This is a genomic window from Enterobacter sp. R4-368, assembly GCF_000410515.1.
GTDB lineage: Bacteria > Pseudomonadota > Gammaproteobacteria > Enterobacterales > Enterobacteriaceae > Kosakonia.
In genome coordinates this window covers 1,556,168-1,613,838 of sequence record NC_021500.1, presented here as the reverse complement: position 1 = coordinate 1,613,838, position 57,671 = coordinate 1,556,168, and the positions used below count along the sequence as shown (strand labels likewise).

At 55.6% G+C, this 57,671-nt stretch carries 49 protein-coding genes (2 of these 49 running past the window's edge); 18 read left to right on the top strand and 31 right to left on the bottom strand.

Annotated features, from left to right (window positions below):
- Together H650_RS07515 and xseA are read right to left on the bottom strand one after the other, a co-directional pair.
- A protein-coding gene (locus tag H650_RS07515) for a M4 family metallopeptidase (protein ID WP_020454706.1) crosses the window boundary here: on the bottom strand, window positions 1-95 show its beginning. The gene continues 931 nt to the left of window position 1, outside the view; only the first 95 of its 1,026 coding nucleotides appear in the window; it begins with the start codon at window positions 93-95; the stop codon falls past the left edge of the window.
- 71 nt (window positions 96-166) lie between these two features.
- Entirely contained in the window at window positions 167-1,540 is a 1,374-nt protein-coding gene (gene xseA, locus H650_RS07510; protein ID WP_020454705.1) for an exodeoxyribonuclease VII large subunit, read from the bottom strand.
- Window positions 1,541-1,699: 159 nt separating this feature from the next.
- Here xseA and guaB point away from each other — a divergent pair, with 159 nt between their 5' ends.
- The 3 genes from guaB to H650_RS07495 all read left to right on the top strand — a co-directional run bounded on the left by guaB (window position 1,700) and on the right by H650_RS07495 (window position 7,063).
- Window positions 1,700-3,166 (top strand): IMP dehydrogenase, encoded by a 1,467-nt coding sequence (gene guaB / locus H650_RS07505; RefSeq protein ID WP_017458982.1) that lies wholly within the window; start codon window positions 1,700-1,702, stop codon window positions 3,164-3,166.
- A gap of 61 nt (window positions 3,167-3,227) precedes the next feature.
- A complete protein-coding gene (gene guaA, locus H650_RS07500) occupies window positions 3,228-4,805 on the top strand; it encodes a glutamine-hydrolyzing GMP synthase (protein WP_020454704.1) in 1,578 nt (525 codons plus the stop codon).
- Between the two features lie 719 nt (window positions 4,806-5,524).
- Window positions 5,525-7,063 carry a methyl-accepting chemotaxis protein gene (locus H650_RS07495; RefSeq protein ID WP_020454702.1) on the top strand — a complete coding sequence of 513 codons (1,539 nt, stop codon included), beginning with the start codon at window positions 5,525-5,527 and terminating at the stop codon, window positions 7,061-7,063.
- A 170-nt stretch (window positions 7,064-7,233) separates the two neighbouring features.
- On the opposite strand, the gene H650_RS25915 is transcribed toward H650_RS07495, so the two are convergent.
- Complete coding sequence (locus H650_RS25915) at window positions 7,234-7,410, bottom strand: hypothetical protein (protein ID WP_020454701.1); 177 nt, start codon at window positions 7,408-7,410, stop codon at window positions 7,234-7,236.
- A gap of 24 nt (window positions 7,411-7,434) precedes the next feature.
- Entirely contained in the window at window positions 7,435-7,842 is a 408-nt protein-coding gene (locus H650_RS07490; RefSeq protein WP_020454700.1) for an SMI1/KNR4 family protein, read from the bottom strand.
- Between the two features lie 146 nt (window positions 7,843-7,988).
- On the opposite strand from H650_RS07490, the gene H650_RS07485 reads away from it, so the two are divergent.
- Both H650_RS07485 and H650_RS07480 read left to right on the top strand, forming a co-directional pair.
- On the top strand, window positions 7,989-8,375 hold the full coding sequence (locus H650_RS07485; RefSeq protein ID WP_044489446.1) for a hypothetical protein: 387 nt from the start codon (window positions 7,989-7,991) through the stop codon (window positions 8,373-8,375).
- Window positions 8,376-8,549: 174 nt separating this feature from the next.
- Window positions 8,550-11,609 carry an NACHT domain-containing protein gene (locus H650_RS07480; RefSeq protein WP_020454698.1) on the top strand — a complete coding sequence of 1,020 codons (3,060 nt, stop codon included), beginning with the start codon at window positions 8,550-8,552 and terminating at the stop codon, window positions 11,607-11,609.
- A gap of 88 nt (window positions 11,610-11,697) precedes the next feature.
- On the opposite strand, the gene H650_RS24430 is transcribed toward H650_RS07480, so the two are convergent.
- Window positions 11,698-11,889, bottom strand: coding sequence for a YfgG family protein (locus H650_RS24430; RefSeq protein ID WP_071925214.1), 192 nt, complete (start codon window positions 11,887-11,889; stop codon window positions 11,698-11,700).
- A gap of 352 nt (window positions 11,890-12,241) precedes the next feature.
- Here H650_RS24430 and H650_RS07475 point away from each other — a divergent pair, with 352 nt between their 5' ends.
- Complete coding sequence (locus tag H650_RS07475; RefSeq protein WP_020454697.1) at window positions 12,242-14,458, top strand: EAL domain-containing protein; 2,217 nt, start codon at window positions 12,242-12,244, stop codon at window positions 14,456-14,458.
- Window positions 14,459-14,470: 12 nt separating this feature from the next.
- Here the strand turns inward: H650_RS07475 and ppx are convergent, their stop codons facing one another.
- The 4 genes from ppx to purM form a co-directional block, all read right to left on the bottom strand.
- Window positions 14,471-16,012, bottom strand: a complete 1,542-nt coding sequence (gene ppx, locus H650_RS07470; protein WP_020454696.1) for an exopolyphosphatase — start codon at window positions 16,010-16,012, stop codon at window positions 14,471-14,473.
- A 3-nt stretch (window positions 16,013-16,015) separates the two neighbouring features.
- Window positions 16,016-18,076 (bottom strand): polyphosphate kinase 1, encoded by a 2,061-nt coding sequence (gene ppk1 / locus H650_RS07465; protein ID WP_017458969.1) that lies wholly within the window; start codon window positions 18,074-18,076, stop codon window positions 16,016-16,018.
- Window positions 18,077-18,353: 277 nt separating this feature from the next.
- Entirely contained in the window at window positions 18,354-18,995 is a 642-nt protein-coding gene (purN, locus tag H650_RS07460) for a phosphoribosylglycinamide formyltransferase (RefSeq protein WP_020454695.1), read from the bottom strand.
- Window positions 18,992-20,029 (bottom strand): phosphoribosylformylglycinamidine cyclo-ligase, encoded by a 1,038-nt coding sequence (purM, locus tag H650_RS07455; protein WP_044489701.1) that lies wholly within the window; start codon window positions 20,027-20,029, stop codon window positions 18,992-18,994. The genes purN and purM overlap by 4 nt, the downstream gene beginning before the upstream one ends.
- Window positions 20,030-20,263: 234 nt before the next feature.
- Between purM and upp the strand changes: the two genes are divergently transcribed.
- The 3 genes from upp to H650_RS07440 all read left to right on the top strand — a co-directional run bounded on the left by upp (window position 20,264) and on the right by H650_RS07440 (window position 23,090).
- Complete coding sequence (gene upp / locus H650_RS07450; RefSeq protein ID WP_017458966.1) at window positions 20,264-20,890, top strand: uracil phosphoribosyltransferase; 627 nt, start codon at window positions 20,264-20,266, stop codon at window positions 20,888-20,890.
- 109 nt (window positions 20,891-20,999) lie between these two features.
- A complete protein-coding gene (uraA, locus tag H650_RS07445) occupies window positions 21,000-22,289 on the top strand; it encodes a uracil permease (protein WP_020454693.1) in 1,290 nt (429 codons plus the stop codon).
- Between the two features lie 99 nt (window positions 22,290-22,388).
- Window positions 22,389-23,090 (top strand): DnaA inactivator Hda, encoded by a 702-nt coding sequence (locus H650_RS07440; protein WP_065370367.1) that lies wholly within the window; start codon window positions 22,389-22,391, stop codon window positions 23,088-23,090.
- Between the two features lie 31 nt (window positions 23,091-23,121).
- Here the strand turns inward: H650_RS07440 and arsC are convergent, their stop codons facing one another.
- Both arsC and bepA read right to left on the bottom strand, forming a co-directional pair.
- Window positions 23,122-23,478 carry an arsenate reductase (glutaredoxin) gene (gene arsC / locus H650_RS07435; protein ID WP_020454692.1) on the bottom strand — a complete coding sequence of 119 codons (357 nt, stop codon included), beginning with the start codon at window positions 23,476-23,478 and terminating at the stop codon, window positions 23,122-23,124.
- 12 nt (window positions 23,479-23,490) lie between these two features.
- Entirely contained in the window at window positions 23,491-24,957 is a 1,467-nt protein-coding gene (gene bepA, locus H650_RS07430) for a beta-barrel assembly-enhancing protease (protein WP_020454691.1), read from the bottom strand.
- Between the two features lie 222 nt (window positions 24,958-25,179).
- On the opposite strand from bepA, the gene H650_RS07425 reads away from it, so the two are divergent.
- Window positions 25,180-26,244 (top strand): AI-2E family transporter, encoded by a 1,065-nt coding sequence (locus H650_RS07425; RefSeq protein WP_017458961.1) that lies wholly within the window; start codon window positions 25,180-25,182, stop codon window positions 26,242-26,244.
- Between the two features lie 40 nt (window positions 26,245-26,284).
- Here H650_RS07425 and focA read toward each other — a convergent pair whose 3' ends face one another.
- The 14 genes from focA to H650_RS07355 form a co-directional block, all read right to left on the bottom strand.
- Complete coding sequence (focA, locus tag H650_RS07420; RefSeq protein WP_020454690.1) at window positions 26,285-27,142, bottom strand: formate transporter FocA; 858 nt, start codon at window positions 27,140-27,142, stop codon at window positions 26,285-26,287.
- 105 nt (window positions 27,143-27,247) lie between these two features.
- Window positions 27,248-29,197 carry a sigma 54-interacting transcriptional regulator gene (locus tag H650_RS07415; protein WP_020454689.1) on the bottom strand — a complete coding sequence of 650 codons (1,950 nt, stop codon included), beginning with the start codon at window positions 29,195-29,197 and terminating at the stop codon, window positions 27,248-27,250.
- Window positions 29,198-29,306: 109 nt separating this feature from the next.
- On the bottom strand, window positions 29,307-29,720 hold the full coding sequence (locus H650_RS07410; protein WP_020454688.1) for a formate hydrogenlyase maturation HycH family protein: 414 nt from the start codon (window positions 29,718-29,720) through the stop codon (window positions 29,307-29,309).
- Entirely contained in the window at window positions 29,713-30,489 is a 777-nt protein-coding gene (locus H650_RS07405; protein ID WP_020454687.1) for an NADH-quinone oxidoreductase subunit B family protein, read from the bottom strand. Before H650_RS07405 ends, H650_RS07410 begins: the two co-directional genes overlap by 8 nt.
- Window positions 30,486-31,034, bottom strand: a complete 549-nt coding sequence (gene hyfH / locus H650_RS07400) for a hydrogenase 4 subunit H (protein WP_020454686.1) — start codon at window positions 31,032-31,034, stop codon at window positions 30,486-30,488. The genes H650_RS07405 and hyfH overlap by 4 nt, the downstream gene beginning before the upstream one ends.
- Window positions 31,035-31,045: 11 nt before the next feature.
- The gene (locus H650_RS07395) at window positions 31,046-32,755 is read right to left on the bottom strand and encodes a hydrogenase large subunit (protein ID WP_097407693.1); all 1,710 of its coding nucleotides are present in this window, start codon (window positions 32,753-32,755) and stop codon (window positions 31,046-31,048) included.
- A 20-nt stretch (window positions 32,756-32,775) separates the two neighbouring features.
- Window positions 32,776-34,359 carry a hydrogenase 4 subunit F gene (hyfF, locus tag H650_RS07390; RefSeq protein WP_020454684.1) on the bottom strand — a complete coding sequence of 528 codons (1,584 nt, stop codon included), beginning with the start codon at window positions 34,357-34,359 and terminating at the stop codon, window positions 32,776-32,778.
- Window positions 34,360-34,363: 4 nt separating this feature from the next.
- On the bottom strand, window positions 34,364-35,014 hold the full coding sequence (gene hyfE / locus H650_RS07385; protein WP_017458953.1) for a hydrogenase 4 membrane subunit: 651 nt from the start codon (window positions 35,012-35,014) through the stop codon (window positions 34,364-34,366).
- Between the two features lie 11 nt (window positions 35,015-35,025).
- Window positions 35,026-36,465 (bottom strand): hydrogenase 4 subunit D, encoded by a 1,440-nt coding sequence (locus H650_RS07380; protein WP_020454683.1) that lies wholly within the window; start codon window positions 36,463-36,465, stop codon window positions 35,026-35,028.
- A gap of 16 nt (window positions 36,466-36,481) precedes the next feature.
- Window positions 36,482-37,429, bottom strand: a complete 948-nt coding sequence (locus H650_RS07375; protein WP_044489443.1) for a respiratory chain complex I subunit 1 family protein — start codon at window positions 37,427-37,429, stop codon at window positions 36,482-36,484.
- 13 nt (window positions 37,430-37,442) lie between these two features.
- Window positions 37,443-39,464 carry a hydrogenase 4 subunit B gene (gene hyfB / locus H650_RS07370; protein WP_020454681.1) on the bottom strand — a complete coding sequence of 674 codons (2,022 nt, stop codon included), beginning with the start codon at window positions 39,462-39,464 and terminating at the stop codon, window positions 37,443-37,445.
- Window positions 39,464-40,084: a 4Fe-4S dicluster domain-containing protein gene (locus tag H650_RS07365; protein ID WP_020454680.1), complete on the bottom strand. Its 621-nt coding sequence runs from the start codon at window positions 40,082-40,084 to the stop codon at window positions 39,464-39,466. The genes hyfB and H650_RS07365 overlap by 1 nt, the downstream gene beginning before the upstream one ends.
- Window positions 40,085-40,353: 269 nt before the next feature.
- A complete protein-coding gene (gene bcp / locus H650_RS07360) occupies window positions 40,354-40,824 on the bottom strand; it encodes a thioredoxin-dependent thiol peroxidase (RefSeq protein ID WP_020454679.1) in 471 nt (156 codons plus the stop codon).
- Window positions 40,824-41,396 (bottom strand): glycine cleavage system transcriptional repressor, encoded by a 573-nt coding sequence (locus H650_RS07355; protein ID WP_017458947.1) that lies wholly within the window; start codon window positions 41,394-41,396, stop codon window positions 40,824-40,826. Before H650_RS07355 ends, bcp begins: the two co-directional genes overlap by 1 nt.
- 145 nt (window positions 41,397-41,541) lie before the next feature.
- On the opposite strand from H650_RS07355, the gene dapA reads away from it, so the two are divergent.
- From dapA to ypfH, 6 genes are all read left to right on the top strand, one after another.
- A complete protein-coding gene (gene dapA / locus H650_RS07350) occupies window positions 41,542-42,420 on the top strand; it encodes a 4-hydroxy-tetrahydrodipicolinate synthase (protein WP_020454677.1) in 879 nt (292 codons plus the stop codon).
- A gap of 16 nt (window positions 42,421-42,436) precedes the next feature.
- Window positions 42,437-43,471: an outer membrane protein assembly factor BamC gene (gene bamC / locus H650_RS07345; RefSeq protein ID WP_020454676.1), complete on the top strand. Its 1,035-nt coding sequence runs from the start codon at window positions 42,437-42,439 to the stop codon at window positions 43,469-43,471.
- 106 nt (window positions 43,472-43,577) lie between these two features.
- A complete protein-coding gene (gene purC, locus H650_RS07340; RefSeq protein ID WP_017458944.1) occupies window positions 43,578-44,291 on the top strand; it encodes a phosphoribosylaminoimidazolesuccinocarboxamide synthase in 714 nt (237 codons plus the stop codon).
- A gap of 132 nt (window positions 44,292-44,423) precedes the next feature.
- Window positions 44,424-45,290 (top strand): KPN_02809 family neutral zinc metallopeptidase, encoded by an 867-nt coding sequence (gene ypfJ / locus H650_RS07335; RefSeq protein WP_044489442.1) that lies wholly within the window; start codon window positions 44,424-44,426, stop codon window positions 45,288-45,290.
- Between the two features lie 10 nt (window positions 45,291-45,300).
- Entirely contained in the window at window positions 45,301-47,316 is a 2,016-nt protein-coding gene (locus H650_RS07330; RefSeq protein WP_020454674.1) for a tRNA(Met) cytidine acetyltransferase TmcA, read from the top strand.
- Window positions 47,317-47,393: 77 nt separating this feature from the next.
- Window positions 47,394-48,092, top strand: a complete 699-nt coding sequence (ypfH, locus tag H650_RS07325) for an esterase (RefSeq protein ID WP_020454673.1) — start codon at window positions 47,394-47,396, stop codon at window positions 48,090-48,092.
- A gap of 41 nt (window positions 48,093-48,133) precedes the next feature.
- Here the strand turns inward: ypfH and H650_RS07320 are convergent, their stop codons facing one another.
- The 4 genes from H650_RS07320 to H650_RS07305 all read right to left on the bottom strand — a co-directional run bounded on the left by H650_RS07320 (window position 48,134) and on the right by H650_RS07305 (window position 50,367).
- Window positions 48,134-48,334, bottom strand: coding sequence for a YpfN family protein (locus H650_RS07320; protein ID WP_017458940.1), 201 nt, complete (start codon window positions 48,332-48,334; stop codon window positions 48,134-48,136).
- Window positions 48,335-48,350: 16 nt separating this feature from the next.
- Complete coding sequence (dapE, locus tag H650_RS07315; RefSeq protein ID WP_017458939.1) at window positions 48,351-49,478, bottom strand: succinyl-diaminopimelate desuccinylase; 1,128 nt, start codon at window positions 49,476-49,478, stop codon at window positions 48,351-48,353.
- A 3-nt stretch (window positions 49,479-49,481) separates the two neighbouring features.
- Entirely contained in the window at window positions 49,482-49,838 is a 357-nt protein-coding gene (locus tag H650_RS07310) for an ArsC family reductase (protein ID WP_020454672.1), read from the bottom strand.
- Window positions 49,839-49,929: 91 nt separating this feature from the next.
- Window positions 49,930-50,367, bottom strand: coding sequence for a GNAT family N-acetyltransferase (locus H650_RS07305; protein WP_020454671.1), 438 nt, complete (start codon window positions 50,365-50,367; stop codon window positions 49,930-49,932).
- Between the two features lie 184 nt (window positions 50,368-50,551).
- Between H650_RS07305 and ypfM the strand changes: the two genes are divergently transcribed.
- Complete coding sequence (gene ypfM, locus H650_RS25190) at window positions 50,552-50,611, top strand: protein YpfM (protein WP_100181659.1); 60 nt, start codon at window positions 50,552-50,554, stop codon at window positions 50,609-50,611.
- Between the two features lie 100 nt (window positions 50,612-50,711).
- Here ypfM and acrD read toward each other — a convergent pair whose 3' ends face one another.
- Both acrD and narQ read right to left on the bottom strand, forming a co-directional pair.
- On the bottom strand, window positions 50,712-53,825 hold the full coding sequence (gene acrD, locus H650_RS07300; protein WP_020454670.1) for a multidrug efflux RND transporter permease AcrD: 3,114 nt from the start codon (window positions 53,823-53,825) through the stop codon (window positions 50,712-50,714).
- Between the two features lie 199 nt (window positions 53,826-54,024).
- On the bottom strand, window positions 54,025-55,719 hold the full coding sequence (gene narQ, locus H650_RS07295) for a nitrate/nitrite two-component system sensor histidine kinase NarQ (protein WP_020454669.1): 1,695 nt from the start codon (window positions 55,717-55,719) through the stop codon (window positions 54,025-54,027).
- 223 nt (window positions 55,720-55,942) lie between these two features.
- Here narQ and aegA point away from each other — a divergent pair, with 223 nt between their 5' ends.
- Window positions 55,943-57,671, top strand: partial view of a formate-dependent uric acid utilization protein AegA gene (gene aegA / locus H650_RS07290; protein ID WP_020454668.1) — the 5' portion only. The gene runs 251 nt beyond the window's last position; 1,729 of the gene's 1,980 nt are visible here — the first part of the coding sequence; the start codon lies at window positions 55,943-55,945; its stop codon lies off the right edge, out of view.

Here is a 57,671-nt window from a genome sequence, read left to right as displayed (position 1 = left end):
TGGCGGGCGCAGCGTTGCTGAAGTTCAGAGCCATTGTCGATAATGCGGCGCAGGATATAAGGCGGGATAACACTGTACGGATGACGTGCATTCATGTTGATCTCCTTGATAAAACAAAAAAGAACAACAAAAAGTATAGGTTCGTCTGATTTATTGAGCGCGCTAATTAAGAGGATTTACGTTGGCGCGTTTTTTTCACGGGCGTAACGGCACTGACTTCACTCTCTACCCAGCCGTCGTTCAGCCGCGTGGTCAGTTTGTCGCCCGATTTTACCTGTTTGGTCTGTTTCAGCACTTTGCCGTCGATTGCTGTGGTTACGCTGTAGCCACGCGCCAGTGTTGCCAGCGGGCTGACCGCTTCAAGGTGAGTGATTGCCGTACCAAAACGTTCACGTGTGCCGCTCAGGCGATCACGAATATTCTGGCTCAGACGATATTCCAGTTGCTGAATGCGGCTTTGCGCCCGGTGAATACGGGGCTGCGGGTTTTGCTGATTCAGACGCTGTACTGTGCGCTGCTGGCGCACGGAAGCGCGTTTTAACTGATTATCCAGCGCGTTATGCATGCGCTGTTGCAGGCGTTCCAGCACAGTTTGCTGGCGCGCCAGACGCAGTTGCGGATGCTGTTGTTGCAGACGATGGTGTACCTGGGCAAAACGGCGACTACGGCCTGCCAGATAGTAATCCATCGACATTTCTAAACGCTGTTGCATCGCCTGAACCTGGCGCAGCAGCTCCAGCTGGTTACGGCTGACAATTTCCGCCGCCGCAGAGGGCGTTGGCGCGCGCAGGTCGGCAACAAAATCAGCAATGGTCACATCGGTTTCATGCCCAACGGCGCTGACTACCGGAATGCGGCTGGCAAAAATCGCCCGCGCCACGCGCTCGTCGTTAAAGCTCCACAAATCTTCCAGCGAACCGCCGCCGCGACCAACAATCAGTACGTCGCACTCTTCGCGGGCGTTAGCCAGCTCAATGGCGCGCACAATCTGCGCGGGCGCATCTTCGCCCTGTACCGCAGTCGGGTAAATCACCACCGGCAGTGACGGGTCGCGGCGTTTCAGTACATGCAGAATATCGTGCAGCGCGGCGCCGGTTTTAGACGTGATAACACCAACGCAATGGGCGGGAGAGGGCAGCGGTTTTTTGAATTGCTGGTCGAATAGCCCTTCGGCCGCGAGCTTTGTTTTAAGTTGCTCATACTTCTGTTGCAGCAAACCTTCACCAGCCGGTTGCATGCTCTCGACAATAATCTGGTATTCGCCGCGCGGTTCATACAGCGTGATATTGGCGCGTACCAGCACTTGCTGGCCGTGCTGCGGGCGAAACGTGACGCGGCGGTTGCTGTTGCGGAACATCGCGCAGCGCACCTGGGCGGTATCGTCTTTTAAGGTGAAGTACCAGTGACCGGAAGCGGGCTGGGTAAAGTTGGAGATTTCCCCGCTGATCCACACCTGGCCGAGTTCGCGTTCCAGCAGTAAGCGCACCGACTGATTAAGGCGGCTAACCGTAAAAATTGAGGGGGATTGGAACGACGACATGTGAGCCAGATCAAATTCTAAATCAGCAAGTTATTCGTTCGATAGTAACCCGAAACGAGGGGATGGCAAGTATTTTTCTTAAAAAAGTGTGGATGCAATCGGTTACGCTCTGTATAATGCCACGGCAATATTTAACCCCCCAGGTCAGAGATATTGCCCATGCTACGTATCGCTAAAGAAGCACTGACGTTTGACGACGTCCTCCTCGTTCCCGCTCATTCCACCGTTCTGCCGAATACTGCCGACTTGAGCACGCAGCTCACTAAAACCATTCGCCTGAACATTCCTATGCTCTCTGCGGCGATGGATACCGTGACGGAAGCGCGCCTGGCAATTGCCCTGGCACAGGAAGGCGGCATTGGCTTTATTCACAAAAACATGTCGATTGAGCGCCAGGCGGAAGAAGTTCGCCGCGTGAAGAAACATGAATCCGGCGTGGTTAAAGACCCGCAAACCGTTCTGCCGACCACCACCCTGCGCGAAGTGAAAGAGCTGACCGAACGTAACGGCTTTGCCGGTTACCCGGTTGTGAATGGCGACAACGAACTGGTTGGCATCATTACCGGTCGTGACGTGCGTTTCGTCACCGACCTGAACCAGCCTGTTAGCGTGTACATGACGCCGAAAGAGCGCCTGGTCACCGTACGTGAAGGTGAATCCCGCGAAGTTGTGTTCGCTAAAATGCACGAAAAACGTGTTGAGAAAGCGTTGGTTGTCGACGAAAGCTTCCACCTGCGCGGCATGATCACCGTTAAAGATTTCCAGAAAGCAGAACGTAAACCGAACGCCTGTAAAGATGAGCAGGGTCAACTGCGCGTTGGCGCCGCGGTTGGCGCAGGTGCGGGCAACGAAGAGCGCGTTGACGCGCTGGTTGCCGCAGGCGTGGACGTGCTGCTGATTGACTCCTCTCACGGTCACTCCGAAGGCGTGCTGCAGCGCATTCGCGAAACCCGTGCTAAATACCCGGATCTGCAAATCATCGGCGGTAACGTCGCAACTGGCGCAGGTGCTCGCGCACTGGCAGAAGCTGGCGTCAGCGCGGTGAAAGTCGGTATCGGCCCAGGCTCCATCTGTACGACGCGTATCGTGACTGGCGTGGGCGTTCCGCAGATCACCGCCGTTTCCGACGCGGTTGAAGCGCTGGAAGGCACCGGTATTCCGGTTATTGCCGATGGCGGTATCCGTTTCTCTGGTGACATCGCCAAAGCCATCGCCGCAGGCGCTGCCGCGGTGATGGTTGGCTCGATGCTTGCCGGGACCGAAGAATCCCCGGGCGAAATCGAACTCTACCAGGGCCGCTCTTACAAATCCTACCGTGGCATGGGCTCGCTGGGCGCGATGTCCAAAGGCTCTTCTGACCGCTACTTCCAGAGCGATAACGCCGCCGACAAACTGGTGCCGGAAGGTATCGAAGGCCGCGTGGCTTACAAAGGCCGCCTGAAAGAGATCATTCACCAGCAGATGGGCGGCCTGCGCTCCTGTATGGGTCTGACCGGCTGTGGTACTATCGACGACCTGCGCACCAAAGCGGAATTCGTGCGCATTAGCGGCGCGGGCATTCAGGAAAGCCACGTTCACGACGTGACCATCACCAAGGAATCCCCGAACTACCGCATGGGTTCTTAATGATTTTCGCGCCCGGTGCTCTCACCGGGCGCTTTCGTAACTTGCCTCGGAAGTAACGTCAATGACGGACAACATTCATAAACATCGTATTCTTATCCTCGATTTTGGTTCTCAGTACACCCAACTGGTTGCGCGCCGCGTGCGTGAACTGGGCGTTTACTGCGAACTGTGGGCGTGGGATGTCACCGAAGCGCAGATCCGCGACTTCAATCCAAGCGGCATCATCCTCTCCGGCGGCCCGGAAAGCACCACCGAAGACAACAGCCCGCGCGCACCGCAATATGTGTTCGAAGCTGGTGTGCCGGTGCTTGGCGTCTGCTACGGCATGCAGACCATGGCGATGCAGCTCGGCGGCCACGTTGAAGGTTCTAACGAGCGTGAATTCGGCTACGCGCAGGTTGAAGTGCAGACCGACAGCGCGCTGGTTCGCGGTATTGAAGATTCGCTGACCGCAGAAGGCAAAGTGCTGCTGGATGTGTGGATGAGCCACGGCGACAAAGTGACGGCGATCCCGTCTGACTTCGTCACCGTAGCCAGCACCGAAAGCTGCCCGTTCGCCATCATGGCGAACGAAGAAAAACGCTTCTACGGCGTGCAGTTCCACCCGGAAGTGACCCACACCCGCCAGGGGCTGCGTATGCTGGAGCGCTTTGTGCGCGACATCTGTGAATGTGAAGCGCTGTGGACGCCGGCAAAAATTATCGATGACGCCGTTGAGCGCATCCGTCAGCAGGTTGGCGATGACAAAGTGATCCTCGGCCTCTCCGGCGGCGTGGATTCTTCAGTGACCGCGATGCTGCTGCACCGCGCTATCGGCAAAAATCTGACCTGCGTATTCGTTGATAACGGTCTGCTGCGTCTGAACGAAGCTCAGCAGGTAATGGACATGTTTGGCGACCACTTCGGTCTGAACATTGTTCACGTTGAAGGGGAATCCCGTTTCCTGGCCGCACTGGCCGGTGAGAACGATCCGGAAGCAAAACGTAAGATCATCGGCCGCGTGTTCGTGGAAGTGTTCGACGAAGAAGCACTGAAGCTGGAAGATGTGAAATGGCTGGCGCAGGGCACCATCTACCCGGACGTGATCGAATCCGCTGCTTCGGCAACCGGTAAAGCGCACGTTATTAAATCTCACCACAACGTGGGCGGCCTGCCGAAAGAGATGAAGATGGGGCTGGTTGAACCGCTGCGTGAGCTGTTCAAAGACGAAGTGCGTAAAATTGGTCTGGAACTGGGCCTGCCGTACGACATGCTGTACCGCCATCCGTTCCCGGGGCCGGGCCTCGGTGTTCGCGTGCTGGGCGAAGTGAAGAAAGAGTATTGCGACCTGCTGCGCCGCGCGGATGCGATCTTTATCGAAGAGCTGCATAAAGCCGATCTCTACAATAAAGTGAGCCAGGCTTTCACCGTGTTCCTGCCGGTTCGCTCCGTGGGCGTGATGGGTGACGGTCGTAAATACGACTGGGTTGTCTCTCTGCGTGCAGTAGAAACCATCGACTTTATGACCGCACACTGGGCGCATCTGCCGTACGATTTCCTCGGCCGCGTCTCCAACCGCATCATCAACGAAGTGAACGGTATTTCGCGCGTGGTGTATGACATCAGCGGTAAACCGCCAGCTACGATTGAGTGGGAATAAGATTTAGCCCCTGCTGAATATTAGAAATATTAAGCCCGCGAAAGCGGGCTTTTTTGTTTATGGCGTTTTTGCGGAACTTATTGGCAATTAACTCAATATTTTTGTCCCGTTGAGAGGAGGCTTAATAGTATGAGTCTTCAGGTATGTTTTTTATAACCTCTTGTCGATGCTTCATATTTATTTGGTGTGATTGATTAAGAATATAAGCACTCAAATGGAAATTAAGATTATGAAAAGCTCTTTAAACACCGCTTTGATATTTATAAAAATGATTTAATCAGAAAACACAGTTAGAAGTTTAATTTAACGTTTTTATTCTCTTTTTCTTCCTTATGGCGGTGGAAAAGCCTCTTCTGTTTCGAATTCCGTGCTTTTAAATTATCAGCCTCCTGTACCTGTATTTCCCCTCCTGCGCATAAATTCCTTTTTCTGCCTTCCATTTGATGTCATGAATGTGCGTTTTTTGAACAAATTCGGTTCATCGCCAGGATGAATAGCTATTCCATGAAACGACATATTTGAAACGTTAGTTTGAATAAATTGGTGAATCCTAAGCATATTTTCTTTCTCACAAGTATCTTCTTTCTAACTCTTTGATTCAAATGTGTAATGTGATTTAAATTAAATTTTAACGCCAGATTGCCGATAAGTTGTCTTCGGTATGCTTCTTTCAAAGGGAGCAGAAATTCATGAAATCACCTCAACCCAGGGTAATAAATATGTCAGTTAGGCGTTTTTCATTTCTCGTTTTTAGTCTGTTACTTGGTATTTTTCTCATCAGCTCGGCTTCTAACCTTTGGTCACTTACTCACAGCAACCAGTCGCTGGATAACGTGAACAAAGAGATCAGGGTCGTGCTGTCGGTTATTGACCCGATTAACCATAGTCGCACACTGCGTGTGCGTCTGATGGAAGCCATGATTAACGCCTCCCTGGGCGACAAACAGAAAACGGATGCGTCGCTTGAGAGCGCGAAAGCGGTGATGCAAAAAGCCACCGATGCGTTCAATAACTACAAGGCTGCGCCACCTGTCGAGGGCGAAGAGGCGCTTTCCGCGCCTTACAGCCAGGCCTGGCAAACGTATGTTGAGCAAGGGTTGCGACCATTGATGGACGCCGCGAGCAACAACGACACGGCGCGTTTCAACCAGCTCGTCAGCACCACCATCCCGCAGCTTGATCGTCAGTTTGAAATCACTCTCGATAACCTGCTGGCCTTCCGCGAAAAATACGCCCAGCGCCTTAACAACGACGCGCAGAATCGCTTCGTGAACAGCATGGTGACCATTGGTGTTTTCGCCTTACTGTTTACCTTGATCATTGTCGCTATCTTTATCCTGCTGCGTCGCCGTGTTCTTTCGCCGCTGGATGCCGCACGTTTGCACTGCCAGAAGATGGCGGCAGGGGAGCTGCACACTCCTGTTGTTTATGGTTCTAAAGACGAGATTGGCGACATGCTCGGTTCGCTGGAGCAAATGCGTCTTGCTCTTCTGGAAATCATTGCCCAGGTGCGTAATTCCAGCCAGAGCGTGGCCCACGCGGCAGAAGAAATCGCTGCCGGTAATACCGATCTCTCGGCCCGTACCGAAGAGCAGGCGGCTTCTCTTGGGCAGACCGCTGCCAGCATGGAACAGCTGACTTCAACGGTTAAGCACACCTCCGAAAACACACAACAGGCAAATACCCTTGCGACGGCGATGCGCAGTTCCGCGCAGGAAGGGAATACGATTGTTGAAAAAGCAGTGATGTCGATGAAAGAGATCGAATCCAGCGCCGGCAAAATCGACACCATCATTTCCTTAATCGAAGACATTGCTTTCCAGACCAATATCCTGGCACTCAACGCAGCGGTTGAAGCGGCAAGAGCCGGCGAGCAGGGGCGCGGGTTTGCCGTCGTGGCAAGCGAAGTCCGTAATCTGGCGCAGCGTTCGTCACTCGCGGCGAAAGAGATCAAAGAGCTTATTGAGGAATCCGGCCGACAGGTGCTGCTGGGTAGCGAAAGGGTGTCGCAGGCGGGCGAAAGCATGCAACGCATTATCAGCACCGTTAAGCAGGTTTCTGAACTGATGGCGGAAATTGCGCTCTCGACCGGTGAACAGAGTCGCGGTATTGAGCAGATAAACCAGGCTGTTGCGCAGATGGACACGGTAACGCAACAGAACGCCGCGTTAGTCGAAGAAGCATCAGCAGCAGCGCATTCGCTTAAAGAGCAGTCTCAATTGCTGGAAGAGACGGTAGCCGTTTTTAAACTGAGCTAACGTTTTGTCAAAAAAAACAAGGCAGGTTTATGCCTGCCTTGTTTGCGATTCTTTAATGGTTCGTCGTTACCCGGTTACCCGCTATTCAACATATTGGCCGACAGTACAGAAGCGCTCATGAAAGACGAGGACGTGGCCACATCGCTGCTGCTGTTCCAATATAGCGCTGCTCAGTACATCCACTTTTCCACAACGTCATCACCCAGGTGTTCGCGCAGCAGATCTTCGTTATCTTCCTCGCCGTGGGCTTCCAGCAGGCATTTGAACATCAGCACGTCGAGGTACTGCCCCACGTCGGCGAAAACCTGCGTCAACATCGGCGAGCTGTCGTGATCGAAATACCACACTTCGCCGGTTTCCCGGTGAAAGCACTACAAATTGCCGTTGCCCAGGTAGTCGCCAAAGACGATCAACTGATGGACCAGCGCCCATTGCGACGCTGCGTCTGCCGCACTTTCGAGAATGTCATGAATGCCGGGGTAAGCCGCTAACAGCGGTTCAATGCTGGCGTATTTCGCGGGCGTGATACTGCACAACCTTTCGGCCAGTTCGAGTGCGCCGAGCGTTTCATGATAACGGCGAAGCAGCGGCGGGAGCGCGCAGCCCAGACGTTGTTCAAGCGCTTCAATCTCTTTGGCGTTAACCGGAGCCACTGGCGCAGGGTTATTCCACTGTTCGCGCCAGGCCTGTACGCAGGCGCGCCACCAGGCCAACCGTGCTGTCTCATCGGTAAATTCTGGCCACACTAAGGGCGGCAGTTCGCTGCTATCTGGATTCATTTTTTCCCCTGCTGATTTACTCTGGCGGCTCACAGGATCGCTTATATTCGCCATGTGGGCCACTGCCATTAGTGATGGCTTTACGCTATGTTCTTCACCACGTTAAGGTAATTCGAACATATCAACGGTGCTGAACGGGGAGCGCGATGCAGTCAGTAAAGCTAATGGGGGATGGCTATGAGCCGCAAGTCTGGCAGGAAGGCGATAAACTGATATACTCGTTGCCGGTCGATTCCGGGTTTGCCAGCTTCGATTTTCGTTTTGTTATTCGCCAAAGCGATCTGGATGTTCTGCTTGCCGATAATTACCGACGCGCCGTGCTCGAAATCATTGCGCACACCCTGCTTCAGCATTCCACGCTAAAGGGAAATGCCCGTTTCACGCAAAGCGATTTCGATAAACTGCTTGCGGATACGCTCCACGCAACGAACGATTCCCTGCAGACTTTTATTGTGCGCATCAATCGGGAACATCACATTGCAATTGAGCATTATGTGCAAGAGATCCTCACCCGTCGCGCTGTAGCGGATTAAAGCAACGCATGCGCAGTCAAAGCGTCGTGCCCATTGCTCACTGAAGCGCATCGGGCTTTTCCCCTCATACAACCCCCCACTAAATCAGGTAGTTTGCTTCCGGCTTGCGGTGCCGGAGGCGTTATAGTGCTGTTTTATTGCAAAAGGCGTCACAAGCACAAAGAAGGGATTCACATGTCGGGTAGCCAAAAATTCGTTTTACTCCTCCTTGCGTTGGCGTTGTGCTTCGTGGTGGGAACCGGGCTCTATTCCTCGTGGTTTAATGCGGCTTCAGTTGCCGTGTTTATCTGCCTGATGATCTATTTCACGCGCCCGTTGCTGATGCCAGCCGGATATGGTGCGAACAAGATACGCGCGCTGGTGCTGGTGCTCGGGTTCGGCATCATTGGCAGCGGTTCCAGCGCGTTAAATACGCTGTTACCGACTATCTGGACATTGCCGGTGCTGCAAAATGCTCCTGCGTGGCTGAAGAATATCCAGCTAATCAGCCAGCCTTCGCCGTGGATCCTTGCCAGCGTTGTCATCATCGTTGGTATTGTGTTCTTTTGCCTGCGCGATCGAAGCGTTGGCGGTGGGCATCCGACGCCGCTGAAAAAGGATTTCCCGGAGGATCGTTTTGCACGAAAGCTGGAGGTGTTCTGCAACATGCTGCAGCAGGATCTCACCTCGATTGACGTGAGCAGTAACTGGAGCCCTGAGTACTACACCGAACTGGAAGCCGAGGTCGAGATCCGCAAAGCGAAAGGTCTCGCTTCCCGTAAAAAGATCCTTGGGCTGCAAGACGCGATCCGCAAAGACAGAACCTCACGGTCGTTTTTAATTCTGGGCGCACCGGGTTCCGGCAAGAGCGTGGCGCTGCGCAAACTTGCCAGAGATATGCTGGCGGAGGTTAAAAAGACGCACCGCGTGCCGATTTACATCAACCTGCGCGAGTGGGTACCTGACAGCATTGTCACTGGCGGTCGCAAAGAGTTTTCTGTCGAAGATCTGGAAGCGTTTGTCATTAAAAACCTCGTCCGGCGTGGTGACGCCTACACGCGAGATTTTGTTAATGATTACTTTCATGACCTGTGGCGTACCGGTCGCTTATTTTTTATCTTCGATTCGTTTGATGAGATCTCCGAGTTGCTGGACGCCAGCGAAAACTCGACGGTCATCGATTCGTTGTCCACGGTTATCTCGCGCTTTATTACTACGCAAACGGCCTCACGCGGGGTTTTAGCTTCGCGCGTATTCCGCCAGCCGACGCGCGCGTTTCTGGCGGATAAAGTGCTGGAGATCCGCCCGCTTTCCGAAGCCGGTATTTCAGAAGCGCTGAGTCGGTATCCGCAATTTACTGATCAGGTGCGAAATACGTTATTCAGCCACCGACTGGATCTGATCCCGCTGGTGCGTAACCCGTTTATGATGGCGCTTCTTGGCGAATGGATCGCGGTCAACGAGACATTGCCGATCAATCAGGCTGAGATTTATAAAAACTATATCGACAGCCGGATACAGCTCTGCAAACAGGAGCTGCGCGATACTGGGACCTCCTCTCGTGAGGTGATCGAGGTTGCGACGGATATCGCGTGGTTTGTTTTTCGCTCCTCGACGTTTGGCCTCGAAGCGCCGGTGAAAGTGATCCGCAGCTATTTCAATTCAGAACACGTGGACACGGTGCTGGAACTCCTGCGTTTTGCCCGTATTGCCAGAGTCACCCCTGGTGATGAGAAGTCGTTTGCGTTTGTGCATCGACGCTTTCTGGAGTATTTCGTCACCACCCGCTTTTTGCAGCAACCTGCGGAAGTGCCGGATTCGCACATTCCTACGGATTCGCGCGGTCGCGATGCGCTGGTGCTGTATGCCCAGTTGTGTAGCGAAGCCGAAGCAAAACGGCTGGCGGAACTCTGCTGGGGTGAGATCCAGCACCATTTTGCGGATGCAGGTCAGCGCATTCGCGCTATTCACTGCCTGCGCTTTTTAATCGACGCATTTGGCTCCCGCCGCGAGGTGCTGCAACCGTTCGAAGAGGATCTCTCTGCCTTTGTGATACAGCACGTTAAAACGGGCGATAACATTCTGCTGGCGAAAATTTGCCTGGAAGCGACCGGGCTGCTCTCCGAATCGCGTGCCGCGCCGGTGCTGACCACCGCGATTGCTGGTGAGGATGGCTGGTTACAGGAGACCGCGTTTCGCGCCTGTCGTCATCTGCCGAAAATGAATGATGAGCTGGAAGAGGGGATGAAGAAATACGTGCTGAATATTTCGGAAACCAACTTCTGGCGCGGGCGCAAGAATATCCTGCTGAGCTTGTCATTATCCGATGCCTTAAGCGGGGTTTATCGCGTTGCGAAGATGCGTTTATGGAGCATGAAAGCAGCGCTTATCAGCACGTTGTTACTGGCCATTGCGCTGCCGTTTATTACCCTTTTCAGCGTGAGTTACGCGATGGCGGTGACCGCACCAATTTTGCTGTTCGGCAAAGCGGGGCGCACGGCGCAAACAAAGAAAGCGAAAAAAACGGGCAGTGATAGTCCCGCTCCGCGCGCTGCTGCGTCATTTATCGATAAAGGTTTTATATCCGGCACCTTTGTACTGTTTCGCGTGATGAGTTTTGTCATCCTGTTGGTGATCAGTATTGCCGGGCTGTTCTCCCCGGCGCTGTCGCTGGCGGCGATACCGTTTTACACCTATAGCGGATATGCCATTTATAACGGCTGGCTGGCCGCCGCGAATGTAGTGTTAGGGTTGATGTTGCTTGATTGGGTGGCAATCTGTCGGTTTGTTCGTAGTAAAATTCATGATTTGCTGAACCCCAAAAAATGGCTGGCGGCGCTGTCGGTTCTTGCGGCATCCGCTGCGGGGGTAGGAATTATTTTCAGCCTCATCCATTATATCTCCCGCTATCCGATGGCGGAGCCGGTCTTTAAGGCGACCTTCTCTGTGCTGATTGCATTGATGGCGGCATACGTGATGTTCACCTTTATTCAAGCTGTGCGCGGGGGGATTAAAGATCTGCGGAGGCTGCGGAAATTGGCCTTTGGCTCAGTCATTAAACGTGCGCAAATCGCGAAGATCATGGCGGAATGCGTGTCGGATTATGGGCGTTTGCAGTTTGTTCTGCGGCTTGAAAGTGAAGGTATTTCCGCCACCGGTCACTGGCCGGAAGGATTCAAACTGGCGGTTGGGCTTGGCGAAGCCTACACGGCGCTGGCGCGGCTGGAAGAGCGCTGGTTAAACCTCGACAGATAAGCAACGCGTTTGTGCAATGGGGCGAATACCGTTGCACAGACGAGCGCAAACCCACGCGGTAAAGCGTGTAAGCAAAATCGGATAAACTTTAGCGTCGTGCGGTGGGGTCGATAGTCTGACTGATTTGTTGCGACTGGCTTTTGTCCTGATGGTGGTACCAGGCGCCAATAGAGGAATAGACGAAGCGGCCGAAGAAAAAGATAAAGCTGATAAGAAGTACGATACGGGTCATGCGACTGTCAAATCGATGTCGTTTTCGCATACTGGTTGCCTGACTCACAATGTTTCCTTTAGGAATACCCGATTTACGGGCGACAGCGACATTAATGCACACTCTTTTTGTCAGGTCAATTAAGCCTGGCGCAAAATCACAATGATTAAATTATCACCATGGATTATATAAGATAAATTAAATATTTACGTGAGCAATGAAAAATGGACGATAATGCGCATTAAGCCGGTAATTAAAGCTGGCTGGCGCGCTTTTTTTGATGCAAATCAATTAACAGATATTGTCCGGAATTAGAATTTCTGTTTGTTAACAAACTGGCACTTCACCGTTGTACAGCACAGTCGGGTCGGATACCTGCCTGAAACACCCGCCAGGATCTGGGTTGGGTAACCGAGCATCTATGACACTTATTCAAAAATATCATCGCCTGAAAGATCAGTGGTGGGCTTTGCCGCTCATCACGCCTGTTATTTTGTATCCACTGTTTAGCCTCGCTAATACATTTACTACCGTTTCTGGTCAGACGGTCATTCTCTATTATCTGCCGATGGCGTTGCTGATCGCCCTGATGATGTTTTATGGCTGGGCGGCGCTGCCGGGCATTGTGCTGGCGCTGATTTGCCATTATTGGCCCGCACCGCCGCTGGAAATGGTCAGTAAAGGCGTGCATTTGCTGCTGCCTGTAATACTTAGCTGGGCGGGATACCGTATTTTTGTCACTCGCCGCCACCGGGTGGCTTATGGCACGGCATTGCTGGTTTCGCAGCGTATTTTCTGGCAGGTGCTCTGCCCGGCGTCGATTTATCTGATTATTCTTGAGCTGGGCGTCTGGCTGAATCTTTACGATCGGGCAATAAGCGACGGCGGCGCGCTGGCGTGGAATGTGCCGATGCTCATCAATTACCAGGCATTACTGGTCGGGACGATGACCGGCGTGCCGTTTAGCTATTTGTTGATCCGCGTTATTCGCCATCCGCGTTACGCGATGTCGTGGTTATCGCAAATGCGTCACGAGTTTGATCGTAAAGTTACGCGCATTGAGATCGGGGTCTGGTTCGCGGTGGTGATTGGCATTTTGCTGCTGTTACTGATGCCGCTGAATAAAAACAGTTCCATTTTCAGCACCAACTACACGCTTTCACTTCTGTTACCGGTGATGCTGTGGGGATCAATGCGCTACGGCTATCGTTTTATGTCGCTGGTCTGGACACCGCTGCTGGTCATCTCTATTCACTTTTTTTACCGTTATTTGCCGTGGTTTCCCGCTTACGACGTGCAACTGGCGATCGCCTCATCAAGTTACCTGGTCTTTTCCTTCATCATTCTCGCCATGGCGATGATGGCGACGCGTCAGAGACTGGTGCATGATCGCGCCCGCCGTCTGGCGTTTATCGATCCGGTTGCCAATATGCCCAATCTTCGTGCGTTGAGCCGGGCTATGGCGGATACGCCGTGGTCGGTGCTCTGTTTTCTGCGCGTGCCGGAGCTGGAACTGCTGGGGCGTAACTATGGCGTGCTGCTGCGCATTCAGTATAAACAGCGCATGGCGGATTGGCTCAGGCCGCTGCTGTCGGCGGAAGAGAACGTGTATCAACTTTCCGGGCACGATCTGGCGATCCGCCTGAATGCCCAGTCGCACCAGACACGCATTGAGGAACTGGACGCGCGCATCAAGCAGTTCCGCTTTATCTGGGATGATATGCCGCTGCAGCCGCAGGTGGGGTTAAGTTACTGCTACGTGCGTTCACCGGTGAAGCACCTCTATTTACTACTCGGTGAAATGAGCACCATCGCTGATTTGTCGCTGGCGACCAACCACCCGGAAAATTTGCAAAACCGGGGCGCGGCGAATCTGCAACGCAGCCTGAAAAGCAAAGTGGATATGATGAATCGCCTGCAACTGGCGCTGGAAAAAAATCACTTTATCCTGATGGCTCAGTTAATTCATGGCGTGCGCGGCGATGATTATTACGAGATCCTGCTGCGCATGCGGGAAGAGAACGGCGAAAACATCAGCCCGGATGCGTTTTTGCCTGTCGCGTATGAGTTCGGCTTGTCGTCGCGCATCGATTTATGGGTGATCGAACATGTGTTGATGTTTATGGCGCAAAACCGCGAAAAACTCCCCGCCCAGCGTTTTTCCATTAACCTCTCTCCGGCCTCAATTTGCCGCACGCAGTTTGCCCAGGAAGTCCGGCGTTTATTGCGCAAATACCGCATCGAAGCCTGGCAGTTGATCTTCGAGATCACCGAAAGCAACTCAATGACCAATCTCCAGCAGGCCAACCAGACGCTGGGGCAACTGCAACAGATGGGGTGCCGGGTGGCGATCGATGATTTTGGCACCGGTTATGCCAGCTATGCGCGGCTGAAAACCGTTAATGCCGACATCCTGAAAATCGATGGCAGTTTTATCCGCAATATTGTCTCGAACAGCCTGGATTATCAGATTGTGGCGTCGATTTGCCATCTGGCACGGATGAAAAAAATGCTGGTGGTGGCAGAGTATGTGGAAAGCGAAGAGATACGCAGCGCGGCAATCGCGCTGGGTATCGACTATTTACAGGGGTATCTGATTGGTAAGCCAGCGCCGCTGGAGACGCTGGTTAACGAGTAGCGAACGGGCGGCTCAGGCCGCCACTTCCGGAGAGTGCTCTTCTTCGATTTTCAGTCGCCAGCCGGTCACGGCTTCCCAGTATTCCTGCTCTTTTTCCAGATCCAGCAACACCAGCGCGTTCTGGCTGAACCAGTCGTACGGGAAGCTGAGCGTCCAGTGATTAGCATCGGTAGTCAGGCGCAGTGTCGGCGGCGTGGTGGTCGCCTGGCGCTGGTTATTCAGCAGCACGCCAAGCCGTAAGATTTGCACCAGCGGCAAATACTGCTTCTTTTTAAACAGCGTAAAGCGCGGCAAATCATCAAGCTTGATAGCCTTACGGTGGCAGCGCACCAGCGTCGCCATCATCAGCTGTTGCTCCTGATTAAAACCGGGCAGATCGCTGTTTTGCAGAATGTACGCCGAATGGCGGTGCATCCCGCTGTGGTTAATATTAAGCCCTACTTCGTGCAGCATCGCTGCCCATTTCAGCAACGCCGCCAGTTGCGGGTTAGCGAGCTTCGGGTTTTGCTCCAGCCACTGATCGTAAATCTGGGTGGTGGTTTCCAGCACGCGACGCGCCTGCTCGCGGTCGATATTGTACTGGCTGGCGAGGCTCTGCGCGGTGCGGCTGCGAATATCCTGGTGGCGGAAACGACCTTCCATCTCATACAGCACGCCTTCACGCAGTGCGCCGTCGGAAAGGCGCAGCTCGCGGATCGCCAGCGCATCGAACACGCCGCAAAGAATAGCCAGCCCCGGCACAAACACCGCTTTACGCTCTTCGGAAAGGCCTGGCAGGCTCAGTTCGCTGAAACTTTTGTACTTCAGCACTTCGGCGACCAGCTTCTCCAGCCGTTCCGGGGTGATAAAGCCATCTTTCTCGCCGGAGGCGATCAGCACTTCGTGGGCGGCTTTAATGCTACCGGATGCGCCAAGTGCGACATTCCAGCCCTGAATGCGGAACTGCCACGCCAGCGACTCCAGCTTTTGTGTTGCCGCCATGCGCGCGCGGCGGAAGTTTTCGCCGTTAATCGTGCCGCCCATAAAGTACATCTGCGCAAAGCTCACGCAGCCCATACGTCGGCTTTCCACCAGCTTCGGCTCGAAATCTTCACCGATCACCAATTCGGTAGAACCGCCGCCGATATCGATTACCAGCTTGCGGCCTTTTTCCGGCTGTGTATGTTCCACGCCCATAAAAATCAGGCGTGCTTCTTCATTGCCCGGAATGATTTCAATCGGGTAGGGGATAACCTTTTCCGCGCGTTTAAGAAATTCGGTGGCGTTCAGTGCCTGGCGCAACGTGTGCGTACCGACAATGCACACGCTTGCTGGATCAAAGCCCTGCAAGCGTTCGGCGAACAGCGACAGGCAAGCCAGCCCGCGCTCCATTGCCTCTTCGCTCAGCATGTTATTGCTGTCCAGACCATCAGCCAGGTGCACGCGCTGTTTCAGGCGGCCGATGATCTGCATTGCACCGTCGACCACACGCGCAATGACCATATGGAAACTGTTTGAACCCAGATCGACCGCGGCAAATTCCTCCGGTCGTGGCGTCTTTTCTTGTATCGGCATAGGTTAGTCGGGCTGTTCGAGTGATTTGATGTAGTCGTAAATCGCCAGTTGTGCGCGCACTTTACGACGGTTGCCGCGCGGCACATAGCGATTACTCAGTTCTTTATCGATGTACCTGGCTTTCACGGTATCACTTAAAAGCAAATCAATGATATCCAGAACGCGCTGTTTAAGGCGCGGATCGAGCAGCGGTGCGGCCACTTCGATACGGTAATCGATGTTACGTGTCATCCAGTCTGCGGAGGAGAGATAAACGCGTTTATCGCCGCCGTTCTCAAAAATATAGATGCGATCGTGCTCAAGATAACGATCAACGATACTGGTGACACGAATATTTTCGCTGATGCCTTCCAGTTGCGGAATAAGTGAACACATGCCGCGCACCAGCAGGTTCACCGGCACGCCGGAACTGGAGGCGGTATACAGCCTGTCCACCAGCCCTTTATCGACAAGGTTATTCAGCTTCAGCGTAATGCCGGAAGGTTTACCTTCCTGCGCGTTAGCAATCTCCGTGTCGATCATATCGTACAACAGGCGGCGCGAGTTCTGCGGCGACACCAGCAAATAATCGAAGCTCACCGGACGGTAGGGGTTTTCAATAAAGTTGAATACCCGGCGCACCTCATTGGTGATGCGCGCATCGGCCGTGATCAGTGAATAGTCCGTATAAAGCCGCGCGGTTTTTTCGTTAAAGTTGCCGGTACCGATGTGCGCATAGCGCACGATCTCTTCCCCTTCCATACGGGAAATGAGGAACAGTTTGGCGTGAATTTTTAAGCCCGGCGCCGAGAAGATCACCTGCACGCCCGCTTCCGTCAGCCGCTTCGCCCAATGGATGTTGGCTTCCTCGTCGAAACGCGCCTGCAACTCCACCACCACGGTGACTTTTTTACCGTTATGCGCGGCGTGGATCATCGAATCGATAATGCGCGAATCTTTCGCCACGCGGTAAATGTTGATTTTGATCGCCAGCACGCTCGGGTCGAACGACGCCTGGCGCAGCAGCTCCAGCACGTGTTCAAAGGTGTGGTACGGATAATAGAGCAGCACATCGCGTTCGCGAATGGCGTCAAAACCGTTGCGGAACTTATCAAACCCAATGTGGCGCAGACGCGGCATCGGTTTGTTGACGAGGTTGGCTTTGCCGACATTCGGAAAACCAATAAAGTCTTTGAAGTTGTGATAACGCCCGCCGGGAATAATGGAGTCATAACGGGAGATAGTCAGCTTTTCACGCAGCATCTCGACCATGGCATCGGGCATATCGCGCTGATAAACAAATCGTACCGGCTCGGCGGTCAGACGCTGTTTCAGGCTGGAGGACATCAGCTCCATCAGGCTCGACTCCATTTCGTGCACCAGGTCATATTCGGCGTCACGGGTCATTTTCATCGAGTAGGCGTTCAGCGCGTCATAATCGAAGAAGCCTTTAAAGATATCATCCAGGCAGTAACGCAGAATGTTATCCAGCAGGATCATCGGCTTGCGACGGCGCGGCGTTTCCGGCGGCAGGTTAACAAAGCGCGGCACTTTATCTGACGGGATCTCCAGCAGCGCGTAGCGGATTTCGTCGCCGCGAATAATCTCTACCGCCAGGTAGGTGTAATCATCTTTTAAGAAGCGTACCAGGTTGGTTTCGCGGTTAATCAGCGTCGGGGTAATGTGCTGGCGCAAATATTGTTTGAAGTAATTGCGCAGCCAGCTCTGCTGGTTTTGCGAAAGCTGACGTTCGTTAATCAGGAAAATTTGATTACGCGCCATCTCCAGCAGCAGGTCGTTGTACAGACTGTCGAACTCCTGATCGGCTTTCAGTACGCGAGACTGGATCTTGCCCAGCAGATGGCGGGAATTCGTGGTAACGCCTTGCTCTTCGCTAATGATTAAGCGGCGTTTCAGTTCAGCAAAACGGACTTTATAAAATTCGTCGAGGTTGTTGGAATAGATCCCCAAAAAACGCATGCGTTCGATAAGCGGGTTACTTTTGTCGGCGGCTTCCTGGAGAACACGTTCATTGAAGCACAACCAGCTTAGTTCTTTTTCGAGATATAACTTTTCCTGACCCATTCCTGTTTACACTCCGGTTCTTGCTCGGGACACGGCAAATCCTTCTCGCTCTCGCGGTGCCCTGACTGACAGGTGAACGTTGCTGGCGTCCCTTCGTATGACACAACTTATTATGGCGAGCTTTGCCGTCAGATGTCCAACTGTGCCAAAAAAGTATGACAGTAATCCGTTTTTCGCATCTAAAGTGATGGAAATAAAGTAACTTTTTCTTTTAGCAGGGGAAGAGGAAAGAAAACCTGCCGCGGCGGGCAGGGTGAAAAGCGATAAATTGCAGTAATTATTCGTCGGCCGCATAGCCTTCAGGCGGTAGGCGCACACCATCCAGCCACGCGCTGTTGCTGTCCATTTTCAGGCGGCCATCAACAAACCAACTGACCACCAGCGGGTAAATCGCATGTTCCTGTGACTGCACACGTTCGGTGATCTCTTCTTCCGTATCACCTTCGAACACTGGCACTTTGGCTTGCAAAATCACCGGGCCACCGTCCAGCTCATCGGTAACAAAATGCACGCTGGTACCATGTTCTTCATCACCGTTTTCCAGCACCTGGCGGTGCGTGTGAAGACCGGGATATTTTGGCAACAGGGAAGGGTGGATATTCAGCAGACGTCCGGCGTAATGCGCGACAAACGCCGGGCTGAGGATACGCATATAACCCGCCAGCACCACCACATCCGGGGCGAAGGCGTCGATTTCCTGCATCAGCTCGCGGTCAAACGCATCGCGGCTGGCGAACTGATCTGCGCTCAGTGCATGGGCGGGAATATTGGCTTCCCGCGCACGTTCAAGGCCGAACGCGTCGGCCTTATTACTGAATACTGCCCGCAGGGTGCCGTTGATTTTCTTCTGTTTGCAGGCGTCGATAATTGCCTGCAAATTGCTTCCGTTACCGGAAATCAGCACCACGATGTTTTTCATTCAATAACCACACGCTCACTGGAATCGGATGCTTTGATGATACCGATTTTCCACGCCTTTTCACCTTTCGCATTCAGCAGAGTGATGGCTTTATCGGCTTCAGCCGCAGGCAGCGCAATCACCATACCAACGCCGCAGTTAAAGGTGCGGTACATTTCGTGGCGGCTCACGTTGCCGGCGTTTTGCAGCCAGTTAAACACGGCCGGCCACTGCCAGGAGGACTCATTGATTACCGCCTGGGTGTTATCCGGCAGTACGCGCGGAATGTTTTCCCAGAAACCGCCGCCGGTCAGGTGGGCGATAGCGTGGACATCGACATTTTCAATCAGCTCCAGCACGGACTTCACATAAATGCGGGTCGGTTCCAGCAGGTGATCGGCCAGCGGTTTGCCTTCCAGTTGCGTAGCCAGCGGATCGGCACCGCTCACTTCGAGCACTTTACGCACCAGCGAATAGCCATTGGAGTGCGGGCCGCTCGAAGCCAGTGCGACCAGCACATCGCCGTCAGCCACTTTCGAGCCGTCGATGATTTCTGATTTTTCTACCACACCGACGCAGAAACCGGCGACATCGTAATCTTCACCGTGGTACATGCCCGGCATTTCCGCCGTTTCGCCGCCAACCAGCGCACAGCCAGATTGCAGGCAGCCTTCGGCGATGCCGTTGATCACGCTGGCGGCAGTATCAACATCCAGCTTGCCGGTGGCGTAATAGTCGAGGAAGAACAGCGGCTCAGCGCCCTGTACCACCAGATCGTTAACGCACATTGCCACCAGATCGATACCGATGGTGTCGTGACGTTTCAGATCCATTGCCAGACGCAGTTTTGTGCCCACGCCGTCAGTGCCGGAAACCAGTACTGGCTCACGATATTTTTGCGGCAGCGCGCACAGCGCACCGAAGCCGCCCAAACCGCCCATCACTTCCGGGCGACGGGTTTTCTTCACCACGCCTTTGATTCGGTCAACCAGAGCATTGCCCGCGTCGATATCAACACCGGCATCTTTATAGCTGAGAGAGGTTTTATCGGTCACTGCTTGGGTCCCCACGCGTTTACTTGCGGTAGAAATAAAATTCGGCGCAATTCTAACAGCCAAGGCAAACGTTTGCGAGTCCATTATTTAAGGGCGCGGCGGATTCTTGCGATATACTCTTTTCCAGTCTGATTGATCGCGATCAAGCGCCTTCCTGTAGCGCAACGGAGAAAAAGCGGTATAATCCGGCGATTTTTTTTGTGGCTGCCACCTGTCAGGGGAAAGGAGAAGAGTATGAAGGTCGTGGAAGTAAAACACCCACTCGTCAAACACAAGCTGGGCCTGATGCGAGAGAACGACATCAGCACCAAACGCTTTCGTGAACTCGCCTCAGAAGTGGGCAGCCTGCTGACCTATGAAGCAACGGCCGATCTGGAAACGGAAAAAGTGACCATCGAAGGCTGGAATGGCCCGGTACAGGTTGATCAAATTAAAGGTAAGAAAATCACCGTCGTGCCGATCCTGCGCGCAGGTCTGGGCATGATGGAAGGCGTGCTGGAGCACGTACCGAGCGCGCGCATCAGCGTAGTGGGTATCTACCGTAATGAAGAGACGCTGGAGCCGGTACCGTACTTCCAGAAACTGGTATCGAACATCGACGAGCGCATGGCGCTGGTTGTTGACCCGATGCTGGCGACCGGTGGTTCGATGATCGCTACCATCGACCTGCTGAAAAATGCCGGTTGCCACAGTATTAAAGTGCTGGTGCTGGTTGCCGCGCCGGAAGGGCTGGCGGCGCTGGAAAAAGCGCACCCGGATGTTGAGCTGTACACCGCGTCGATTGACCAGGGGCTGAATGAGCACGGATACATTATTCCGGGCCTCGGCGACGCCGGCGACAAAATCTTTGGTACGAAGTAACTGATAAGAAATCGAAAGCCGACTTTGATAGTCGGCTTTTTTTTGGAATTCATAACACTGCCCGCCGTTTTGGACGGGTGGACAACAACAACACTCAGAGGAAAACACTATGACGCGCCGTGCTATCGGGGTAAGTGAAAGACCGCCGCTTTTGCAGACGATCCCGCTTAGTTTACAGCATCTGTTCGCCATGTTCGGCGCAACCGTGCTGGTGCCAATCCTGTTCCACATTAACCCGGCCACCGTGCTGCTGTTCAATGGTGTCGGAACGCTGCTGTATATCTTTATCTGTAAAGGGAAAATTCCGGCCTATTTAGGCTCCAGCTTTGCGTTTATCTCCCCGGTACTACTGTTGCTGCCGCTGGGCTACGAAGTGGCGCTCGGCGGGTTCATTATGTGCGGCGTGCTGTTCTGCATCGTCTCGTTCATTGTGAAAAAAGCGGGCACCGGCTGGCTGGATGTGATGTTCCCGCCTGCGGCGATGGGCGCAATCGTTGCCGTCATCGGTCTGGAACTGGCGGGTGTGGCGGCGAACATGGCCGGTCTGCTGCCTGCGGAAGGGCAGTCTGCGGATTCCAAAACCGTGATTATCTCGCTAGTGACGCTGGGCGTGACGGTGTTTGGCTCGGTGCTGTTCCGCGGCTTTCTGGCGATTATCCCGATCCTGATTGGCGTGCTGGCGGGTTATGCGCTCTCCTTCGCGATGGGCGTTGTCGATACCACGCCGATTGCTCAGGCGCACTGGTTCGCGCTGCCAACGTTTTACACGCCGCGTTTTGAGTGGTTTGCCATTTTCACCATTCTGCCTGCGGCGCTGGTGGTGATTGCCGAGCACGTCGGTCACCTGGTGGTGACGGCGAATATCGTCAAAAAAGATCTGATCCGCGATCCGGGTTTGCACCGCTCCATGTTCGCCAACGGCCTTTCAACCATCATCTCCGGTTTCTTCGGCTCTACGCCGAACACCACCTACGGTGAGAACATCGGCGTGATGGCGATTACCCGCGTCTACAGCACCTGGGTGATTGGCGGCGCGGCGATTTTCGCCATTCTGCTCTCCTGCGTCGGTAAACTGGCGGCGGCTATCCAGATTATCCCGGTGCCGGTAATGGGCGGTGTTTCTCTGCTGCTGTATGGGGTAATCGGCGCTTCCGGTATCCGCGTGCTGATCGAATCGAAAGTGGATTACAGCAAAGCGCAAAACCTGATCCTCACCTCCGTTATCCTGATCATCGGCGTTAGCGGCGCGAAAGTGCACATTGGCGCGGCTGAATTGAAAGGCATGGCGCTGGCGACGATCGTCGGTGTGGGTCTGAGCCTGATCTTTAAACTGATTAGCGTACTGCGCCCGGAAGAAGTGGTGCTGGACGCGCCAGAAGATGATGTCGCGAAGTCGTAAACATCGTGCAGAATTGAACCGGGCCTCGCGCCCGGTTCAAACCTTGCAACATTTTGTGATAGACTCACTGCGTTTTTTGTAAGCCTTGTTGAGGTACCTCTGAACACGCCGGCACAGCTCTCCCTGCCATTGTACTTACCCGATGATGAAACCTTTGCGAGTTTCTGGCCGGGTGATAACCCCTCTTTACTGGCGGCACTGCAAAACGTTCTGCGCCAGGCGCACAGCGGATACATCTATTTCTGGTCACGTGAAGGCGCGGGCCGCAGCCATTTGCTGCATGCCGCGTGTGCCGAACTCTCCCAGCGCGGCGATGCCGTAGGCTATGTGCCGCTCGATAAGCGCACCTGGTTTGTACCGGAAGTGCTGGATGGGATGGAGCAACTCTCGCTGGTGTGTATCGACAATATCGAATGCGTGGCCGGTGACGAGCCGTGGGAGATGGCGATTTTCAACCTCTACAATCGCATTCTGGAACAGGGCAAAACCCGCTTGCTGATAACCGGCGACAGACCGCCGCGCCAGCTCAATCTGGGGTTGCCGGATCTGGCCTCAAGGCTGGACTGGGGGCAAATCTACAAGCTGCAACCGCTCTCCGACGAAGACAAATTACAAGCCTTACAACTGCGGGCTCGGATCCGCGGGTTTGAACTGCCGGAAGACGTGGGGCGGTTTTTGTTAAAGCGGCTGGACAGAGAAATGCGCACGCTGTTCGATACGCTGGATGAGCTGGATCGCGCGTCGATCACCGCCCAGCGCAAGCTGACCATTCCGTTCGTCAAAGAGATCCTCAAACTCTGAACCCTCGCCACGCGGCGAGGGTTTTTTAATGCTACAAAATCTCCAGCACCTGCTCCGGCGGGCGACCGATTCGCGCTTTGCCGTGGCTAACGACAATCGGGCGTTCAAGCAGTTTCGGGTTATCCACCAGCGCCTGCACCAGTTGCGCTTCCGTCAGTGCGCTATCGCTAAGCTGTAATTCTTTATAGAGATCTTCTTTGCTACGCATCAGTTCGCGCGCGCTGGACATACCGAGCATTTTCAGCAGTTTTTGCACCGTCGCCGCATCCGGCGGCGTCTCGAGGTAGAGCACCACTTCTGGCTCAACGCCGTTTTCCTTCAGCAGCGCCAGCGTTTCGCGGCTCTTTGAGCAGCGTGGGTTATGGTAAATCTTCACCGTCTCTGACATCTCTTCTCCTTATTACATTTTCTGGTACGGCTTGAACCGTTGCTGCAACTCGCGTAGCTGGTCAATTCGCGCATCGTAACGCGCCTGTTGCAGGCTGCCGAGTTTCACCTGCGAACTGGCGCTGCTTAGCAAGGTGATCGCCTGATCCAGCTTGCCTACCAGCGCTAACCCTTCGGCACGCGCGGCCAGTTCCTGATCGCGGTTATTCAGTGCCGCTTCGGCCTGCGCCAGTAAATCCCAGCCGTTGACATCCTCTTTATTCGTAAAGGTGTAACGGTTAAGAATGCGCGCGGCTTCCGCGGGCTGACCACCTTCCAGGTAAGCGTTCGCCAGGTTGAGTTGCAGCACCGGGTTAGTTTTCAGTTCGCTGGCGGCATTGAGGCGTTTAATGGCGTCCGCGCTTTTGTTCTGCCCTAAATCGATATCGGTCGCCAGGTCGATATACCAGGCATTGTTCGGGCTGGCGTTCAGCAGCGGCTGCAAGATTTTTGCCGCCTCGGCGTAATTTTTCGCTTCCATTGCCTGTAACGCCCGACCATATTGCGCCGCGCGTTGTTCACGCACGTTGCCTTTCGACCAGCCATCCAGCAGGTCACTGGTGAGCTGGTTACGCCCGGAGTTGTACATGCCCAGCGTTCTGGCTTTCGCCATGTAGAACTCTTCGGATGATTGCACCACCACCGGACGCATCTGGTTGGCGCGGTTGCGCGCATCCGACAAGCGGCTTTCCGGCAACGGGTGCGTCAGCAAAATTTCCGGCGGGCGCGTGGAGTAGCGCGACTGATCCAGCAGTTTTTCGAGGAAGGTCGGCATCGCTTGCGGATCAAACCCGGCGCGTTGCAGCACCTGAATACCGATGCGGTCCGCTTCCTGTTCGTTCTGCTGGGTAAAACTGATAAGCCCTTGCTGTGTTCCGGCCAGCGTGCCGGTGAGCGCGCCCATCCCGGCTTGCGGGTTAGCCATCGCCAGCAAAATGGAACCCAGTACGCCCGCCCAGGTCAGCGGCGCGTTGCGTTTTTGGTCTTCCATCGCGCGCGCCAGGTGGCGCTGGGTGACGTGGGAGATTTCGTGCGCCATCACCGAGGCCAGTTGGCTCTCGTTATCCGTATAACGGAACAGCGCGGAGTGCAGCACCACATTGCCACCAAAAAAGGCGAAGGCGTTGATCTCGTCGTTATTGACGAGATAGAAGTGGAAAGGGGTTTTGACCGAATCCGCGTGCGCCACCAGACGCATACCGAGGGAATTAATGTACTGCACCAGCAGCGGATCATTAATCAGTGGCGCGCTGCCGCGAAGCTGGCGAACGTAATAGTCGCCCATCTGCATCTCCTGACCAATGGAGAGCGTGCTTCCCGCCGAGGTGCCCATATCCGGCAACGTGCTGTCTATCGAATCAGCCCATGCCGGGGCAACGCTACCTGCACTGAGTGCAGCAATCAGGGTTGCGACCAGCGTTCGTTTCAACTGCCTGAACATAACCTCTTTCCTGTATTTGGGGTGACACACTGTTGACCTGCTTTCGGCGGCGTCGTTCCGGCTCACCGGCCTTCGAGTGTAGCCGCCTTTAGGGATGAAAAACATTGTATTCAGTGGATTGCTATGTTTCCCGCAAAGGATACGAAAAGCGAAGTCTTTTTTGTGACATTTCGATACAATTCCACTCCTTACCCCCGCTCAAGAGGTTCATAAAGGAACGTTATGCTCGAAATGTTAATGCAGTGGTATCGCCGCCGCTTCAGCGATCCGGAGGCGATTGCGCTGCTGGTCATTCTGCTCGCGGGGTTCTGTATTCTCTTCTTCTTCAGCGGCCTTCTTGCGCCGCTGCTGGTAGCGCTGGTGATCGCTTACCTGCTTGAGTGGCCTACCGCACGTCTGCAACGTATCGGCTGTTCGCGTACCTGGGCTGCCACAATAGTTCTGGTGCTGTTTGTCGGCATCCTGCTGGTGATGGCGTTTGTGGTGATGCCGGTTGCCTGGCAGCAGGGGATTTACCTGATCCGTGATATGCCCGGCATGTTAAGCAAGCTCTCTGATTTTGCCGCCACCTTACCGCGCCGTTACCCGGCGTTAATGGATGCGGGGATCATCGATGCGATGGCGGAAAACATGCGCTCCCGCATGCTGACAATGGGCGATTCCGTGGTGAAATATTCGCTCGCCTCGCTGGTCGGGCTGCTGACGCTGGCGGTCTATCTGGTGCTGGTGCCGCTGATGGTTTTCTTCCTGGTAAAAGATAAAGAGCAGATGCTCAACGCCGTGCGCCGCGTGCTGCCGCGCAACCGTGGGCTGGCAGGCCAGGTGTGGAAAGAGATGAACCAGCAAATCACCAACTACATCCGTGGCAAAGTGCTGGAGATGATTGTCGTCGGCGTCGCCACCTGGATCGGTTTTATCCTGTTTGGTCTCAACTACTCCCTGCTGCTGGCGGTGCTGGTCGGCTTCTCGGTGCTGATCCCCTATATCGGCGCGTTTGTCGTCACCATTCCGGTGGTCGGCGTGGCGCTGTTCCAGTTCGGTCTTGGCACTGAGTTCTGGAGCTGCTTTGCCGTTTATCTGATTATTCAGGGGCTGGATGGCAACCTGCTGGTGCCGGTGCTGTTCTCCGAAGCGGTTAACCTGCACCCGCTGGTGATCATTTTATCGGTGATTATCTTCGGCGGGCTGTGGGGCTTCTGGGGTGTCTTTTTCGCTATTCCGCTGGCGACGTTGATTCAGGCGGTGATCCACGCCTGGCCGGATTCGCCGCCGGTGTCAGAAGAGTAATCTTGCCGGGCGGCAGACAGCTTGCCGCCCGGCATTCTCCTCAATGCGTGTCGTTCTGATGACGCAGATAGATAATCCAGTACGTCACCCCCACCAGCACGCCGCCGCCGATAATATTGCCAATCGTCACTGGCAGCAGGTTATCGGTAATCACGTTATTGATGGTCAGCGCCGGGAAGTTATCTGGTGAGCTGTGTACCGCGGTCCAGAAACTCTGTGGTGAAAAGTCACGAATGATCACCGCCAGCGGCAGCAAAAACATGTTGGCGATACTGTGCTCGAAACCGCTGGCGACAAACATGCCGATTGGCAGCAACATCGCCATGATTTTATCCGTCAACGTATGGCCGGAATAACTCATCCACACCGCCAGACAGACCATTAAATTGCACAGCGTGCCCAGGCACACCGCTTCGATAAAGGTGTGGTGCATTTTATGGTCAGCGGTTTGCAACACATTCAGCCCCCACAAGCCGTTGCTGTTCATGGCCTGGCCGCCAAACCAAATCAACGCCACAAAAAACAGTGCCCCAACGAGGTTGCCGAAATAGACGATCACCCAGTTGGTAAACAGTTGCCGCCAGCTAATCAACCCGCTGGCTTTCGCCATCACCGTCAGCACAGTTGAGGTAAAGAGATCCGCCCCGCAGACCACCACCAGAATCAGCCCGAGGGAAAAACAGACGCCGCCCGCCAGCTTCGCCAGCGCGGTCGCAGGCGCAGGCCCGGCGGTAACGGTGATGTAAAACACAAACGCAATTGAGATAAACACGCCCGCAGTAATCGCGAGGAAGAACGACAGCTCTTTTCGTTTGCTGACTTTATACAATCCAGACTGCTCGGCGACTTTTGCCATTTCCGCAGGAAGTCGCAGGTCAAACGCGTTGCCGGTATCCATTTGATTCTCCTGATTCAATGCATAGTAGACACCCGCCGTCTTATGCATAGCGCATACCAGCGACAAACCAGAGAGCGTTAGCGGGTTCACAGAACCCGAAGGGGGTTACAGCACTTCGCGCACGGCGATACCGAGACGCTGCATTCGCGATAACAGCGTGGTGCGTTTCATGCCGAGTTTGGCGGCCGCGCCGCGCGGCCCGGCGACAATGCCGTTGGTTTCGCGCAGCACCTGAATAATTTGCTGGCGTTCCGCTTCGTCATTTTCCGGCGGCTCCGGGCGCATCATCTCCGCCACTTTGGGCAGCGTGAAGGGGAAGGGATCGTGGCTAACCGGCTGCACCATGCTGACCGGCTGGGCGTGCAGATGCAGGTTTAACGTGTTGTCGCGCGCCAGCAATACCGCGCGTTCAATGACGTTTTCCAGCTCGCGCACGTTGCCGGGCCACTCATAGCGCATCAGTTGCTGGATGGTATCGGCGGGAATGGTATCAATGGTGCGATTAAGGCGGCGCGCCAGTTTTTGTGTGAAATAACGTGCCAGCAGCGGAATATCGTCCGGCCGCTCGCGTAGCGGCGGCAGCACCAGCGGAAACACATTCAGGCGGTAAAACAGATCGTTACGGAATTCGCGATCAATCACCATCTGGCGCAGGTCGCGGTTGGTGGCGGCAATCACCCGCACGTTAACCGGAATGGTTTTCGTACCGCCGATGCGTTCGATCTCGCGCTCCTGCAATACCCGCAACAGCTTCGGTTGCAGCTCAAGCGGCATATCGCCGATTTCATCGAGGAACAGTGTGCCTTCATCAGCCATCTCAAAGCGCCCGCGATGGGCGTTAATCGCCCCGGTGAAAGCGCCTTTATCGTGACCAAACAGCTCGCTTTCCAGCAGGCTGGCGGGAATGGCGGCACAGTTGATTTTCACCAGCGGTTTGTCTTTGCGCGGGCTCATCTGGTGCAGCGCGCGGGCGATGATCTCCTTGCCGGTGCCGGTTTCACCGAGGATCAGCACCGTACTGTCGCTCAGTGCCACAATATTGACCTGCTGAAGCACGTCGCGCATGGCATCGCTCTGGTAAATGATGTCGCCCAAACTCTGGCTGGAGGCGATTTGCTCGTTCAGTTTGCGGTTTTCGCTGTTCAGATTCTCTTTTAAATGGATCACCTGCCGGTAGGCGTCGGCATTATCGACGGCAATGCCAATTCTGTCGGCAATTTGCTGCAATAATCGACAGTTTTGCTCACTGAAAATCGAGGCGTCCCGGTGCGCCAGCAACAGCACGCCAGGCGCGTGGTGGCTGAAGGTCAGTGGCAAAATAAACACCACGTTTAACCCCTGCATCAATAGCTGTTGCAATACCGGATCGCGCTGCCATAACCCGGCATCCTGCGCCTGGTGCAGCAGCGCGCCCTGATTTTCATTGAGCGCCGCCAGCACCACCGGGCTATCACTGCGCAACGCAAAGCGCTCGGTTTCCGGCGGGCAGCTGGGAAAGTGGGTGGCATGGCAAATAAGCTGGCGGGAGTGCAGCGTGTCGCGCAGAACCACGCGGACATTATCGATACCGAAAAAGCGGTGAATTTCCTGCGAAACATCGGCGATCAGATCGTCAAGATCCAGATGCGAAAGCACCGAGTTGGTAATGTCCACCAGCACCCGATCATGGTCGCGCTCTTCACGCAGCGTTTCGATCGACTCGCTCAACGCCACCTGAGAAAGTTGCGTTTCCAGCGCCTGGCTTGCCAGCCGCGCCAGCCAGCTAAACATCGTGTTGTCCTGCTCCGTGAACTGGCCGTTATCGGTACGGGCAAAACGCAACTCCAGCGCCTCACTTTGCGCCAGCAGAATAAGGTGCAGCGAACTGTCGCTGACTTTTCCGCCGTATTCACGCTCGCTGGTTTCGACGCTGCCATCATCAAAGCAGCGCCAGAAGTGGGCGTTATTTAAGCGTAATTCGATAAACTGGACGGGGCTGAAAGGCGGCGGTAAAGGGATAAACGCCCGGAGTAACGAAGTGTGAGTATTCTGTTCCAGCAACTGCCGTAAGATCATGGATACGTCGCCCTTAATAGTGAGCGTAAATAGTACATTACCCCTTATTTTTGTAGTGTTACAAGCTTCACGTATAAATCACTGGGGTGACATTTATGTGATGAATCATTCAGCGCAACAGCCGCACCATCAGATAGATCGCCGGTTCATGCGCCATATCCTGTAAATGTTGCAGCAACTGGCGGCTCCGGCTCCGCCAGGGTTCTTCGGCTGTTTTTGATAACTGCACGCACGTCGGTGCCAGCGTATTCACGTGGCTGGCATCGATGACAATTTCGCCAAAGGTTAATAACCCCTGCATTTTGCGCCTGGCTTCGGCGTCGTCGATTAACGTTAGCCAGTGCTGATACTCATCAAGCGGGCATTCGAGCGCCACGTTGAGGCAGTCAATCACCCCAACGTGATGACCAATCGCCAGCGAGTAGTACATCACCTGGCGACTTTTTTCTTCCAGTTCGACGCTGTTATCGACAAACTTCTGCCGCAGCATCCAGAACATCACTTTCGCTTGCTGCTCAGACATGGGCACGCTCCAGCTCGTTCATCAGTTGCTGCACGATGGAGGTCAGACGCGGGTCCGCCGCCTGTTGCAGCCAGTTATTTACCCGCAGCGTAGCCTGCGCGGGATCGCCTGCGGTTAATAAAGCGAAGAGCTGGTCGGTGATCTCGCGTCCCTGGCGATAACCCGCCAGCTGGCGCGCCAGCCGTTCAAGCGTCACGCGCAATGCCAGTGGCAGTGTCGGCCAGCGTACGCTGGCAATTTCATCTGCCGCTTGTTGATGGTCGACGGCGTGCAGTTTTTGCTCCAGCAAGCCAAGCGCCACCGCGAAACCGTGGATGGTTGCCGCTGGCGTCGGCGGGCAGCCGGGGATCCAGACATCAATCGGCACAATGGTGTCGCTGCCGCCCCACACGCAGTAGAGATCGTGAAAAATCCCGCCGCCGACGCCGCACGCGCCGTAGGAGATGGCGATTTTATGATCCGGTGCCGATTCCCAGGCGCGCAGGGCAGGCATGCGCATGGCGCGCGTGACCGCGCCGGTAAAAAGTAAAATATCCGCGTGGCGCGGCGAAGCCACCACTTTGATGCCAAAGCGTTCCGCGTCAAACAGCGGCGTAATGGCGGCAAAAATTTCGATTTCACACCCGTTGCAGCCGCCGCAATCAACGCGATAAACGTAGGCAGAACGCTGGATATCGCGCAGCAGTAGCTGCTTCATTTTCTGCGCGGATTCCTCGAGCGGCACCGGCTGGCTGACATGCTGGTTCAGCACTTTCAGGTCGGAACTCATGCTTGCTCCTTCAGGTAATAGTGCACGTTAACGCTGCCGCGATGCTCCAGCGCCGCGCGTCGGCGGCACGCCGGGCAGAGAGAGGCCTGCGCCCGCAGGTTCTCAAGCTGGTGCGGTGCGTTTTGGTTCAGGGCCAGCAGTTCCACCGCCAGCGCCACGGATTTTTCTGGCGCGAACGGCACGCCGCATTCGCTACAGTGCTGCAGGCGGAAGGTGGCGCGCACATACAGATCGGCTTTGTTAGTGACCGCCAGTTCAAACTCTTCCGACAGACGGATCGCCCGCGTCGGGCACACCTCTTCGCAGCGCCCGCAGTAGATACAGCGGCCGATGAACAGTTGCCAGACGCGGCTGTTCTCCCCGGCATCCGTTTCCAGCGTGAGCGCGTTCGCCGGACAGGCGGTGGTACAGGCGCCGCAAGCGATGCATTGCTGCGGATCCAGTTCCGGTTTGCCGCGAAACCCCGGGCACACCTCCAGCGGTGCGAACGGGTATTTCACCGTCGGCTCGCCCGCTCTGAGAATGGTTTTCAACAATTTCAGCATCGTTTCTTTCCTTACTTCAGCGGCGAGTGGCGACGTTCAATGCCGTAACGTTCGATCTCTTTGTAGGGCACGGTTGTCGATTTACGCTTGCGCACATCCACCAGCGTCACGCGGTCGGTACACGAATAGCAGGGATCGAGGCTGCCGATAATCAGCGGCGCATCGGAAACGGTATTGCCGCGCAGCATATAGCGGAGCACCGGCCAGTTGGCGTAGGTCGCCGCGCGACAGCGCCAGCGGTAAAGTTTCTGGTTGTCGCCGAGCATGCTCCAGTGCACATCTTCACCGCGTGGCGCTTCCACATAACCGAGGGCGAATTTATGCGGCTGATAGCTGAACCCTTCGGTCAGCAGCGGCGTATCCGGCAGGTTATCAAGGGCAAACTCAATCATTGCCAGCGAATCGAACACCTCTTTCACCCGCACCATAACGCGTGAAAAGACGTCGCCATCCGGCCAGGTAAACAGCGTTTTCGGCAGGCTGCCGTAGTCGGCGTACGGATGATCGAAACGTAAATCGCGGGCAAAACCGCTGCCGCGGATCAGCGGCCCGACCGGGCTGAAATCGCGTGCGACCTGGCGGTCAAGAATGCCCACCCCCTGGGTGCGCTGCGCCATGTTGGGCGTGGAGAGCAGCATATCGACCAGTTGCGCCACTTCCGCGCGCATCTCTTTCACCAGTTGAATGGTTTTGACGCGCTGCTCTTTGAGAATGTCGCGGCGGATACCGCCAATCAGATTCAGACCGTAAGTTTTGCGCGAACCGGTGAGCAACTCAGCCATGGTCATCGATTTTTCACGGATGCGGAAAAACTGCATAAAACCGGTATCAAAACCGACAAAGTGGCTGGAAAGACCGATGTTGAGCAGATGGCTGTGCAGCCGTTCCACTTCCAGCAGCACCGAACGGATAGTGTGCGCCCGCTGCGGCACCACAATGCCGAGCGCGTTTTCCACCGAGGTGGTGTAAGCCACGCTGTGGGCAAAGCCGCAAATGCCGCAAACCCTGTCCGAGAGGAATGTCACTTCGTTGTAGCCCATGCGGGTTTCCGCCAGCTTTTCCATGCCGCGATGGACATAAAATAAGCGGTAATCGGCATCGACAATCCGTTCACCATCGACAAACAAGCGGAAATGCCCCGGTTCATCCGAAGTGATATGCAGCGGGCCTATCGGCACAATGCGCGCCGAATTGCCGCCATCGTTGATAAAGGTGTAGTTTTCCGTGTCGCTGGTAGGTTCCGGGCGCAGACGGTAATCCATGGTGTCTTTGCGCAGCGGGTGCAGATCGTCCGGCCAGTCATCCGGTAGCACCAGGCGGCGCTGATCCGGCAAACCGACCGGGATCAGACCGTACATATCGCGGATCTCACGTTCGCCCCATACCGCGGCGGGTACGCGCGGCGTCACCGACGGGAACTCGCGCGTGTCGGCATCGACCAGCGCTTTCACCACAATCCAGCACTTTTCCGCACCTTCCATCGACAGCGCGTAGTAGACCGCGTAATGACCATTCAGGGTACGTTCATCATTGCCGAACAGCACCGGCAACCAGCCGTCATGCTGGTAATAGAGGTAGTGCACGATGTCCGGCAACAGATTGATTTTGACCGTTATAGTGACTTGTTCGAAGGTCTGGCGCTCCTCGTCCAGCACCGCGCCGGGAAACTGCGCCTTTAATGCAGCAAGACAGGCGTTGCCGCGAGGTTGCTGGAGATTCACGCTTGCTAAATAACTCACTTTCACTCTCCCTGACGATGCGACGGCGTTGCCGATGCGGCGGTGGTATCAAAATTGGCCCACAGCCAGCTAAGCTGGGTGGGATGATCATCATTGTTTTGCTGCACGATGGTGGCAGCGCTGGCCAGTAACCGGCTGACCGGCTGAGGAATATGCGTACCCATCACCAGCATCATCACCAGTAAAATCACCATCGGCGCGGTAGTGAGCCAGCCCAGTTCACCGGTTGCCACCTGCTGCGGCGGCGTGGCGAACAGCACTTTCGCCACCATGCGCACCAGCCCGCCGAGCACCAGCGTCAGTAACACCAGCAGCAGGATGGTGACGGCGAGATGTTCCGCCGCCAGCCCGGCGGTGACGGTCATAAACTCACTGAGGAAAATATTGAATGGCGGCATACCGCCCAGCGCCAGCGCGCCGCCGCCCAGCAGTACGGCGGTAAACGGCATTACTTTCAGCATCCCGCACACCACATCCATATTGCGGGTGCCGTACTTCAGCAGCACATTGCCGGAGCCGCAGAACAGCAGCGTTTTCGCCAGGCTGTGATTGAGCGTGTGCAGCAGCGCCGCCAGAATACCAAGCGGGCCGCCGATGCCGAGCGCAACGGCCACCAGCCCCATGTTTTCCACGCTGGAATAAGCCAGCAGGCGTTTCATATCCTGCTGCACCAGAATGAAGAACGCGGCGACGCCCACCGACAGCAGACCAAAAATCAGCAGTAGCCGGTTGGGGAAACTGTCCCCGATGGCATGACAAATAATGATGTAGTAGCGGATCAGCACCAGCAGGGCGCAGTTGAGCAGCACCGCCGAGAGCAGGGCGCTCACCGGGCTCGGCGCTTCGCTGTGCGCGTCCGGCAGCCAGGCGTGCATCGGGAACAGCCCGGTTTTAGTACCAAAACCAATCAGCACAAACACAAACGCCAACACCATCAGCGTCGGGTCGAGCTGGCCGCTCTCTTTCAGCACTTCGGTCCAGAAAATGGCGTGATCAGGCTGCGCCATAAAGCTGGCGGCATTGGCGTACACCAGCACCGTACCGAACAGGCCAAACGCCACGCCAACGGTACAGATGATGATGTATTTCCATGCCGCTTCCAGCGACGAGCGCTGCCCGTAAATACCGACCAGAAAAGCGGAACTGAGCGTAGTGGCTTCGATCGCCGCCCACATTACAATCAGGTTATTGCTGGTGACCACCAGCAGCATGGTGAACAGGAACAGGTGAAAAAAACCGTAGTAGTAACAGAGCGTCGGCACGCTGATCTCACCGTGATCGACTTCATGGCGCATATAGCCAATCGAGTAGAGGCCGGTGATAAAACCGATAACGCCCAGCAGCGACAGGAACAGCCCGCTCAGGCTGTCGATATGCAACCAGCGGCTGGCGGCGAAAATTTCCCCTTCGCGCACCGCTTCCGCGACCGTCCACAGGGCGATAACCAGCAGCAGCGCAATCCCCAGCGTATGCACCACCGTAACCAGCATGCGCGCGGCATTGCCGCTCAGGCGGCAGGTGAAGCACAGCGCAGAAACCAGCAGCGGCGTCAGCAGTAACAACGTGAACATCAAGGTATGGCTCATGGTGTTACCCCTTCAGCGCCGTCAGTGTGTTGACATCCAGCGTGCCGTGGGTGCGCCAGATTTTCCGTGCCAGTAGCACCATCACAATCACCGCGAAAATGGCGTCGGTGGCGATGCCAATCTCCACCAGCTCCGGCGCGCGCCATGCGAGCAGCGCCAGCACCAGGTGCGAGCCGTTCTCCATCAGGCAGTAGCCGAAGATCTGCCGCAAAATATTGCGCTGGCTGATAATGCACAGCAGCCCAAGCAGGAAGTGACCGAGCGCAACGGCGAGCGCCGGTTTGAGCTGGGCGATCATCGGTAATTGCACCGGGCGCACCACAAACCAGCACAGCAGCACAATTGCCGCCGCCATCAGCACCAGCGTGGCCGGGCCAAACAGCCGTTCTCCAACGCCGGATTGCGCCATCTTGCGAAAGGCGTAGCCCATGATCAGCGGCACCAGCAGCACTTTGGTGAAGAACGCGCTGAACGACCACATCAGCAACTGTTCGGCGTCCAGCAACTGCGACAGGGTAAAAAAGATAGAGACCAGCACCAGCGATTGCAGGGCATACAACCAGCAGGAGACGGAGTAGCGTCTGGCGCAGGTGACCAGCAGCGAGGTGAACATCATCAGCCCCGCCAGGTTGTTAACAAGCAGTGTTCCCGTCATTATCGACTCCCTTATCCAAGCCACGCCGCAGCGATCACGCTTGAGCACAGCGACATCACAATCAGAATCACCAGCACCAGTTTCATCGCGTACGGCAGCGGTGCGGCCTGCGCCACTTCTTCGCTCGGCTCACCTGGTACCACGCGCCCGAACCAGTAAATAAACCAGCCGAAACTGGCGACGGATTCCACCAGCGCCAGAATCATCACCGCCAGTAAAATCGGGGCGTCATTCGACAGGGCAAACCCGGCGGCGAAGAGAGGGAATTTACTGAAGAAACCGTTAAACGGCGGCACGCCGGTGATCGCCAGCGCGGCAACGCAAAAGCCAATGCCCGCCAGCGGCAATGTCTTCATTACCCCGCGCAAGCGCGGCATCAGACGCGTACCGCAGCTGTAGCTGAGTGCGCCCGCCACGAGGAAAAACAGGCTCTTGGCAAAGGCGTGGTTGAAGATGTAAACAATCCCCGCTTTGAAGGCCAGCGGTGAACCGAAGGTCGACAGCGACAGGGCGAGGAAGATCCATGCCAGTTGCGAGATGGTCGACCAGGCCAGCAGCCGTTTCATATCTTTTTGCGGCAGGTACATCAAAAAGCCGTATACCAGCGTCAGCGTCGCCATGCCGACACCAATCCAGCTGATGGTGTGAGGAATGTGCCCGCCTTCGGCGATTGCGCGGGCAAAAATGTAGACACCCACTTTCACCATTGACGCAGCGTGCAAGTAAGCGCTCACCGGGGTTGGTGCTTCCATCGCATCCGGCAGCCAGGCTTGTAACGGCAACTGGGCGGATTTGCCCCACGCGGCAAACAGAATGCCGCCATACACCAGATAGGCCGCCGGGCCTTGTAGCTGACTGATGGCGCTCAGGGCAAAAGTGTGGGTATGCAAAAACAGCGTGGCCGCCGCCAGATAAAGGCCAAGCGAACCGACGTGCGTAATAAGCAGCGCTTTCATCGCCGCGCGCTGGGATTTTTCGCTCTGGTAATAACTAATCAGCGCCCAGGAACAGCCGCCGGTGATCTCGAAAAACAGCAGTTGCCCGAGCAGCGTGGAGGAGAGCACTAAACCGGACATCGCGCCGATAAACACCAGCAGGAACGCGTAATAACGGTTGCTGCCGTCGTGCGGATGCTCGCGGTTGCTGCGCGTCAGGTAACCGGTCGAATAGAGCGCCACCAGCAGGCCAAGAAACACCACCGCAAACAGGATCAGGGTGCTGATGCGGTCGACTAACAGACCAAACAGCACCACCTGACCCGTCGCCAGTAGCGGCATATCCGCGGTTTCACTGCCTGCCTGGTAAAAGCGCCAGGCCAGCAGCCCGGTGGCAAGCGTTGCCAGAAGCGCGAAGAGCGTGGCAAGCCGCGGCGCGGTTTTCCGTGGGCAAAGCGAGACGACCAGCGCGCCGATAAAGGGCAGCAGCAGCGTCGTCAGAGCAAGAGTTTCCATTATTTTTCCGCGCTCCTTACAAACCGGTTAACCAGAGGACATAGGACAGCGCAGCCAGACTGAAGCCGAGCCAGGTCAGGCGGTGCGTCAGCAAAAAGCGCCCGCGCGCCAGCGAGTTTTCCACCACCGAGGCCAGCACAAACACCACCAGCAGTTTCAGCAGCGTGATCACCAGCGACAGCGCCATCGCGCCTACGCTGAGCGTGACGGCATTGCCGAAGGGGAAAAACAGCGCCAGCAACAGCGAGGCCATCACAACCTGTTTCAGGCCAACGCCCCATTTCACCAGTGCCAGACCCGCGCCGGAGTATTCGGTCAGTGGACCTTCCTGCAACTCCTGCTCCGCTTCCGCGACGTCGAACGGGATTTTGCCCATCTCAATAAAGCAGGCGAACCCGCAAGCCAGCAGCGCTAAAAAGGTGGCGACCGGTGACATCCAGCCCGCCGCCAGCGTGTTGCTGATGGCGCTGATTTGGGTGGAACCCGCCAGTAACGCCAGCACCAGCAGCGAAAGGATCAGCATCGGCTCCACCAGAATTCCCAGCGTCAGCTCGCGGCTGGCGCCGAGGCCGGAGAAGGGGCTGCCGGTATCCAGCCCGGAAAGGGCAAAGAAGAAACGGAACAGGGCAAAGAGATAAATCAGGGTGATTAAGTCGCCCGCTCCGGCAAACGGCGCGGTACGGATAAACAGCGGCAGCGTCATCGCCACCAGCAGCATGCTGCTGAGCAACACCCACGGCATGGCGCGAAACATCAGGCCGGAGGAAGCCGGTGCGACAGCCTGGCGTTTCAGCAGCTTTTGTAAGTCGCGGTAATCCTGCCAGATCCCCGGCCCTTTTCGGGAGTGCATGCGGGCGCGGATTTGCCGGGAAACCCCGGTAAACAGCGGGGTCAGCGCCAGCAATAGGGCTGCCTGGCAGAGGGCAAATAGCCCGAGTGACCACGCAGATGTCTGTTCTAACATTGTTGTCTCCTCCTCACAGCGCGATCGTCAGCAGCAGGATCACCAGCGCGGCAATCACATACAGGCAGTAGAGCCGGAAATCGCCGCTTTGCAGGTACTGCACCACGCGGGCCACGCGCTGCGTCGCGCTAACCAGCGGGCGAATAATTTTCTCGTCCCAGAACGGCTCCGTACGCGTTGCCGCCTGCGTAACACCGCCCAGGCTGCGCTGTAAGGGCTGAGCCGGATCGAGCTGTTTACGTAGCTGGTAAAGCGGGCCGAACATCACGCGCAGCGGCTGGGTAAAGCTGCCTGCGGAAGGGGCCATGCCTTTTTCCCACGCGTAACCGCAGGCCCAGGCATCGCCGCTGCGGCGAAACGCGCCGCGCGTCTGGCGGTTGAGAAACCACAGCACGCCGGGCAGCAGGGGCAAAAGCAGTAACAGCAGGAACACGGTGGAAGGCGTCAGCATCGCTTGCTGCGCATCTCCGGGGATAAGCGTTGCGCCTTCAGCGGCGGCAAGCATTGCTGGTGGCGTTAAGCTCAGCGCGATATGCATTAACTGCGGGGCCACCCAGCTTGCGCCCACGCCGAGCACGACGCACAGCAGCGCCAGCACGGACATGGCGGCAACCATCGGCCACGGCACTTCGCGTGCCTGATCGGCTTTTTCACTGCGCGCATTGCCGCAAAAACTGACGCCGTAAACTTTCACAAAACACATTGCCGCCAGCGCACCGGTGATCGCCAGCATCACAATGGCAATGGGGCCGGCGAGGCGCGGGATGATGGCGTCAATGCGGGTCAGGGAGAACAACGACTGATAGGTATACCACTCGCTGATAAAGCCGTTCAGCGGCGGCATCGCGGAAATGGCGAGACAGCCCACCAGAAATGCGCCCGCTGTCCACGGCATCCGTTTACCGAGCGCCCCCATTTTTTCCATATCGCGGGTATGCAGACGAAAGATGATCGCGCCTGCGCCCAGAAACAGCAGGCCTTTAAACAGCGCGTGGTTAAGCAGGTGGAACAGCGCGCCGAGCAGGCCGATGGCGGCAATCACCGGTTGATGTAAAGCGATGCCCGCCATGCCGACGCCGACGCCCAGCAAAATGATGCCGATGTTCTCGACGGTGTGCCATGCCAGCAGGCGTTTGATGTCGTGCTCTGCCAGCGCGTAGAGCACGCCAAGCACCGACGACACCGCGCCAAAAGCCAGCACCACCACGCCCCACCATAACGGAATACCGCTGTGACCGAGCAGGTCGATACCGACTTTGATAATGCCGAAGATACCAATTTTCACCATCACGCCCGACATCAGCGCCGACGCATGCGACGGTGCTGCCGGATGGGCACGCGGCAACCAACTGTGCAGCGGTAACATCCCGGCTTTGGCACCAAAACCGAAAAAGGCCAGCAGGAAGACCGCTGACGCGGTGCCCGGTTCAAGTGTGAGCGTGCGGAAACTGGCGAAATCGAGGCTGCCGCTCTGCCGCCACATCAGGAAGAAGGCGATCATAATCAGTACCGACCCGGCATGGGCGATAAAGAAGTAGAGCATCCCGGCGCGGATCGACTCTTCATCCTGGTCAGTGATAACCAAAAACCACGAGGCGAGGGACATCATTTCAAACAGCACGATGAACCAGAACGCGTTATCCATCACCACCAGACCGACCATTGAGGCGATAAACAGGTTCATAAAAAAGCCCATCGCCCCGGCACCTTTGCCGATGTATTCCCGCACATAGGCCAGTGAATAGAGACCGCACAACGTGACCAGCAGTGAGATAACGAGCACCATAAAGGCGCTCAGGTTATCCATGCGCACCACGAAATGGGCGAAATCAAACGGGCCGATGGCCTGAAAACTCAGCGGCACACCGCCGTGCAATGCGCTCAGGGCGCTGGCGATCCCCAGCACGCCGCCGATCATGGTAGCGATCCCGGCGACGTTGATCGCCAGTTCCTGACTGCGGGCAAGCAACAACGACAGGAAGCCTCCGGCGACGTACACCACGATTGACCACATCAATAATTGCAGGGCATCCATTAGCGTTGCTCCGGCGAAGAGGGAAGAGAAGGGAAGGTCACATCGGTTGAACTCAGCGCGGCCAGCTCCCGACGGGCCTTGAGCTGTTTATGCAGTGTGTTTTCCGTTTCCAGATGCAGCGCCTGCGTGGGGCAAGCCCGAACACAGGCTGGGCCTTCGGGCAGAAACGCGCAGAGATCGCATTTCACCGCGATGGTTTGCACCCCCGCGTTCCAGCGTAAAAAGGGGTGATCGTTGGGCGCACTGCCGGGTACATCGCGTAATTGTTCTTCGGCAATGTGATGCTCGTAACGGGCGGGAATATTGAGCGGGCGGCTGCCGGCGGGCGTGATCGCCCCGAACGGACACACCAGCCCACACAGTTTGCAGCCAATGCACAGCGTTTCGTTGAGATAAACGGCATCATCCCGAAACGAAATGGCATTAACCGGACACACCTGTTTGCATGGCGCGTCGTCACAGTGGCGGCACAGTATCGGCGCGGTTTTGGTGGGGGTGCGCACGAGTGTCAGCCGGGGATGGTGTTGCAGTCCCTGGCTTTTATGCACATCCGAGCAGGCGGCAAGGCAGGTATTGCATCCTATACACCACTCGGGATCGGCAATCACAAAGCGGTTCATTTCGGCTCCCTGGAATCGAGATAAAAACATTGAGCCTGCTTTAGCATAAGCTGTGCCAAAGTTATAAATGTTTAAATTTCAAATGGTTGTATGATTTTGAGGATCGAGGGGCGAACAAAAGTGATGGTCAGCGTAGAGCGAAAATTAACCTGTCGGCACAAGTGTCGACATCAGGGTGGGAAGTGTGATCGCGGTCAACTATTTGCAGGGGGGAGGCAAAGGAAAGGGGCGTACCCGATCGGGCCGCCCTGAGAAAAGGTGCGTTGCTGTCAGGCGTTCTCTTTCAGCCAGTTAACCACGATGTCGTGGTGATTGCTGGTTTTGAAGTCATCAAACACATGTTCAACTTTACCGTCAGCATCCACGAGGAAGCTGATACGGTGGATGCCGTCGTAGGTTTTACCCATAAAGGTTTTTTCACCCCAGACGCCAAACTGCTCGCAGACCTGGTGGTCTTCATCAGAGAGCAGCGTAAAGTTGAGCAGCTCTTTTTCGGCAAAGCGGGAAAGTTTCTCTGGTTTGTCGGTGCTGATACCCAGCACTTCCACACCCGCTTTCTTTAACTCATCCATGTTATCGCGCAGGCCACAGGCCTGGACAGTACAGCCTGGTGTCATGGCTTTCGGGTAGAAATAGACCAGAACACGCTGTCCCTGGAAGTCGGCCAAATTTACTTGTTCACCGTCTTGATCGGGCAAGCTAAATTTCGGTGCGATATCACCGGCTTTCAGTGGATTCATTACTTAACTCCATCCTGTTCATCATGCTGGGAATAGTTGACGATGTTTATACTGCCTTGCGCGTTCAATTCTGTACATAGGGCTTTGAACGCCTGCTCAATATTTGACGCGTCCTGTGACGCGGGGCTATGAGCGGTTATCTGGATAAATAACGTTGGCGCAACGGTAAGATTACCGGGCTGTGTACGGGAGACTAACTCCGCAATATTCATTTCGTGTGCGTCGAAAAGCGCAGTGAAACGCTCAATCAGGTGGGGCGAATCGGGGACTTCAACCTGCACCCACACGGTGGCTGGCATATCAGGACGCGGACGGGCATCGGTACGTTTCATCACAATCAGCAAATCCAGCTCGGCGCCTTTCAGCGGCAACGTCGATTCGATAAGGGTGATGGCGTTCCACGAACCCGATAGCAGCATTATAAACGTGAACTCTTCCCCCAGCATCGCCAGACGGCTGTCTTCGATATTACAGCCGCAGCTGCTGACGTGGCGTGTGATCGTGTTCACAATGCCAGGCCGGTCGGCCCCCAGCGCAGTGATAACCAAAAAGTGTTGTGATGAGGTTGTCAAACCTGAGCTTCCTGTCAAACATGAGGTAATCATAAGGAAAGCATAAAAAAAACCGGCATACAACCGCCACAGAGCCTCAGGTCTCTTGCTTTTCTGACGGCACCGCACGTACCATTGAGAATCTTGTTCGCACAGAGGATGGCCCATGTTCACGGGAAGTATTGTCGCGCTTATTACGCCGATGGATTCGCAAGGTAAAGTCTGCCGGTCAAGCCTGAAAAAAGTGATTGATTACCATGTCGCCAACGGAACCACGGCGATCGTTTCGGTAGGGACTACCGGTGAATCCGCCACGCTGAGCCATGATGAACATGCCGACGTGGTGAAGATGACGGTTGAACTGGCCGACGGGCGCATCCCTGTGATTGCCGGGACGGGCGCGAACGCTACCGCAGAAGCCATCAGCCTGACCCAGTGTTTCAACGACAGCGGTGTGGTGGGTTGCCTGACCGTTACGCCTTACTACAACCGCCCGACTCAGGAAGGGCTGTTCCAGCATTTTAAAGCCATCGCCGAACATACTGACCTGCCGCAAATTCTGTATAATGTGCCGTCGCGTACCGGCTGCGATATGCTGCCGGAAACCGTGGGTCGCCTGGCGAAAATTAAAAATATTATCGGTATTAAGGAAGCGACCGGGAACTTAAGTCGTGTTCACCAGATCAAAGAGCTGGTTTCAGACGACTTTATTCTGCTGAGCGGCGACGATGCCACCGCGCTGGACTTTATGCAGCTCGGCGGTGACGGTGTGATTTCCGTGACCAGCAACGTGGCGGCGCGTGATATGGCTGACATGTGCAAACTGGCGGCCGAGGGGAATTACGCCGAAGCACGCGTGATCAACCAGCGTTTGATGCCGTTACACAACAAACTATTTGTCGAACCCAATCCGATCCCAGTCAAATGGGCATGTATGGAGTTGGGGCTTGTAGCAACCGACACGCTGCGTCTGCCGATGACGCCCATCACCGACCACGGTCGTGACGTTGTCCGCACTGCGCTTAAGCATGCCGGTCTGCTGTAAAGTTTAGGGAGATTTGATGGCTTACTCAGTACAGAAGTCGCGCCTGGCGAAGGTAGCGGGTGTTTCACTTGTGATGTTGCTCGCCGCCTGTAGTTCCGATTCACGTTATAAGCGTCAGGTTAGCGGTGACGAATCCTATCTGGATGCGGCTCCGCTTGCTGAACTTCACGCGCCCGCAGGGATGATCCTCCCGGTGCAAAACGGTGATTATACCATTCCTGTTGCTAACGGCAGTGGCGCTGTAGGTAAAGCGCTGGACATTCGTCCGCCAGCGCAGCCGCTGGCGCTGGTGAGCGGTGCGCGCACCCAGTTTACCGGTGACACCGCGACGCTGATGGTCGAAAACGGCCGCAACAGCACGCTGTGGCCGCAGGTCGTCAGCATTCTTCAGGGGAAAAACTACAGCATCGACAAACGTGACGATGCTACGCAAACCCTGACCACCGGTTGGGTTGACTGGAACCGTCTGGATGAAGATCAGCAGTATCGTGGTCGTTATCAAATCTCGGTGAAACCGCAGGGTTACCAGCAGGCGGTTGTCGTCAAGCTGGTTAATCTGGAACAGGCGGGCAAACCGGTTGCGGACGCCGCGTCGCTGCAGCGTTACAGCACCGAAATGCTGAACGTTATCTCCTCCGGTCTGGATAAAACCGCAACTGACGCGCAAAACGCGGCGGAAAACCGCAGCGTCTCTACGCTGAATGTCCAGAGCGCTGCCGATGATACCGGTCTGCCGATGCTGGTGGTGCGTGGTCCGTTTAACGTGGTGTGGCAGCGTCTGCCGTCCGTGCTGGAAAAAGTGGGCATGAAAGTGACCGACAGCACCCGCTCAACGGGCAGCATTGCCGTGACCTACAAGCCGCTGTCTGACAGCAGCTGGCAGGAACTGGGCGCGCGCGATCCGGGTCTGGCCTCCGGCGACTATAAACTGCAGGTCGGCGATCTCGATAACCGCAGCAGCCTTCAGTTCATCGATCCGAAAGGCCACACGCTGACACAATCGCAGAACGACGCGTTAGTCGCCGCCTTCCAGGCGGCGTTTAACCGATAATCCTCAGGGCCGGATCTTCCGGCCTTTTTTTATTATGGTGACGCAAACGTGTGCGTCAGCGTAAAATAGCCAAATTAGCCTTGTAATCACACCTGGAGTAATGAAGATGCAAAAGCAAGCTGAGTTGTATCGCGGCAAAGCGAAGACCGTGTACAGTACGGAAAACCCGGACCTGTTGGTGCTCGAATTCCGTAACGATACGTCAGCAGGGGATGGCGCGCGCATTGAACAGTTCGATCGTAAGGGCATGGTGAACAACAAGTTCAACCATTTCATTATGACCAAGCTGCAAGAAGCGGGTATCCCGACCCAGATGGAAGCGCTGCTTTCAGATACCGAATGTCTGGTGAAAAAACTGGATATGGTGCCGGTAGAGTGCGTGATTCGTAACCGTGCGGCAGGCTCGCTGGTGAAACGTCTGGGCATTGAAGAGGGCATTGAGCTGAATCCGCCGCTGTTTGATATGTTCCTCAAAAACGATGCGATGCACGATCCGATGGTGAACGAATCCTACTGCGAAACCTTCGGCTGGGTGAATAAAGAAAATCTGGCGCGCATGAAAGAGCTGACCTACAAAGCCAACGACGTGCTGAGCAAACTGTTTGATGATGCTGGTTTGATCCTCGTTGATTTCAAACTGGAATTTGGCCTGTTTAAAGGCGAAGTGGTACTCGGCGACGAGTTCTCCCCGGACGGCAGCCGCCTGTGGGACAAAGAGACGCTGGATAAAATGGACAAAGACCGTTTCCGTCAGAGCCTTGGCGGCCTGATTGAAGCCTATGAAGCCGTGGCGCACCGTCTTGGCGTGAAACTGGACTGATTTTCACCCCGTCTGACCTCCGGAGGGTGCCTGCATCCTCCGGATTTCCTCACTTTTTTCCTGTGCTAATCCTTCCCTCTGCGCCTACGATCATATATACACTGAGTCCATCATTGGGATAGTGAGGTAGTTATGCGCTGGCAAGGCCGTCGAGAGAGTGACAACGTAGAAGACCGACGTAATGAGTCAGGTGGGCCGTCGATGCGCGGGCCGGGGTTTCGTTTACCGGGTGGCAAGGGTGGGATAATCCTGCTGTTTGTGGTGATCGTCGCGAGCTATTACGGTGTTGATCTCACCAGTTTACTGACCGGGCAACCGGTTAGCCCACCCACGCAACAACAGCGCGCCGCGAACCCGCACGAGGATGAGTCTGCGCATTTTACCCGCGTCATTTTCGCCACTACCGAAGAGACCTGGGGCCAGCTGTTTGAAAAAATGGGGCGACATTATCAGCAGCCGACGCTGGTGATGTACCGTGGCAGCACCCATACCGGTTGCGGTACCGGGCAATCCATTATGGGGCCGTTTTACTGCCCGGCAGACAGCAAAATTTATATCGATCTCTCTTTTTACGATGAGATGAAAAACAAGCTCGGCGCGGGCGGTGATTTCGCTCAGGGCTACGTGATTGCCCATGAAGTCGGTCATCACGTGCAAAAACTACTTGGAACGGAAGCTAAAGTGCGCGGCCTGCAACAAAACGCCACGCAACAGCAGGCAAATGCCTTGTCGGTACGCATGGAGTTGCAGGCAGATTGCTATGCTGGTGTCTGGGGGCACAGCATGGAGCAGCAGGGCGTGCTGGAACCGGGCGATGTCGAAGAGGCGTTAAACGCCGCGCAAGCCATTGGTGATGACCGCTTACAGCAGCGCAGCCAGGGTGTCGCATTCCCGGATAGCTTTACGCATGGCACCTCGACACAGCGTTACACCTGGTTCAAACGCGGAATGGACAGCGGCGATCCGGCGCAGTGCAATACATTCAGCGGACAGCTGTAATCACCTCGTGATGCAACAACTGATTGAACTGAGCGCCCGCATGGCGCAGGAAGGGATCCGTCGCTTGCTGGTCATTGCCGGTGCGCCTGTGTGGAGTGAAGCGCAGGCGAGCACACTGCGCGACTCCCTTCCCGGCGACTGGCTGTGGGTGGGTGAAAACAGCGGCTGGCCACAACACATTCAACCCCGTGCATTAACCACCCTGCTCGGACGGGAATTCCGTCATGCGGTGTTTGATGCGCGTGAAGGATTTGATGTCGCCGCTTTCGCCGCGCTTGGCGGGACGCTCACGGCCGGTAGCTGGCTGGTGTTACTCACACCGCCGTTCACGCTGTGGCCGCAGCAGCCGGATGCAGACAGCCTGCGCTGGAGCGACACCGCCGAGCCGATCCCAACCCCGGTTTTTGTTGATCGCTTTTGCCGTACGCTCCGTAACGATCCACAAACCGTGGTGTGGCAGCAAACATCCCCTTTTTCTCTTCCGGACTTTTCTCCCCGGGCTGAATGGCACGCGGCAACCGGTGCACCCGAGCGCGAGCAGGCGCAGATCCTCGCGCAACTTCAGCACATGCCGCCAGGTGTCGCGGTGGTAACGGCACCGCGCGGGCGAGGAAAATCAGCGCTGGCGGGGATGCATATTGCCCGCATATCTGAGCCTGTCACGGTTACCGCACCTGCGCGCGCCGCCACCGATGTGCTGGCGCACTACGCCGGGGAGCGGTTCAACTTTATCGCCCCGGATGCGTTACTCCAGCAAATAACGGCGCAGGGAGCGCAGCCCGGCTGGCTGGTGGTGGATGAGGCCGCCGCCATGCCTGGCCCGCTGCTGCATGCACTGGTTTCTGCTTTCCCCCGTGTATTGCTCACCACCACTGTTCAGGGTTATGAAGGCACCGGGCAGGGTTTTTTGCTGAAGTTCTGCGCCGGGTTTCCGCAGTTACGCCATTACACGCTCTCCACGCCGCTGCGCTGGGCGCCGGGCTGCCCGCTGGAGCAGGTGATTAGCGCCCTGTTGCTGTTTGACGATGAACCTGTCGCGGAACCGCCGACAGGTGACATCACCATGCAACCACTACCGGCGCAGGCCTGGCGAGAGGCGCCGGCGATCCCGGCGGCGATTTATCGTCTGCTGGCGAGCGCCCATTACCGCACGTCACCGCTCGATCTGCGACGCATGATGGATGCGCCAGGGCAGCATTTCTGGCAGGCGTGCCGGGCAAAAACGACCGTTGCCGCGCTCTGGCTGGTGGAAGAGGGTGGGTTAAGTGCCGGGCTTAGCCAGGCTGTATGGGCGGGTTTTCGTCGCCCGCGTGGTAACCTGGTCGCGCAATCGCTGGCCGCGCACGGCGGTAGCCCGCTGGCGGCAACCCTGCGCGGGCGGCGCATCAGCCGCATTGCTGTGCATCCTTTTTGCCAGCGGACAGGGATTGGCAGTGCGCTCATCGCCCATGCGCGGGCGCAAACAACGGCGTGTGATTACCTCTCTGTCAGTTTTGGCTATACGCCAGAGTTATGGCGCTTCTGGCAGCGCTGCGGTTTTTCACTGGTGCGCCTTGGCAGCCATCGCGAAGCGAGCAGCGGCTGTTTTACCGCCATGGCGATACTCCCGCTGACGGCGGCTGGCGAAGCCTTGCGGGTGCGGGAACAGACCCGACTGGCGCGCGATCTGCCCTGGCTTGCCAACTGGCGCGAGGAAACCTTATCTCTGCCTGTTGTTCAGTCGACTACGCTTAGTGAAGAGGACTGGCTGGAGCTGGCCGGTTTTGCTTTTGCACATCGACCATTTTCGGCGGCTTTTGGCGCGTTATGTCGTCTGCTGGCGCAAACGCATTTGCCTTTGTCGGCATTGCGAGGGCGGGTAAGCGATGGCGAAAGCGAACAGGCGTTATGTCAGCGTTTATCGCTGAGCGGGCGTAAAGCGCTGCTGTTATCTCAGCGCCAGGAGTGTGAACAGGCGCTCTTTAACCTGGATGCTGATCGCGCGCTCAATCTGAAAACACAGGTGCAGAAACTGCAATTTTTTTAACTAACTCATTCAGTTAAATGGCATGGTCATTATGGCTCCCGGGCGTAAACTGCACTCAATGATTTAAGGAGACAACCATGAAACATGACCATTTCGTTGTACAAAGTCCGCCATCCCCGGCAAAACAATTACTGCTGTTGTTTCATGGCGTTGGCGATAACCCGGTCTCCATGGGACAAATCGGCAGCTGGTTTGCACCGCACTTTCCCGATGCGCTGATCGTCAGTATTGGCGGTGTGGAAGCCTGCGGTGCACCACCCGCCCGCCAGTGGTTTTCCGTGGCAGGCGTGACGGAAGAAAATCGTCAGCAACGTATCGACGCTGTAATGCCGCAATTTATTGACGTCGTGCGCTACTGGCAGCAGCAAAGCGGTGTAAACGCATTAGCCACGGCGCTGATTGGCTTTTCGCAGGGGGCGATTATGGCGCTGGAAGGGCTGAAGGCGCAGCCGGATCTGGCCTCGCGTGTCATTGCTTTCAACGGGCGTTATGCCACGCTGCCGCAGGCGGTTTCTACGGCGCAGACCATTCACCTGATTCACGGCGGTGAAGACCGGGTTATCGATCTGGCCTGGGCGGTGAAGGCCCAGGAAGCGGTGCAAACGTTAGGCGGCGATATCACGCTGGATATTGTCGATGATTTGGGCCATGCCATTGATGATCGCAGTATTGAGCTGGCGCTCAAACATTTGCGCTACACCGTGCCGAAGCACTATTTCGATGAAGCGTTAAGCGGTGGCAAGCCGAATGACGACAATATTGTCGAATTTTTATGAGTAAAAAATTCACCCCCGAAAGGGGGTGAATAATGTGAGGCTTACTTTTTCGGCTGATCCTGTTTCGGCCAGTCGTCGTCATCGTCCCACTTGTCGTTGAAATCACGATGCGGCGGCAGATCCGGCTTGTTAGCGAGGAATTTTTTGTGATCGACCCGGCTCAGGTCTTTGATCACATTAATCAGTACGCCAAGTAAAAACACCAGCACCAGAATCCACCAATATTTTGCCAGCCAGTCCATGTCATCCTCCAGGCCATCAGGCGATGAGTTGTTCCATAATGCGTTGATACATACGGGCAAGCAGTTGCAAATCCGCCGCGTTCACACATTCGTTGATCTTGTGAATGGTGGCGTTCACCGGCCCGAGCTCAACCACTTGCGCGCCCATACGCGCGATAAAACGGCCATCTGACGTGCCGCCGGTGGTTAACAACTGCGGTTTGATCTCATTATAGTGCTCAATAGCATTGACCACCGCATCCACCAGCTTGCCGCGCCCTGTCAGGAAAGGCTGCCCGGAAACCCACCACTCCACGCTGTAACGCAACTGATGTTTATCCAGCAGCGCCTGCACATGAGCTTTGATCATTTCGTCGGTCAGCTCGGTACTAAAGCGGAAGTTGAACTGCACAAACAGATCGCCAGGGATAACGTTGTTGCTACCGGTTCCGGCTTTGATATTGGCAATCTGCATGCTGGTCGGCGGGAAGTATTCGTTGCCGTGATCCCACTGGATCGCCACTAGCTCATTGAGCATTGGCGCGGCGCGGTGCACCGGGTTATCCGCCAGGTGCGGATAGGCAACGTGACCCTGAACACCGTGAATCGTCAGATTGCAGGTCATTGAACCACGGCGACCGTTTTTTACCACATCGCCCACCACTTCCGTACTGGAAGGCTCGCCGACCAGGCAGTAATCCAGCCGTTCGTTACGTGCCATCAGTGCGTCGACCACTTTGACGGTGCCGTTGGTGGCGCTGGCCTCTTCGTCAGAGGTGATGAGAAACGCCAGACGGCCTTTATGCTGCGGATGCTGCGCGACAAAACGCTCGGCGGCGACGACCATCGCTGCCAGCGAACCTTTCATGTCTGCCGCGCCGCGGCCAAACAGCATGCCGTCACGGATGGTCGGTTCAAAAGGCGGATTGATCCAGCGGTCCGCATCGCCAGCCGGTACCACATCCGTATGGCCAGCGAAGGCCAGCGTTTCGCCTTGCCCGCGCCATGCCCAGAAGTTTTGCGTGTCGCCAAAATCCATCGGCTCAATGGTAAAACCGATAGCGCGCAGACGTTCAATCATCAGCGCCTGGCATCCTGCGTCATTGGGGCTCAGAGAAGGGCGACGAATAAGCTGCTGTGTCAGCTCAATAACCGGGCACGACATAAACTACACCTCGTTGATAAACTTCTCATAACTGGATTCATTGAAACCCAGCAGCATAGGCTTACCCGGCGCGCAGAGCAATGGGCGTTTGATAATTGCAGGCATTTCAAGCATCAACGCGATGGCGGCATCATCACTGGTGATGGTGGCGCGCTGGGCTTCATCCAGCTTACGCCAGGTGGTGCCACGGGTGTTTAACAGCGCTTCCCAGCCGAGTTCATCAACAAATGTACGCAGTAAATCTGCATGAATACCGTCTGCGCGGTAATCGTGGAAACGGTATTCCACCCGCTGCGCTTCGAGCCAGCGGCGCGCTTTTTTGATGGTGTCGCAGTTTTTGATACCGTACATGGTGATCATGGTGAATCCTTTTGTCTCATTTTTGGTTATTTGTACAAGAAATTAGAATAACGGATTTTAATTTGCCTGTGATTAGTCTGATAAGCAAATTTCAGCGGATATAACCACTCTGTTCCAGTTTGAATAAACTTTCAGGTGTTGCGCATACCATGCCAGTGGTTAAAAAACGGAAACCATATTGTTGATAAAATCCGGTCTTTTCCGGTACGGAATAAATAAAGGTTTTACCGAACGGTAATAATGTTCTGACAATGTCAGACATTAGCTGTTTTCCATAACCGCGGCCCTGCATTTCTGGCGCGACCACAATATCTGCAACATAGCTGGCCCATGTCAGATCGCTGATAGCACGCGCCGTGGCGACCAGTTCCCCGTTATGGTAGCCGAACCAGCAGAAGATGCTGTTGCGCCACGCTTGCTCGACTTGTAGCGGGTCGCGCTGATTAAGGCCGCCTGCGGCAATAAGCGCCGTTAACGCCAGCCAGTCCACCTTTTCAATTGCTGATTTATCGAACAATGTGATCGTCATTTCATTTGGCCCTAAAGTTTTTATGGAATATTGCCGTTATTCACAGTAAATGACATGACATCGGCTCATAGTTATCGCAAGCATTAAAAGTACCCCGCTAATAGCGATTGAAGCAATTGATTAACGTCTCTTCAATGTTGTTACGGGTTTGAGTAGAATTGCCAAAATAATAAGAGAGGTAGTTATGATTGAACATGAACTGGGGAACTGGAAAGACTTTATCGAAGGCATGCTTCGTAAATAATTTCCTGATCAACGATTAAGCAGTGACGGCTTAATAAATAACAATGTGCACCGACACATGAAAAAGGCGACCAGCAGGTCGCCTTTTTGTTATGCAGAAATTACTGCGCGCGCGCTTTCAGCGGGAAACGGCGGCGCACCAGCACGAAGAACAGCGGCACGAAGAAAATCGCCAGCACGGTGGCGGAAATCATCCCGCCCATCACACCGGTACCCACCGCATGCTGGCTGCCGGAGCCCGCGCCGGTGCTGGTTGCCATTGGCAGCACACCGAAAACGAACGCCAGCGAGGTCATCAGGATCGGCCGCAAACGCTGACGGCAGGCATGCAGCGTGGAGACCAGCAGATCTTCGCCTTTCGCATTCATGTCGTTGGCAAATTCGACGATGAGTATCGCGTTTTTCGCCGACAGGCCTATGACCGTCAGCAGCCCGACCTGGAAGTAGACATCGTTTTCCAGCCCGCGCATCCAGGTTGCCAGCAACGCGCCAATCACGCCAAGCGGCACCACCAGCATCACCGAGAACGGCACAGACCAGCTCTCATACAGCGCCGCGAGGCACAGGAACACGACTAACAGGGAAACTGCATATAACGCTGGTGCCTGCGCGCCGGAGAGACGCTCCTGGTAAGACATCGCGGTCCATTCGAGGCCAAAACCGGTAGGCAACTGGCTAACCAGTTTCTCCATCACATCCATCGCCGTACCGGTGCTGACGCCGGGTGCGGATTCGCCGACAATCTCGACTGCGGCATAACCGTTGTAGCGCTCCAGGCGTGGCGAGCCGGTTTCCCAGCGCGAAGTGGCAAACGCGGAGAACGGCACCATTCCACCGCTGCTATTTCGCACATACCACAGGTTGATATCGTCCGGCAGCATGCGGTATTTCGCCGCAGCCTGTACGTAGACCTTTTTCACGCGGCCGCGATCCATAAAGTCATTCACGTAGCTGGAGCCCCAGGCGGTTTTCAGCGTGTTGTTAATATCATCAATCGACACGCCGAGCGCCTGCGCTTTGCGCTGATCGATATCGATTTGCAGCTGTGCGCTGTCATCAAGACCGTTGTGGCGAACGCGGGTCAGCGCCGGATCTTTCGCCGCCATCTCAATCAGACGATCGCGGGCAGCCATCAGCGCGTCGTGGCCTGCACCAGCGTGATCCTGCAACTCCATATCAAAACCGGCCGAACTCCCCATACCACTGATAGCGGGCGGGCTGCTGGCGAAAACGCGGGCTTCACTAATACGGCTAAACGCTTTGGTGGCACGTTCGATAATGGCAAACGCGCTACCGCTGTTCGGGTCGCGGGCTTCCCAGTCTTTCAGGCGGATAAACAAACGCGCCACGTTCTGCCCGTTACCACCGGGGCCGGAGCCGACGGTGGCAAACACCGATTCAACATTCGCTTTCTCGTGGGTGAAGAAATAGTCTTCGACTTTCTGCACCACTTTCAGCGTCTGTTGTTGCGTTGCTCCACTCGGCAACTGCACTGAGGTGGTAAACATCCCCCGGTCTTCCAGCGGCAGAAACGACGTTGGCAGACGCAGGAACAGCAGTACCATGCCGCCAATCAGCAACATATAGAGCAAAATCCAGCGCAGGCTGCGGTGCAGGATTTTACCGACGGCGGTTTCATAACGATCGGCATTACGGTTGAAAATGCGGTTAAAGGCGCCGAAAAAGCCTTTCTGCCCGTGCAGTTCCCCTTTATGCAGCGGCTTGAGCAGCGTGGCGCATAACGCCGGTGTGAGGATCATCGCCACCAGCACAGAAAGCACCATCGCCGAAACAATGGTGATGGAAAACTGGCGATAAATCGCGCCGGTGGTGCCGCCAAAGAACGCCATCGGTACAAATACCGCCGACAGCACCATCGCAATCCCCACCAGCGCGCCCTGGATTTGCCCCATCGATTTGCGTGTCGCTTCCCTGGGCGACAGCCCTTCTTCGGTCATGATGCGTTCGACGTTTTCCACCACTACAATCGCATCATCCACCAGCAGACCGATGGCAAGCACCATGGCGAACATGGTCAGGGTGTTAATGCTGTAGCCGAATGCGTAGAGCACGGCGAATGTGCCAAGTAGCACGACCGGCACGGCGATAGTGGGGATCAGCGTGGCGCGGAAATTTTGCAGGAACAGGTACATCACCAGAAACACCAGCGCGATAGCTTCGAGCAGGGTTTTCACTACATCGATAATCGAGGCTTTAACAAACGAGGTGGTTTCGTAAGCGACTTTATATTCCAGACCGTGCGGGAAAAAGGGGGCCAGTTCGTTTAAGCGGTTAATCACCCGCTCTGCCGTTGCCATTTCGTTAGCGCCGGAGGCCAGCTTCACCCCCAGCCCGGAAGCGGGGTTGCCGTTAAAACGGCTCAGGTAGTCATATTTCTCTGCGCCCAGTTCCACCGTCGCCACGTCACCAAGACGCACTTCCGAGCCGTCCTGATTCACGCGCAGCGTAATATTGCGAAACTGTTCCGGCGTTTGTAAAAGCGACTGCGCGTTGATAGTGGCGTTTAACGCCTGGCGATCAACAGAAGGCGTTCCGCCAAGTTGCCCGACGGCAATTTGCGCGTTCTGCGACGAAATGGCGCTGGTGACGTCCGAGGCGGTGAGCTGGTAACTGTTGAGCTTCGCAGGATCGAGCCAGATACGCATTGAATATTGCGAACCGTAGGCGTCAATATCGCCAACGCCGTTTACGCGGCTAATCGGATCCTGAATATTACTCGCCACATAGTCAGAGATATCTTGCTTATCCATCGACCCGTCGGTGGAAACAAACGCGATGGTTAAGATGTTGGTATCACCGGTTTTACGCACCGTGACGCCCTGGTTTTGCACGGCTTGCGGAAGTTTACGCATCGCCGATTGCAGCTGGTTTTGTACCTGCTGTACGGCTTCATCAGGATCGGTACCGGCGCTGAAATTGAGGGTGACCGTCGCCTGCCCGGTGGCGCTGCTTTGCGAGGACATATACATTAAATTATCGAGGCCGGTCATATTCTGCTCGATAACCTGAGTAACGGTATTTTCCAGGGTTTGCGCCGATGCACCAGGGTAGTTAGCGGTAATGCGGACGTTAGGCGGGGCTAAATCGGGATATTGTTCGACGGGTAAAGAAATAATGGCAAGTGTCCCCGTAAGACAGATCAGGATCGCCAGCACCCACGCGAAAATGGGGCGATCAATAAAAAAATTCGCCATCAGAAATAAAACCTCATATTGCTGCGCATCGTTATAGTGACATTGCTTGCATCAATGTAGCGGCAATGCAGAAACCAATCGTGGAGAAAAAAAGGAGAAAATGTAAATTATCATGCCCGATTAAGGCATAACTATGCATAACGGAACTTAAGCGAAATTTCCTCCTGTACAAAATCAATTTACTTTAAATTCTTTACACTTATTGACGCTCTGCGCTGGCCGGTAACGGAAAACGAAACTGCACTTGCGTGCCACTTCCCGGCGGTGAGACGATTTCCAGCACACCGCCAAGGCGCTCAGCGCGCTCGCGCATGATCGTCAACCCGTAATGCCCGGCGGGCTCCTGCGTACTGTTCATACCGATGCCGTTATCACGAATGTAGACCGAGTGCAGCCCGTCAGGATCGGTCACACAACTGACGGTGATTTCGCTGGCCTGCGCGTGTTTAATCGCGTTGATGACCGCTTCGCGCACAATTTGTAAGACGTTCATTTGCTGTTGCGCATCCAATGCCTGGGTGGGTAAACGACAATCCAGATTCAGCTTCGCGCTGGTCTGGCTTTGCAAGACATCCAGCGCTTCACGCAGCGCGGCGGGTAGCGAGCTTTGCTGTAAAGAGAGGCGGAACGTGGTGAGCAGCTCACGTAACTGCTGCCAGGCGTTGTTCAGACCGCGCGAAAAGTCGTCGATAATCAGATGTGCCGGGGCGTTATCGTCCGGCACCGAGCGTTTAAGCAGCGCCAGTTGGATACGCAAATAGGAGAGCATCTGCGCCAGTGAATCGTGCAGCTCGCGGGCGATGGTGGCGCGTTCTTCCATCAGCATTAATTGCTGGTAATGTTTCTGCGCCTGGTTGATATAGAGCCCGCGTCCAAGAATGGTGGCGATATTGCACATCAGCGGCGCAGAGAGCGGCTGCTGGTAGCTTTGCCAGCGCAGCTCGCCCAGTACGTTCTCCTGCATATTTACCGGCAAGCTGTTCACCGGCAGTGCGGGGTTAAGCTCCCCTTGCTGGATCCGCCAGTTGTCATCGACAACCAGTTCCAGGAAGCAGGCGGCCTGATGATCGTAGACGATCTGCAACACGTGGTGCAGGCAGAGGGCGTCTATCTGGCTGGTATTGAGCGCCTGTGAGCACTGGTACATTACCTCCAGGCGGCTGTTAGCTTCATGCAGATCGCGGGTTTTTTCCGCCACCGACGTTTCCAGCGAGCGGTAGAGTTTAAACAGTTGTCCGGACATACTGTCGAACGTTGAAGCCAGTAAACCCAGTTCGTTATCCAGTTTGTTATCGAGGGGCAGCAAGGAAAATTGGCCCTGCTGGATACGCTGGCAGGTGGCGACCAGGTTATTAAGCGGTTTGACGACCCTCTGGCGAATACGGCGCAGCGTAAAAAACACCAGCGTGAAAATCCCTGCTGCGCCCAGCAGCGAAATAGCGACCACCAGCATCATCTTGCGTTCGGCATAGTGCTGGAGCGCCAGCACGAACAAATCAATTTGCCCGACATAAGCCTGGATATTTTGCTCGTACCACTGCTGGTCGCCCTGAATCAGATGTTTTTCCATCTGGCGCCAGTTTTCGTGCAATTGCCCATAACGTTGCTGCACTTTCTGCGGAACGTACCAGTGGTTCAGGGTTTGTAATACGGGAGAGTTCAGCGTCTGCTGGTAAATCTGGCGGTGGGGTTGTAGCTCGGCGGTCTGTTTTTGCAGTTCGTAACCAAGACGGTAACTCTGCATACGCAGTGATCCGGCAATATTAATGGCTTGCGCGTCATCAAGGCTGCTTGCAAGCGTGACGAGCGCCACCCCGGTGGAGAGCAGCGACAGTAAAACAAGAGAGAAAAAGGCTCTGGCCAGGCTTCCTGAAACAGGTTTTTTGACTATCACTGCAGCGCTTCCCAATCCTGATGTTACGTACAGGAAACATCGGCCTGAACGTCCATCGAATGAAATAATTTTTCAGGAATCCTGAAATAAATTGATCTGCTACAAGCTCGTGACAAATAGATAACCTTTCTGGGCAATTGAACATTGCCTGTGTTGTGCTGCCCCGGTAAATACAATGCTCATATAAAAAATAAGGTTTATTAAACCAGAAAAGAAGGGTGCCATGAATCGTTTTATTATGGCGAATAGCCAGCAATGTATAGGATGTCGTGCCTGCGAAGTCGCGTGTGTGATGGCGCACAATAATGAGCAACATGTGTTAAGCGCCGACCATTTTCACCCACGGATCACCGTGGTTAAACATCAGCAACACCGCAGCGCGGTGACCTGCCACCACTGTGAAGATGCGCCCTGTGCCCGCAGTTGCCCGAATGGCGCAATCAGCCGCGTTGATGAGGCGATTCAGGTCAATCAGCAAAAATGTATTGGCTGTAAATCCTGCGTGGTGGCTTGCCCGTTTGGTACCATGCAAGTGCTTGTCACGCCAACTGGTGGCGGGCTGGTAAAAGCCACCGCGCACAAATGCGATCTCTGCCAGGGCAGAGCGGAAGGGCCGGCCTGTGCGCAGAACTGCCCGGCCGATGCACTGCAACTGGTGAACAGCGACGCGTTGGCGGGGCTTGCGAAATCACGCCGTCTGCGAACTGCCAGCCATGAGGCGCAGCCGTGGCACAGTGTTGCGGCGCTGACTCCCGCCTTTAACGACCGCAAAGTGCGGCAGATGCGTAAAACGCCGCCGCGCGGTGAGCCAGATAAATTGCCACTGGCGGCGCGTAAAAGCGGTTTTGATGAAATCTATCTGCCGTTTCGCGCCGATCAGGCCAGTCGTGAAGCGGAGCGCTGCCTGAAGTGCGGCGACCACAGCATTTGCGAATGGACCTGCCCGCTGCATAACCATATTCCGCAGTGGATCGAGCGGGTAAAAGAGGGCGATATTGCGGCTGCGGTCGAACTTTCGCATCAAACCAACTGCTTACCGGAGATCACCGGTCGCGTCTGCCCGCAAGACCGGCTGTGCGAAGGGGCATGTACGGTACGCGATGAGTATGGCGCGGTCACGATCGGCAATATTGAGCGCTATATCTCCGATCAGGCGCTGGCGCAGGGCTGGAAACCCGATTTACAGCAGGTTGCGGCGGTGGATAAGCGCATCGCGATTATCGGTGCTGGTCCGGCGGGCCTCGCCTGTGCGGACGTGCTTGCTCGCCATGGCGTGAGCGCCACGGTGTTCGATCGCCACCCTGAAATCGGCGGTTTGCTTACCTTCGGCATCCCCGCTTTTAAACTGGATAAATCGCTGCTGGCGCGGCGTCGTGAAATTTTCAGCGCGATGGGTATTCGCTTTGAACTCAATTGCGAAATTGGCAAAGACATCGCGCTGGAGACGCTGCTCAGCGATTACGACGCGGTGTTTGTGGGCGTAGGCACTTACCGTTCCATGAAAGCCGGGTTGCCAAATGAGGACGCTCCGGGCGTTTATGATGCGCTGCCGTTCCTGATTGCCAACACCCGCCAGTTAATGGGGCTGCCGGACAGCGCCGAAGAGCCGTTTATCAACACCAGGGGGCGCAATGTCGTGGTGCTTGGCGGCGGCGATACGGCAATGGACTGTGTCCGTACCGCACTGCGCCATGGCGCGAGCAAAGTGACCTGCGCCTACCGTCGCGACGAAGCCAACATGCCCGGCTCGAAGAAAGAGGTGAAAAATGCGCGGGATGAAGGGGCTGAGTTTGAGTTCAACGTCCAGCCGGTCAACCTTGAGCTGGATAAGAGCGGCAAAGTCTGCGGCATTCGCTTGCTGCGCACACAGCTCGGCGAGCCGGATGCCAAAGGCCGCCGCCGTCCGGTGCCGATTGAAGGCAGTGAGTTTGTTATGCCTGCCGATGCGGTGA

Coding starts and splice junctions, on each gene's coding strand:
- H650_RS07475 (WP_020454697.1), top strand. CDS start 12,242: ATGACACTTATTCAAAAATATCATCGCCTGAAAGATCAGTGGTGGGCT.
- H650_RS07320 (WP_017458940.1), bottom strand. CDS start 48,334: ATGGACTGGCTGGCAAAATATTGGTGGATTCTGGTGCTGGTGTTTTTA.
- guaB (WP_017458982.1), top strand. CDS start 1,700: ATGCTACGTATCGCTAAAGAAGCACTGACGTTTGACGACGTCCTCCTC.
- bamC (WP_020454676.1), top strand. CDS start 42,437: ATGGCTTACTCAGTACAGAAGTCGCGCCTGGCGAAGGTAGCGGGTGTT.
- acrD (WP_020454670.1), bottom strand. CDS start 53,825: ATGGCGAATTTTTTTATTGATCGCCCCATTTTCGCGTGGGTGCTGGCG.
- ppk1 (WP_017458969.1), bottom strand. CDS start 18,076: ATGGGTCAGGAAAAGTTATATCTCGAAAAAGAACTAAGCTGGTTGTGC.
- purN (WP_020454695.1), bottom strand. CDS start 18,995: ATGAAAAACATCGTGGTGCTGATTTCCGGTAACGGAAGCAATTTGCAG.
- H650_RS07425 (WP_017458961.1), top strand. CDS start 25,180: ATGCTCGAAATGTTAATGCAGTGGTATCGCCGCCGCTTCAGCGATCCG.
- dapE (WP_017458939.1), bottom strand. CDS start 49,478: ATGTCGTGCCCGGTTATTGAGCTGACACAGCAGCTTATTCGTCGCCCT.
- xseA (WP_020454705.1), bottom strand. CDS start 1,540: ATGTCGTCGTTCCAATCCCCCTCAATTTTTACGGTTAGCCGCCTTAAT.
- dapA (WP_020454677.1), top strand. CDS start 41,542: ATGTTCACGGGAAGTATTGTCGCGCTTATTACGCCGATGGATTCGCAA.
- H650_RS07405 (WP_020454687.1), bottom strand. CDS start 30,489: ATGAGTTCCGACCTGAAAGTGCTGAACCAGCATGTCAGCCAGCCGGTG.
- H650_RS07365 (WP_020454680.1), bottom strand. CDS start 40,084: ATGAACCGCTTTGTGATTGCCGATCCCGAGTGGTGTATAGGATGCAAT.
- H650_RS07485 (WP_044489446.1), top strand. CDS start 7,989: ATGCAGTCAGTAAAGCTAATGGGGGATGGCTATGAGCCGCAAGTCTGG.
- H650_RS07490 (WP_020454700.1), bottom strand. CDS start 7,842: ATGAATCCAGATAGCAGCGAACTGCCGCCCTTAGTGTGGCCAGAATTT.
- H650_RS07410 (WP_020454688.1), bottom strand. CDS start 29,720: ATGTCTGAGCAGCAAGCGAAAGTGATGTTCTGGATGCTGCGGCAGAAG.
- purC (WP_017458944.1), top strand. CDS start 43,578: ATGCAAAAGCAAGCTGAGTTGTATCGCGGCAAAGCGAAGACCGTGTAC.
- hyfH (WP_020454686.1), bottom strand. CDS start 31,034: ATGCTGAAATTGTTGAAAACCATTCTCAGAGCGGGCGAGCCGACGGTG.
- ypfJ (WP_044489442.1), top strand. CDS start 44,424: ATGCGCTGGCAAGGCCGTCGAGAGAGTGACAACGTAGAAGACCGACGT.
- uraA (WP_020454693.1), top strand. CDS start 21,000: ATGACGCGCCGTGCTATCGGGGTAAGTGAAAGACCGCCGCTTTTGCAG.
- H650_RS07310 (WP_020454672.1), bottom strand. CDS start 49,838: ATGATCACCATGTACGGTATCAAAAACTGCGACACCATCAAAAAAGCG.
- H650_RS07375 (WP_044489443.1), bottom strand. CDS start 37,429: ATGTTAGAACAGACATCTGCGTGGTCACTCGGGCTATTTGCCCTCTGC.
- guaA (WP_020454704.1), top strand. CDS start 3,228: ATGACGGACAACATTCATAAACATCGTATTCTTATCCTCGATTTTGGT.
- hyfE (WP_017458953.1), bottom strand. CDS start 35,014: ATGACGGGAACACTGCTTGTTAACAACCTGGCGGGGCTGATGATGTTC.
- hyfB (WP_020454681.1), bottom strand. CDS start 39,464: ATGGATGCCCTGCAATTATTGATGTGGTCAATCGTGGTGTACGTCGCC.
- H650_RS07330 (WP_020454674.1), top strand. CDS start 45,301: ATGCAACAACTGATTGAACTGAGCGCCCGCATGGCGCAGGAAGGGATC.
- H650_RS07305 (WP_020454671.1), bottom strand. CDS start 50,367: ATGACGATCACATTGTTCGATAAATCAGCAATTGAAAAGGTGGACTGG.
- H650_RS07380 (WP_020454683.1), bottom strand. CDS start 36,465: ATGGAAACTCTTGCTCTGACGACGCTGCTGCTGCCCTTTATCGGCGCG.
- ypfH (WP_020454673.1), top strand. CDS start 47,394: ATGAAACATGACCATTTCGTTGTACAAAGTCCGCCATCCCCGGCAAAA.
- bcp (WP_020454679.1), bottom strand. CDS start 40,824: ATGAATCCACTGAAAGCCGGTGATATCGCACCGAAATTTAGCTTGCCC.
- H650_RS07415 (WP_020454689.1), bottom strand. CDS start 29,197: ATGATCTTACGGCAGTTGCTGGAACAGAATACTCACACTTCGTTACTC.
- arsC (WP_020454692.1), bottom strand. CDS start 23,478: ATGTCAGAGACGGTGAAGATTTACCATAACCCACGCTGCTCAAAGAGC.
- H650_RS07480 (WP_020454698.1), top strand. CDS start 8,550: ATGTCGGGTAGCCAAAAATTCGTTTTACTCCTCCTTGCGTTGGCGTTG.
- ppx (WP_020454696.1), bottom strand. CDS start 16,012: ATGCCGATACAAGAAAAGACGCCACGACCGGAGGAATTTGCCGCGGTC.
- focA (WP_020454690.1), bottom strand. CDS start 27,142: ATGGATACCGGCAACGCGTTTGACCTGCGACTTCCTGCGGAAATGGCA.
- bepA (WP_020454691.1), bottom strand. CDS start 24,957: ATGTTCAGGCAGTTGAAACGAACGCTGGTCGCAACCCTGATTGCTGCA.
- hyfF (WP_020454684.1), bottom strand. CDS start 34,359: ATGAGCCATACCTTGATGTTCACGTTGTTACTGCTGACGCCGCTGCTG.
- H650_RS07495 (WP_020454702.1), top strand. CDS start 5,525: ATGTCAGTTAGGCGTTTTTCATTTCTCGTTTTTAGTCTGTTACTTGGT.
- upp (WP_017458966.1), top strand. CDS start 20,264: ATGAAGGTCGTGGAAGTAAAACACCCACTCGTCAAACACAAGCTGGGC.